The following is a 56,382-nucleotide window of genomic DNA, read 5'->3' on the forward strand; positions in this document are numbered from 1 at the left end:
CCTTTAATAAAAAGATGATGGCATTTGCGAAAAAAGCTGGAGTTACAGATATAAAAATCTACAATATGATCGGGTTGCCTAACGGGGACTTAGGAAAACACAAACTTAAGGGTGTAGATAAAGATGCCGAAAACTTACTATCTGCTAAAGATGTTGCTCTTATCTCAAAGTATCTTGTTGAAAACTATCCTGAAACTCTCGACATTACAAAACAAAAATTTGCTAACTTTGATGTAACTAAAGACCAACAATATTTAATGACAAATGTGAATGCTCTTTTGCCGCAAAACGGTTTCGCTCCTAAGGATGGGGAAATTGACGGCTTAAAGACTGGAAATACTGATCGTGCGGGTAAATGTATTGTGTCAACAGGAACCTTTGCAGGACGCCGGATTATTTTAGTTGCCTTACATACAAAAGGGGAATGGAATGATCAGTCAAAGATGCAGCAAGACTTTTATAATAAGTTAATCGATGAGTACCAGCCGGTTGAAATCAAAAAAGTAAATGATCTTTCGGCCAAGCTTACTAGTGTAAAAGTAAAGAATGGTAAAAATAAAAATAAGGCTAATATTAAGCTAACAAAGAAGACTACCGTTTGGCTTCCAAAGAATATAAAATTACAAGCAACTAAACCAACATTACGAGTGCAGGGAGATGATCAAAAACAACTAACTGCGCCGCTAAAGAAAAATCAACAAGTTGGCTCAATTGAGTTGCATATTCCAGGGTTGCCTGATTTTAATATTCCAGTAAGTACAAGCCAAAGCGTTGCTAAAAAGTCGATGTTTTAATAAATAGATGATTGAATAGGAGAATTTCTATCAATCATCTATTTATTTAAGCGCTGAAATTACCTCAGAATAAAATTAACTATAATTTTAAGACGCATTATTTTTATAATTTAAATTATAAAAATATAATAAAAGTGAATTAGGAATTATAGCTATTATATTAGGAGGTAATTATTTATGGCTGATTACGCAAAACGTCAACTTAAGGCTTTGGATCGTATTGCAAAGAAGATTGCAGATGCTGAAGGACACTTAACAAAGATTGAAGATAGTGTTGACAATGAGAAGCACCGTACTGCTCAACACGAAACAATTAAGGATATTAAGTCAATCCTTAAGCATGCTTGGAAAGTAGATAAGGACTCAGTAAAGCTTGAAGAACGTGCTGGTGAAGGTCGTAAAGATCCAGCAGAAAATCACTATGTTTACATGGAAGATGAAGAAGGCGTTATTAAGGACCTTAACAAGGAATTTAAGGAACTTGATGAAAAGCTAGCAGCTCTTACCGATGATGAAGGTGGCAAGATCAAGGCATTCCGTGCAGAACACCACTACCTTGAAAAGGCAAAGGGAATCCTTCAAAAGGCTGGGAAGTATAACCCAGATGACAAAGACTAATTTATAATTCCTAACACATAAAAAGAGATCGGCAAATTGTCGATCTCTTTTTTTAGTGCATTTCACTTGGTAATTTAATTAGTATTCAACGTGCCATTTAATGGTGTATGCTTTTTCTTCGCCCGGATGTAAAGTAATATCGCCAAATTCTGGGTGATGAGGTGCATCCGAAAGATTTTGCGCTTCCATTGCTAATCCAAGGTGGGGATGAACTTGTCCGTGATTGTAAACCGCTGCATCATCTGAGTTCATCGTATACATAACTAATCCGTTACGATCGGAGTAAAGACTCATCTTTCGGCCGCTTTCTGGATCTTCAAGTGTGGCAACTGGCTTTGTGAGACTAGGAGTAACTTCCCAAATATCGTCAAAACCGTTTTCCTTAGTTGAACTCATTTTTTCTAGTGCATCGCCCATTGTAGTTGGGGTACTAAAGTCAAATGGAGTTCCTTCGTTAGCGATCTTTTCACCAGTTGGAATCTTGCCGTCGTCAACAGCTAAGTGATTTTCGGAGTTGACATAAAGCTTTAATTGATCAACCGTTGGAACATTTGCTGCTGCCATATTCCAGTAAGTGTGGTTGGTAGGATTGAACAACGTATCTGCATCAGTAGTAGCCGCCATCTTAAGTGAAAGAAAGTCGTCATTAGTTAAAGTGTAGGTTGCAGTAACATGCATCTTACCAGGGTATGTATCAACTTCAGGACTTAAGGTTAAACTAAGAGTGATGGAAACAGAATCATCAGTTGCTTTCGTGCTATCAACATGCCAAATGTGACTGTAAAAACCATTAGTTCCACCATGAAGAGCATTTTTACCTTCGTTTTGTTCGATTTGGTAATCGTTACCGTTAATACTGAACTTACCATCTGCAATTCGTCCAGCAACCCGGCCGATTAAGCGATTAGTACAAAAGCCATTATTAGTAAATTCGTCGAGGTTTTCAGAGGTCAAAATCATATCGGCCTTACCACCATCTTTTGTTGGAACTTTAAAAGATTGAAGTAAACCGGCAAAATCAAGAATTCCTACTTGAACACCATTATCGTTCGTTAAAATGTATTTTGTTACTGGATCGCCTTTGTAGGTTCCAAATGGTACTTTAGATATTTCCATAAAATATTTCCTCCTTGAAGTAAGCGCTTTTACAAATTCTATTTTACCACAATTTTATTTTAAAATTACGCAATCGTTTGCACAAAAATAGATATGCTAGAATGAATAAAAGTAAAGATGAATGATATTTATGAGGTATATAAAATGACCAAAAATAGATGGGACAAATTTAAAAAGAATTTTAGTAAAAATTTTATCGACTTTTTAATGATTTTCGCTGCTGAGCAAGATTTTATTAATAAGCATCGCCGTAAAAGTAGTGTAATCAAGGAACAAGACCGTTATGGAAGTGATCAGCGAAAAAAGTCTGAAAAATAGTATTAAAGAAGGACTTGCAAAACGATGAATGCAAGCCCTTTTTAATTATAGTTAATTTATTAATTTTCCTTTAGCGATTGCCAATTTGAATTGTCCATAGTCTGCTGTGACTTGATCGACATACTTTAAAGCCCAATTTGGTAAAAGAGTATCTAATATCTTCTGATGCTTTAAATAACCACGGATCATTGGTGCGGTGGGGCTTTGAAAATGAGCCATCGCTAGCAAATAAGCGCACGTCTGGCAGTAGAATTGAAAACTTTCAAAGTCAAGTTTATTAACATTAATTGATTTTTTCATATCCCGGAACTGTCGAATGTAATAACTACGGCCACCAAAAGTTGTACTTCCTAAAAAACGATCGGATGAGGATTGGAGAACCCGTTGTGCTGTTACAATTCTTTGACCAGCGATTCCCCCATTTCTAATTGCTTGTTGTACGGGGAGGGAAAGTAAATTATAACGCAATGGCATAGCTTCTTTAACTTGTAAAACAATATGACTATTATCATTGCCAGTAAGCATGATTAAGAAACATCGTGTTCCAAAACTGCCAACCCCGACACTATAGCGGATAATATCGGAAATGTGAAAGTTTGCGAGAAGAACCCGAACATCTTGACGAACATTTTCGCGATATTTATTGTATCCTTTAACAATCTGTTGATAACGCACGGCGCTAAGATGGCGTGCACGTGGTGGGTTATCCCGAAAAACAAGGTGCCCTTGATTATTGATAGTTGCCATTTTTTGAATTATTTCTTCTGAATTACTACGCTGGCTTTTTTTCAGAACATTATTAAGGACTATTTGCATCTGTGTTGAAACATCCCCAAAAGACTCAATCGCTTTCCCCATGTCTTCATAGGCAAATGAAAAATAAAACAGTTGGGAAAGGCTCATCTTATTGGCGCTTTTGATAGTATGGCGGTAGGTCTTAGTCGTTAATTGAAGGAGGTGGTAAAGGTCATTGCGATCAAAACCGTTCTCTTCGCCCGCTAGTTCAGCACTAACTAATAACCGTTTTAAATCACTTTCCCAATTTCCGATTCGGGCTTCATCAAAGTCATTAAGGCCAAAGAGAAGCTTGCGTTCAGGGGAGGCGTAAAAGCCAAAATTGTTTACATGAGCATCCCCACAGATAATTATGGGAAGATTGCTTTGGGCTTGTCGTTTAAGGTCATGTTCCATTAATTCAGCAGTGCCGCGGAAAAATGAAAAGCGACTGGCAAGTATTCTTTGGTGGCGCAATGGAAGCAACTCGGGGATCATGTTAGCTTCAGTGATCTGGATTATCTTGACGGGGTCGCGATCAACTGGCATGAAGGTTCCTAACATGTCACTAGAGACTTCTTTTTGCTGCCGCTTACCATTATTTTCCAATTCAGCTTTAGTTTTATTGATTTGAATTTTTCGTAAGTCAAAGATATCGAGATTTTGATTGATCAAAAGTTGCGCATCCTTTCAGAGACAATACTTATGTCTTATTTTAAATCTTCTATTTTATTTATGAACTACACACCGACTAAAGTCGGCGGTTTCTGGGAACGCGAAGTAGTATTTAGGCTGTTACATTGGTATTCCAAATACCTAACTTACAGAACTTAGTTCTTTTACCACGGCTAGTCCCTAGCCAACGGCTTTTAACCCTTTATGCAGAATATTAACTGCCGCATTAATATCCCGATCGTGATGGGCCCCACACTTTGGACACGTCCATTCACGAATTGCGAGCGGTTTGGACCCACTATGGTAGTCACAATGACTACAGATTTGACTGGTATAGTTGGGCTTGACAGTAATGAGCTGTTTACCATACCAGTCACACTTGTATCCCAGCATGGTACGGAATTGATGCCAACTAGCGTTGGCAATGGCCGCGGCAAGATGATGATTCTTTTGCAGATTCTTGACTTTCAAATCTTCAATGACAATCACATCGTATTGCGTGACCAATGCCATCGTCAGCTTATGCAGGTAATCGCGCCGCTGATCAGCGACTCGTCGTTGATAGCGAGCTTTCTGAATTCGAGCTCGTTGCCAGTTCTGGTAGTCATTCAGTTCCTCTTTGACGTCCTGATGGTTATGGTTCCATTGACGGACACTCACCGTGGCTTGATGACGGCGGTGACTATACTTAGACTGCCAATGTTGCGCCTGTTGAGTTAACCAGACAGCGTCAAATTTAGCATACTTATGGCCGTCACTAGTAATGGCTAAATTAGTTGCGCCAACGTCAATGCCGACCTGTTGACTAGTCTTCGATAGTGGCTGTACTGTGGTCTCAACCTGTAGTGACAGGTAATAACGACCTGACGGATCGTAACTAACCGTATAGCGTTTGATCTTACAATGAGTTAACTGGCGAGTTTTGCTGGTTTTAATATAGCCAATTTTGGGTAAATTCAAATAGCGGTTCGCCACTATTTGAATTTTGCTTTTACCAGTATAGGACTGCTTAGCAGACCGTCTGGATTTAAAGCGTGGGTAACCACCCAGATGCTTAAATAATCTTTGAAAGGCCTGATATAAGTTATGATTAACAACTTGGAGACTGGTAGAATCACTACGTTTTAGAAATGGATATTCCTGCTTCAAAGGTTTCAACAATACATCCATGCCATATTGATCAACAAACTGGCTATTAGGATTGTTTTGATAACGTTGTTTTGCCATATCAAGCATCTGGTTCCAAACAAAGGGGTCATTGCCAAACATTTGACATAGTTGAGCTTGTTGTTGCTTGTTGGGATACAAGCGAAGCTTGATCCCTTTCAAAACTGTGGTCATGTTTTCACCTTCTTTATACTTTAATTTTACTAAATTTGCAGGGGCAAAAACGAGATTTTACAGACTTTTTAGTAAGAAAAAGCAGTCTCATGGCTGCTTTGGAAGGCATTCATCCCATGACTAAAGTCACAGGCTTTCTGCCTATAATTTTCAGTAAATATGGTTTGATTAAGTTGATAAATAATGCTTTTCAAAATAAAATTAATATAAGCGAAATTATAGGAGGGGTTGATAGGGTGATTATTGCAGTGGAAAATTCACTTGCCCAACATTTGCATATTAATTCACAGGTGATTGCACCATCTGATCTATTAGAGACAAATGTTTGGACAATTCGTGTTACTGGTGAATTCATGATTATTATGAATAACTTAATGTCGTTGCCAATTATTGTACGCTATCCTCAACGCTTTAATGACTCACGATCTTTTATTGCGGCATTTAAGCGTGAATTCTTAAGTTTATTAGAAGTTTCGCCAATTCCTCATGCAAAAATTAGGATGATTCGTGACGCCCAATTTAGCAAAGTAGTATTTACACGCCAAATTCAGCCAGAAACTCAACAGCAATTGCAGATGTATCAGAACCTCATGATGGGGCCTAATTCAATTATTGATTGGGAAAAAGACCCGACCAATGCTGAAATTGCGCTTCAATTAGCGGAACAGACACGTATTACCAATAAGACAATGGATGAAGAATATGTTGTAATGGATATTTTTGAAGACTATTCAGTTACGGACTTTAAGGTGGCTACTCACCCTAAACTTAATGAACATAACCGTCGCTATCTTTACCGCTCACTTTCAATTAACGATATCATGAATGCAACGGCGGTCGGAGAAAAGATTTTAGATGATTATCAAGATTATTTAGAAAGTCGTGGGAAGAGCGAGAGCATCGTTGATCGAGATTTAGATTGTGCTGCAGATTATATCGGCTACTGTGAGGCACTCGGTGAATCTGTTCTTGACGATATTACCTTGGTCTATCACTATTTAATTAACTATGAAAAACTACATAATGATCGTCCGACTGATACCGGCTTTCATTCTAAAAGTGATGCCTTTCGCGAATTTGGAAAGTTTTTACGGGCAGAAGATCTTTTCTCTAGTGAGGACTACGATTTGTTTGTTCAAGCAATTAGTCAGGGGCTAAAAGATCTTGGTTCTAAACAGCGGATGTACCACCTACAACGTATAATTCGTGATATGCAGCGGCAAGTAAGAAATCAACGCGAGCATGCAATCCAATATGTTAATAAACAATATACTATTTATGTTGAGCTAAGTGATTATCATCCTAAAATGTGGCGGCGATTTACCGTCAGCGGTGATATGCGCCTGGACATGTTGTGCTTTGCAATTTTAGCAGCATTTAACGCGGACGGACACCACTTATTTGAACTGCATCAAGGAAATACTCACTATCAGTTGCCGATTCTTGATAGTGGCTTTGGTCAATCAAAAGATATTACTCAAAGTTGGGTAGGCGATTGTAATCTTGACCATGAATATAACCTAATATATGACTTTGGTGATATGTGGAACTTTAAAATTAAGTTTGAGGAAGTAAAGCCGAAACGACTTCCAGCTCATACTAGTCCCCAAATTGTTAGCGGTTTTGGAAATGGAATCTTAGATGATATTGGAGGAGTAGAAGGGCTGACTCAAGCGGCAAAAGATGATCCAGCTATTAATGAGCCGTTAAACATTCCAAAATTTAAGGGTCAATGGTCTCGTCAAATTGAAAAAATACGACACTCTTATGAATAAAAAGCACTACAATAGAGAATGAAATATTTAATTAATCGAGGTCTTTAAGGATGGAAAAACGCGAAAATGCTATTCCGAAAAAAATGAAGGCTTGGGCAGTCACAACTCCTGGGCCGATTGATGGTAAGAAATCACCAATTGAATTTACCGAAAAGCCCGTGCCGACTCCTAAACGGGGAGAAGTCCTTGTTAAGGTATTAACGTGTGGGGTATGTCATACAGACTTGCATGTGACAGAAGGAGATTTGCCGGTTCACCACGAACACGTTACTCCTGGTCATGAGATTGTTGGTAAAGTTGTCGGTTTTGGACCAGAAACACAACGATTTAAGCTTGGGGAGCGAATTGGGGTTCCATGGTTCCGGCATGCTTGTGGGGTATGCAAGTTTTGTCGCTCGGGTCATGAGAATCTCTGTCCTCATTCACTTTATACCGGTTGGGATCATGATGGTGGTTATGCAGAATATGTCACGGTTCCAGAAGGATTTGCATATCGGCTTCCGGAAAAGTTTGATTCCCTAGAGGCAGCTCCATTATTATGTGCCGGGATTATTGGTTATCGGGCTTTTGAACGTGCCAATGTTCCCGCTGGTGGCCGCCTAGGGCTATATGGCTTTGGTGGCTCAGCGCACATTACGGCCCAGATTGCACTTGCACAGGGAATTGAAGTGCATGTCTTTACGCGTGGTGAGGATGCAAAGAAATTCGCCCTGGAATTGGGTTGTGCTTCTGTTCAAGGATCCTATGACCCTGCGCCGGTTCCTTTGGATTCGTCAATCATCTTTGCGCCAGTTGGTGATATGGTATTACCGGCCTTAGCTAGTCTAGTTCCAGGCGGGACTTTGGCCTTAGCTGGCATTCATATGACTGATATTCCAATGATGAATTACCAAAAAGAAATATTCCACGAAAAGACATTAACGAGTGTTGAGAGCAATACCCGTCGTGATGGGGAAGAATTCTTAACATTAGCTGACCGTCTCAATATCCATCCTGAAGTACACGAATATCCACTAGCAAAGGCTGATGAAGCATTACGCTATGTTAAACATGGCGATATTAAGGGAGCTTGTGTATTACGTGTTAGTGAGGACTAATAATTGTCTTTTCCTTCATATTCCTGCTAAGATAGTTAGAGAGGTTTAGAAGAGAAAAGAGGAGGCTTTTTTATGAAATATCCCCAATTATCATTGGATGAGGTTAAAGGACCAAAAGCAGTAATTGAAACTACAATGGGAACAATTACGGCCCAACTTTTTCCAAAGTACGCACCTAAAACGGTTGAAAACTTTGTTAAATTAGCAGAGAAAAATTATTATGACGATGTAATTTTTCACCGGGTTATTCCTGATTTTATGATTCAAGGTGGTGACCCAACTGGAACCGGACGTGGTGGCGAAAGTATTTATGGTCACCCATTTGAAGACGAATTTTCTGAAGAATTATTTAACTTCACTGGTGCTCTGTCAATGGCTAATGCTGGTCCGAACACAAATGGCAGTCAATTCTTTATTGTCACTAATGAACATGTTCCAGAAAATATGATTGATCAAATGAAGGCTGTTGGATACCCGCAGGAGATTATTGATTATTACGAAAAACATGGTGGTACACCGTGGCTTGACTTCCATCACACCGTATTTGGCCAAGTATTATCCGGAATGGATGTTGTCGAAAAGATCAGCAAAGTTAAGCGAGATGCGATGGATAAGCCTGAAAAAGACGTTATTATTAAGACAATTAAGATTGAAAAAGAGAAATAATAAAAAGGAATGACAAATAGCCACCGTATTAGACGGTTATTTGTCATTCCTTTTTTGTAGTTAAGAGATCCCATAGTTTTTGCTTGGGAGCTGTTAATAATTCAGTTGAACGAGTAACAGCTGACAGACGGAACGATTGTTTTAACGGGCTAGTAACATTTATGGAATGGATATTATCTTCTGGGGTAATCGCCAAACTTGTTAAATAAGCAATTCCAAGATTTTCTGCAACCATGGTTTTGATAACGTGAATGTCAGCGGTTCGGTAGATGACTTGGGGACGAAAATGAGCTAAATGAGAAATTTGCTTAAAAGCTTGCTCATGAAAGAATTCAGTATCAGGAACAATAAAGCGTTCATTTTTAAGCGTAGCAAAATCAATCTCCTTTTTAGCAGCGAGGGGATGACGCTTGCTAACAATAATCTTAAAGGGATACTCAGCCAGTTCAGTAGTTTTTAGCCCCACTTCCTTTAGGGGGTTAAGCGATCCAAGCAATGCCAAATCAAGGTGACCGTGTTTAAGCATCTTGAGAATTTCCTTAGAACCATGCTCAGAGGTTTCCAAGTGGCTTAAAAGGCCTTCTCGCATTAATAGCGGGGTTAATGGCGGAAAGTAGTAATTGCCGATAATAGGTGGCAGCCCAAAGCGAATACTGGATGATTCAGCTTGATTGATTTCTTGGTGAGCAATCTTTAATTCGTTTAAAATAACGTCAACGTGAATGGCGAATTGCTTACCAGTCGGCGTGATATGCAATTGTTTATGGACATGGTCACGAACAAAAAATGACGTCCCAAAATCTTTTTCTAGTCGTTGGATAGCCATTGTAATAGTAGGTTGACTGACATTAAATTTTGCTGCAACTTGCGAAAAATTTTTATATTTTACCAGTGCTTGATAATATTTTAGGTCGTTTAATTTCATAGTAAATGCCTCTCTATCAGTGATTATAAGGGGTATTATTAATTTTATTTATATCATAGCATATATTTGACTATAAACTAGCGCTGGAATTACTCTAAGAATGTTGAAACAGAAAAAAGGTAAAGGATAGGCGATAATGTTGCGTAAAGGAATGCAAATATTAAATGATCCCTTTAAGAATAAGGGAACTGCTTTTACAATTGAAGAACGAAAAAAGTATGGTTTATTAGGCTTGTTACCATCTTGTGTAAGAACGATTGAGGAACAGGCAGACGAAATCTACCGGTTATATCAATCTAAGAACTCACGGATTGAACAACGTCACCTATTGATGGAAGTATTCAATACTAACCGTACGCTTTTCTTCTACTTAATGGAAAAACATATTGCGGAATTTATGCCAGTTGTGTATGATCCCGTAATTGCTGAGGCGATTGAGCAATATAATGAACGTTACATTAAGCCGCAAGATGCTGCATATTTGAGCATTGAGCATCCTGACTTAATTAAAGAGGAACTTGCTGATGCCGTTGATGGTCGTGATATTCGCCTTATCGTTGTTACAGATGCTGAAGGAATCCTTGGTATTGGTGACTGGGGTGTAAATGGGGTTGACATTTCTGTTGGGAAATTAATGGTTTACACAGCAGCGGCTGGGATTGATCCATCCCAAGTGCTCCCGGTTTCTATTGATGCTGGGACGAATAATGAAAAATTACTTAAGGATCCGCACTATCTTGGCAATCGGATGAAGCGGGTTGAAGGACAACCTTACTTTGACTTCATCGATAAGTTTGTTGATGCAGTTGAAGGATTGTTCCCTAAGAGTTTATTACACTTTGAAGATTTTGGTCGGGGAACGGCTGCACGGATTCTTGATAAGTACCAGGATAAAATTTTGACCTTTAATGATGATATTCAAGGAACCGGAATTATTGCCTTAGCTGGTGTGCTAGGAGCCATGAATATCTCAAAAGAAAAGTTAACGGATCAAACATTCTTAACATTTGGTGCGGGTACTGCTGGAATGGGAATCGCTAAGATGCTTTATGACGAATTGATCCGTCAAGGCCTGACACCCGAAGAAGCAAAGAAGCACTTCTACCTTGTTGACAAGCAAGGATTATTGTTTGACGATACGCCCGGCTTAACACCAAAGCAAAAGCCATTTACCCGTCAACGAAGCGAATTTGCTAATGCTGATGAATTAACTAATTTACTTGCAGTTGTTAAGGCTGTTCATCCAACAGTAATGATTGGTACGTCCACTCAGCCAGGAAGTTTTGATGAAGCGGTTGTAAAGGAAATGGCAGCCCATACTCTACGGCCTGTTATCTTCCCACTCTCTAACCCAACTAAGTTAGCAGAGGCAAAAGCAGCCGACCTTCTCAAATGGACTGATGGAAAGGCATTAATTGCGACGGGAATTCCGGTTAAAGATATCGAGTATAATGGAACCGTTTATCAAATTGGGCAAGCTAACAATGCGTTAATTTATCCTGGAGTTGGTTTTGGCGCCTTGGCTGCTGAAGCTAAAGTGTTAAATGATAATATGCTTGCTGCAGCTGCTCATGCTTTAAGTGGCTTAGTTGACCCAGAAAAACCAGGAGCAGCTGTATTACCTCCTGTTTCTAAGTTAACAGAATTTTCTAAGCGAGTGGCTGAACGAGTAGCTGAATCTGCTATCGATCAAGGCCTAGCCGGCGACGGAATTACTGATGCGAAGAGCGTAGTAGCAGAAAAAATTTGGAAGCCTCAATATTAATCAAGCAGCTTTCATCTTTGTGAATAATAAAACCAGATTATTAGACAAAAATAGAAAAGCATCTAAGAAATTAAAAAATCTTAGGTGTTTTTTTGTATCGAAGTTTGTGAAACTTTTGCAAACGTAATTGAAAAAAGCTATTATAACAGTTGGCAAGGCAATAGCTATAAGTGAAATTTATTGAAAATTAAAGATTTGACTATAGCTTTACTTACAAGGTAGGATATACGTGTAAATGATGTGTAACATTTCACAAGACAAAATTGCTCAATTAATATATTGGAGGTTTTTGAGATGTCAGAATACCGTACTGAAGAAGATACGTTAGGTCCTGTTAAAATCCCTGCTGAAGCATTATGGGGACCACAAACAGAACGGAGTCGGAATAACTTCCCAACCGGTCAATACATGCCATTAGCAATTATCCGTGCTTTATTGAACATTAAAAAGGCAGCGGCTCAAGCTAATATGGAAACTAAAGCTATCTCTGAAGAAAAGGGTAATTTAATCGTTAAGGCGATTGATGAATTACTCGCATTAAGTGATGAAGAATTGCGGAAGGACTTCCCATTAAAGGTTTACCAAACTGGTTCTGGTACCCAAACCAACATGAATACTAATGAAGTTGTTGCGCACAAGGCTCATGAAATTAACCCTAACATTGAAATCTTACCAAATGATGATGTTAACAAGGGTCAAAGTTCAAACGATACATTCCCAACTGCTATGAATGTAGTTGCTTTAGAAGCGCTTGATAAGTTGAAGCCAGCTGTTCAACATTTAATTGATGAATTAAAGGTTAAGGAAGAGAAGTACATGAAGACTGTTAAAGTTGGACGTACTCACTTGCAAGATGCTGTTCCATTGACATTTGGTCAAGAACTTTCTGGTTACATTGCTTCCTTAGAACATGACCTTGATTACATTAAGACTTTGGAATCAACATTAGATGAATTGGCAATTGGTGGTACTGCTGTTGGTACTGGTTTGAATGCTGCAGAAGGAATGCCTGAAAAGATTGCTGAAAAGCTTAGCGAAGTTTACGGCTTAAACTTGACTGCTGATTCAAACAAGTTCTACGGTTTAGCTAACCACTCTGGTTTAGATGTTGTTCACGGTGCTTTGAAGACATTAGCAGCTGACATGTTCAAGCTTGCTCAAGATATTCGTTTCTTAGCTTCTGGTCCGCGTGCTGGTTACGGTGAATTAAATATCCCAGCTAACGAACCAGGTTCATCAATCATGCCAGGTAAGGTTAACCCAACTCAAGCAGAAGCTGTAACAATGGCTGCTTTACGGGTATTCGGTAACGATACTGTAGTAACAATGGCTTCATCACAAGGTAACTTCGAAATGAATGTTTACAAGCCAGTATTAATCGATGCATTCCTCGAATCAGCTGACTTATTAACTGGAACAATTACTGGATTTGCTGACAAGATGATCCACGGAATGACAGTTAATGAAAAGCGGATGGAAGAATTAGTTGATAATTCATTGATGACTGTTACTGCTTTGTCACCACACATTGGTTACCATGACAGTGCTAAGATTGCTCAAGCTGCTGATAAAGCTGGTAGCACATTAAAAGAAGCTGCTTTGAAGTCTGGTAAGCTTACGGAAGAACAATACGATGAATGGATGGACATGCTTAAGATGACCAACGTTGATCGTGATAAATAAGAATTGAGTTAAAAGTAATGCCAATTTTGGCAAGAGTGGAAATAAGCAATAAAAAGAACTTGTTCCACTCTTTTTGACTGTTAATACATTTAAATATAATTAAAAGGAGAGCAATATCATGGCTGAAAAATTCCAACCATTATCTGTAAGTAAATTAGATAATGATTACGATGTTATTGTAATTGGTTCTGGTGGAACAGGTCTTTCCGCAGCAATTCAAGCAAACGAATTGGGAATGAAGACGGTCGTTCTTGAAAAGGAAGAAGAACTTGGTGGAAATACTAACCGGGCTTCTTCAGGAATGAACGCCGCTGAAACCAATGTGCAATTACAACATGGAGTAATTGATAACGTTGCCGATTTCTACCACGAAACATACCAAGATGGTGGACGTCTAAACGACAAGGATATGCTAGGTTACTTTGTATATCACACAGCTCCAGCAATCGACTGGTTAGCTGATCATGGGATTAAGCTTGATGACATTACAATTACTGGTGGAATGTCTCGTAAGCGTACTCACCGTCCAGCAAGTATGGCGCCAATTGGTGGTTTCTTAGTAAAAAGTTTATTGGAAGTTGTTCAAAAGGAAAACATTCCAGTATTTAATAAGGTTAAAGTTAACAAGCTCTTACAAGATGATGAGGGTAAGGTAATCGGTGTTGAAGCTAATGCTGATGGCCTAATTAAAACCATCCACGCAAAGGCTGTTATCTTAGCTACTGGTGGATTTGGTGCTTCTAAGGAATACATGAAGCGGTTCCGCCCTGACCTTGCTGATTACAAGACTACCAATCAATCAGGAGCAACTGGTGATGGCTTGAAGCTTGCTGAAGGCGTTGGCGGTGAATTAATGCAAATGGATCTTGTACAAGTTCACCCAACTGTTCAACAAGATAATCCTCATGTTTACCTTATTGGTGAGGCTGTCCGTGGTGAAGGTGCAATCTTAGTTAATGCTGAAGGTAATCGGTTTGTTAACGAATTAAACACTCGAAAGATTGTTTCTAATGCAATTACTTCCCTTCCAGAACACAGTGCTTACTTAATTTTTGACCAAGGTATTCGTGACCATGCTAAGGCAATTGAATTTTACGATAAAGTTGGTCTTGTTGTTCATGGCGATACGATTGAGGATCTTGCAAAGAACCTCAACATGGATACTGAGAACTTAAAGAAGACAGTTGCAACATGGAATGAAGCTGTTGAAAATCATGACGATAAAGAATTCCATCGGACAACAGGAATGGATCGTGGAATTACTAAGCCAGGATTCTTTGCAATCCATATTGCACCTGCAATTCACTACACTATGGGTGGTATTCATATTAATACAAAGACTCAAGTGCTTGATGGTAATGGGGATGTAATCAAGGGATTATATGCTGCAGGTGAAGTTGCTGGTGGTTTACATGGTAATAACCGTGTTGGTGGTAACTCAATTGCAGAAACAATTGTCTTTGGACGTCAAGCAGGTCAACAAGTAACTGTTTACGCCCGTGGCTTAAAGTAAAAAAATAATGGGCAGTGAGAAACTGCCTAGAGCAATTATTTGTATATTATTTGGAGGAAAATTTTATGTTAGGATATCATCATAAAGTTGTGCTTGTTGGTGATGGAGCTGTAGGATCATCATTCGTATTCTCACTCCTTCAAACAACACAAGAAATTGATGAATTAGTTATTGTTGACCTAAAGAAAGAGAAGGCAACAGGAGAATCATTGGATTTACAAGATATTACTCCACTAACTAGTCCAGTCAACATTCATGCGGGGGATTATTCTGATGCTGCTGATGCTGATGTTGTAGTTATTACTGCTGGAGTTCCACGCAAGCCAGGAGAGACTCGTTTGGATCTTGTTTCAAGGAACACAAAGATTCTTTCAACTATTGTTAACCCAATTGTTGAAAGTGGATTCAACGGTATTTTTGTTGTATCAAGTAATCCTGTTGATATTTTAACTACAGTGACACAACAACTCTCTGGATTCCCTAAGCATCGTGTTATCGGAACTGGTACTTCATTAGACACGGCTCGATTGAATGTACTTTTATCTGAAAAGTTAAATGTTCCAGTAAATGAAATTGATGCTTTAGTTTTAGGGGAACATGGAGATACATCGTTTGGTGCATTCGATGAAGCCACTATTAATGGAAAACCGTTAAAAGAAGTTACTGATTTAACTGCTCAGGACTATAGCGAACTTGAAAAAGCAGTTAAAGAACGTGGTGGTAAGATTATCGAAGGAAAAGGAGCTACTTTCTATGGAGTAGCTAAATATCTTGCTTATATTGTAAAAGCGATTATTGAAAATCGTAATATCATGCTCCCAATATCAGCCCCTTTAATGGGACAATATGGGATTAATGATTTGTATCTTGGAATACCTGCAATTGTTAATCGAACAGGAATAGAAAAAGTCGTTGATTACGGACTTTCGGATACAGAAATCGAAAAACTAAAATACTCTGCTGCTAAGATGAAAGATGTCTTAGATGGTGTGGTTATTAAGAATTAATTGAAAGAGGGTTTAATATAATGGGATTAGCTAAATTTAAAGCTAAGGCATGGGCATGGCCCGTTGCTGTTGGCTTAATCTTATGGTTCTGCGGTCCGATCCGTCCTGATGGCGTTTCTATGGCTGCTTGGCATATGTTTGCTATTTTCGTAGCAACGATTGTGGGATGTATCACCCAGCCGTTACCGATTGCCGGAACGACTTTAGTTGGGTTCACAATTATGGCCTTGGTTGGCATTGTACCGATGGAAGAGGCATTAAAGGCCTTTGAAAATTCGTCATCATGGCTGATTGCAATGGCCTTCCTACTTTCCCGTGGTTTTATTAAAACGGGATTAGGTCGGCGAATTGCTTTGGTCTTTGTTCGTAGTTTTGGGCAACATAGTTTGGGGTTAGCATACTCCATTATGGGAATTGATTTGGTTACTTCACCAGCCATTCCAAGTAATACTGCCCGGGCTGGTGGGGTAGTTTATCCAATTATTAAGTCCTTAGCTGAAACTTATGGGTCTGACCCAAAGAAAGGTACTCGGAAAAAGATAGGTTCTTTCCTAGTTTTCACTGAATTCCACAGTAATTTGATTACTTCCGCAACCTTCATGACGGCTATGGCACCAAACTTGGTTGTAGTTGCCTTAGCTAAGACATTAAACATTAATATTACTTGGGTTGGATGGTTTGTAGCCGGAGTTCTTCCTAGTGTACTTTGTTTAATTGCTGTGCCATACATTATCTACAAGATGTACCCACCAGAAATCAAAGAAACACCAAACGCTAAGACTTGGGCTAATAGCGAACTTGAAAAGATGGGTAGCATGAAGCTTTCTGAAAAGCTCATGGGGCTTATTTTCTTATTGACTCTTGTTTTATGGATGTTGACTAGTTTTATTCCTGCTATTAACGCGACTTTTGTGGCTTTCTTAGCAATTGCTCTTCTGCTTATTACTGGCGTGTTGGAAACTAAGGACGTCTTGAACGAATCTGGTGCTTGGAATGTATTGATTTGGCTTTCAATCTTAGTATTCATGGCTAGTGAATTGACTAAGTTAGGCTTCATTAAATGGTTCTCTAACAGTATTGAAGGTGCCCTTCACGGAGTTAGCTGGATTTGGGTATTAGTTGTATTAGTAGTTGTCTACTTCTACGCTCACTATTTCTTTGCCAGTGCTACTGCTCACGTTACTGCAATGTACACGGCTTTCGTTTCTGTAGCGATTGCTGCTGGAGCACCAGCAATGTTAACTGCAATGCTCCTTGCCTTCACTTCTGCTATCATGGGTTCTACTACTCACTATGCTAACGGACCAGCTTCGATTTTATCATCATCTGGTTACGTTACTCAGAGCGAATGGTGGAAGATGAACTTTATATTAGGTATCTTCTACTTACTTGTTTACGGTATTATTGGAACCTTCTGGATGCGCCTAATTGGCATTTGGTAGAAGAAGTAAATAAAAAATCCGAATTCTCGTAACGGGAATTCGGATTTTTATTTTATCTTAACTCTTCAATAATTCGTAAAGCGATTGATTCTGTAAGTATCATATCAGTAAATAAACCTCCACGAAGGGCTCCTAAAGCGGCTTGATATTTTGATTTGCGTTGAACAATAGCAAAGCGTATAGGAACGTTAAGAATTTTATTTAAAGGGATAGAGAGAGTTTTATCGTTAGTGGGATGAATTAGAAAGTTACCGTTAATATCATATGGACGACCAAATGCCATTCCAGCAATTTGGTTTAAACTAACTCCTTTAAATAACCTCTTTTTATAATCATGCCAAGCAGGGATACTGTCTATTGATTGGAGAGTGCCTAATCCACAAACAATCATTTCCATTTTATTGGCAACCTTAAATGCTTCTGTAAAAGCCGGTTCGGAATATAGGTCATTTCTTGCTTCGTCATTAAGAATATAAAGTGGTCCGGGAATGGTGTAATAAGGACAATCATATTTGGATGCAGCTTTTTGTACCATTCGCATTGATGCGGCAGAAGATTTATATTTCATATTTTCACCCATAAATTGTGTGAAAACTAAATTGCGGGAAGAGTGTTTGCTGAAATGATCAAGAATAGTATAAATTGTTTCCCCCCACGATAATCCGATTATTTTATATTCTTTAATAAGAGATTGGATCTGATTAGCTGCAAAGTTAGCAATGATTTTATCGCGGTCCAAGGGGTTGCTTGGATCTTTAATAACATAGACATTTTTTATATCAAAACTATTTGATAATTCGCGTTCTAGTTGGGCATTTCGGTCATAATCTGTATGAATGCTTATATCAACAATCCCGCTTGAAAATGCTTCATCAAGGTATTTCATAATGAGGTAGCGACTAAGATTATATTTTTTAGAAATATCACTAATTGCCATTTTGCTAAGGTAATAATCTTGTGCAAGGTTACCGAGTAATTGTTGATGCTGTGAGTTCATTATTTTTATTCCTTTCATGCTCAATGTTGTTTTAAGTATATCATTATTTTTTAAATATTTAAAAAATACAGTAATTATTTTAATTTTTTTAAAAAAGGTGGTAAGATATTAATAATGAAATGAGGAGGCTTTCGATAAATGGAAGATAAAGAAATACTCTCAATGCATGCTAAGAACCAAGGAGTACTTAATATTGCACCTCAATTTGAAGTGAAAAATCGAAAAGAATTAGGTGAAGCGTATACTCCAGGAGTTGCGATAATCTCTAAGCTTATAGAACGTTATCCCGAACTAAAGGATAAATATACTCTTAGTGGAAAACTTGTAGCATTAGTAACAGATGGCTCTGCTGTTTTGGGATTAGGAAACATTGGCCCAGCCGGTGGTCTTCCAGTTGTTGAGGGGAAAGCATTACTTTATAAGGATTTGGCTAATGTTAATGCACTACCTTTAACTGTTGAGCAAGTTCCTGTTAATGAATTTGTAGCAACATTAAAGAATATGCAGGAATCTTTTGCGGGTTTTCATTTAGAAGATATTAAAGCACCTCGTTGTTTTGAAATCGAAGAGAAATTGTCTAAAGTAGTTAATATTCCAGTTTATCATGATGATCAAGAAGGAACAGCAATTGTTGTTTTGGCTGGATTAATTAATGCTGCTAGAGTAGTAAAGAAAAATCTGAAAGATTTGAAAGTCATAATTAATGGAGTTGGAGCGTCAGGAGTTGCAACAGCTCGATTACTTTTTGCGGCAGGTATTAAAAATATTACATTTGTTGATATTGATGGACCAGTGCATGTTGATAGTCAAAATTATAATCATTATCAAACAGATTTAGTAAAACAAAGTGCTGATCAAACTCCTTATAAGAATTTAAGTGAAGCGGTAAAGGATCGGGATGTTTTTATCGGTCTTTCTGATGCAGATGTTTTAACAAGTGAACAAGTAAAGACAATGGCTAAGAATCCAATTATTTTTGCACTTGCAAATCCAAAGCCTGAGATTGATCCTCAAATTGCAAAAGATGCAGATGCAGCAGTAATGGCAACTGGCTCAAGTCAATACCCAAATCAAGTAAATAATATTTTGGTATTTCCCGGGTTATATAAAGGATTATTATCAGCTGATTTAAATAAAGTCGATTTCGGCCTTGAAAAAGCAATTGCTTCTGCATTAGCAAATATGATTTCTAATCCAACAGCTGAAAAAATTGTTCCTGGAGTATTTGATGATGGTGTAGTAAATACAGTAGCTAAAGCTGTTCAACATTATGCAAGTCAAAAGAATAACGATTAGGAGAATATTAATGGAAGTTCGTGAAATTAACATTCATTTAAAACGCAATTTGACCAAGTGGCAAAAGTTCTTGCGGTTCAATGGAATTGAAGTTTTTTCTGAAAAAGAAACATCTTCTATTGATAAGACTTTTGTATGGGAAGAAAATGGTGAGATTTTAGCAACTGGATCAATTGCTGGTAATGTATTGAAGTATATTGCAATTTGTTCAAAAGTTCAGGGACATGGTGAAACATTTAACAGTTTGGTTAGTAAATTAGAAAACGAAGCTGCAATGATGGGGCGCTTTCATTTGTTTGTTTTTACGAAACCACAATATAGTCAAAGTTTCCAGTATGTTGGATTTCATGAATTAGCAAAAGTAAAACAAGGAACTGTATTAGAAAGTGGTACTCCTGATATTCATGACTATATTTCTTCTTTACCGAACTTTAATGATCAAAAGGAAAGTAAGATTGCAGGAATAGTTATGAATGCCAATCCTTTTACAAACGGACATCGTTACCTAGTTGAAACTGCTAGTAAAGAAAATGATCATGTGTATGTTTTCGTTGTTAGTGAAGATGTTTCTATTTTTTCATTTTCTGAACGCTTTAAATTAGTTAAAGCTGGAGTGGCTGATTTACCAAATGTTATAGTAGTACCAGGTAAGGAATACATGGTTAGTTATGCTACGTTTCCAGCATACTTTTTAAAAGATGATCAAAATGTTGGAAGATTTCAAGCTTCCTTGGATGCAACCCTTTTTAAGGAACAAATTGCAAAACCACTTAATATAACATCTCGATATCTTGGGAATGAACCATATTCCAAAACAACAAATATATATAATGAAGAGTTAAATAGGGTTCTACCACCTGATGTTGAAGTAAAGATTATTGATCGAAAGAAAAACAAGGATCAGGATATTATTTCAGCAACGAAGGTACGAGCAGCAATTGCTAATGATAATATTGAGTTAGTAAAAAAGTATGTTCCAGATACAACGCTCGAATTTATTAAAAACAACTGGTCTGAGCTTCAAACTCGGATAAAGGAAGGAAGTATTAAATAATGGATATTAAGAAGACTGCATTAGCAGGAACTTTGGAATCTTCCGATATTCAAATTACTTTGAGCCAAGGTAATAATGGTATCAACATTGACTTAGATTCCTCTGTGGAAGAACTTTATGGTAATCAAATTCGTAAGGTGATTACTGATACTTTAACTGCTTATGGAATTGATAATGCCAATGTTAAAGCTGTGGATAAAGGAGCTTTAGATTGTGTAATTAAAGCACGGACAATGGCTGCTGCTCAACGTGCTCTTGATACAGCAGATCAACCAGACTGGGAGGTATTTTAATAATGGAAGAACGTTTACGTCGGACAATGATGTTTGTTCCAGGTAACAATGCCGGAATGGTAAAGGATGCTGGTATTTATGGTGCCGACTCCATTATGTTTGACTTGGAAGATTCGGTTTCAATGGCAGAAAAAGATGCTGCCCGGATGTTAGTTTATCAAGCTCTTCAAACACAAGATTATGGTGATTCAGAATTAGTTGTTCGTGTTAATGGAATTGATACACCATTTTTTAAGAATGATGTTTTCGCAATGGTAAAAGCTGGTATTCAAGTTGTTCGTTTGCCAAAAGTAGAATCAGCTCAAATGATGCTAGATCTTGTAAAAGTAGTAGAAGAAGCTGAAAACAAATTTGGTATTAAGCCAGGAACAACGCATGTTATGGCAGCTATTGAAAGTGCTAAGGGAGTACTTAATGCACCAGAAATTGCTGCAAGTACTGACCGGATGATTGGTTTGGCACTTTCTGCTGAAGACTATACGACTGATATGAAGACTCATCGTTACCCAGATGGAGCAGAACTCGAATTTGCTCGTAACATGATTCTTCACGCAGCACGTGCCGCTGGCATTGCAGCCTTTGATACTGTCTTTACTAATATGAATGATGTAGAAGGCTTTAAACGTGAGACTGAACACATTCACGAATTAGGATTTGACGGTAAATCTCTTGTTAACCCTCGTCAAATTGATTGGGTAAATAAGATTTATGAACCAACCAAGAAAGAAATTGAAAATGCATTGGACGTTGAAGCTGCAATTGAAGAAGCACACCAAAAGGGTTCAGGTGTTATCTCAATGAACGGTCAAATGGTTGACCGCCCAGTTGTATTACGTGCACAACGGGTAATTCGTTTAGCAAAGGCTTCTAACTTGATCAATGAGGAGGGCGAATACATTGAAAAATAAAGTCGGACGCGAAATTTCAGATAAAATTTTAGATTCAACAAACTACAAGCCATTTGAAACTACTGAAATTGGTCATCCAATTGTTCACTATACTGGTCATGATGTTCGTGTTACCAAGGGTGACGATAAGTTAGTAGATTCATTAGATGATGTTATCAAGAATAACTTGAAGGACGGGATGACAATTTCGTTCCACCACCACTTCCGTAATGGTGACTTTGTATTTAACATGGTTATGGATAAAATCATCAAGATGGGTTACAAAGACTTAACCTTGGCTCCATCATCGTTAACTGGGGTAATGAATGATAAGGTAATCGAAGCTATTAAGGCTGGTACAATTACTAACATTACTAGTTCTGGTATGCGTGGAAGTCTTGGAGAAGCCGTTTCTCACGGTTTATTAAAGAATCCGGTTATTTTCCGTTCACATGGTAATCGTGCACGTTCAATTGAAAATGGAAACATTAAAATTGATGTGGCCTTTATTGGTGTTCCTAACTCAGATCGAATGGGAAATGCTAATGGTATGAATGGTGAATCAGCTTTGGGATCATTAGGTTATGCATTAGTTGATGCCAAGTACGCAGATAAAGTTGTTCTTGTAACAGATACAATTGCTGATTATCCTAATACGCCTGCATCAATCCAACAAACACAAGTAGATTACGTTGTAAAAGTTGATAAAGTTGGGGATCCAGACCGTATTGGTAGTGGTGCAACACGTTTCACTAAGGATCCTAAAGAATTGAAGATTGCAAAGATGGTTAATGATGTAATTGTAAATTCTCCATACTTTAAAGAAGGTTTCTCATTCCAAACTGGTACTGGTGGAGCTGCTTTAGCTGTTACCCGTTTCCTTCGTCAAGCAATGATTGATAACAACATTACTGCTTCCTTTACTTGTGGGGGAACTACTTCGCCAATCGTTAAACTTTTAGAAGAGGGATTAGTAAAGAAAGTTATGGATGTTCAAGATTTTGACAAGGGTGCTGCTTCAAGTATGAAGAGTAATCCTGGTCAAATTGAAATTGACGGATCATGGTATGCTGATCCTGATAACAAGGGAGCAATGGTTGATCAACTGGACATTGCAATTCTTTCTGCTTTGGAAATCGATACTGATTTCAATGTTAATGTTTTAACTGGATCTAATGGTGAAATTCGTGGTGCTGTTGGTGGACACCAAGATGCTGGTACTGCAAAGATGACAATTATTTCTGCACCATTAACTCGTGGTCGGATTGCAACAATTGTACCAGCTGTTAATTCAGTAACTACCCCAGGTTCATCAATTGATGTTGTTGTTACTGAAGTAGGGGTTGCTGTAAATCCTGCACGTAAAGATTTAATTGAAGCATTCAAGAATGTGCCAAGTATTCCATTGATTTCAATTGAAGAATTACAACAACGTGCAGAAAAGATTGTTGGTAAGCCAGAAAAGATTGAATATACTGATCGAACAGTTGCACTTGTTGAATATCGTGATGGTACTTTAATTGATGAAATTAAACAAATTAAGGACTAATTACGAATAGAAATTGCGGTACTGGAATTTTCTAGTACCGTTTTTTATACCCATTATTGCTATAATTAATGTTAAAGTTTGATTTGAGGAGTTAGTATGCAAACTATTTTTGATCACGGTGAATACCAAGACATTCTTGCCGTTTTAAAAAATAAGGATGAGCGTGTAAAAATACAAAACCAGTTATTGAAAACTAATCCATCAATGACTGTTGTAGCAGCTAAATTAAATATTCCTGGTCCAATAAAGAATAATAAAAAGATAGAGTCATTTTTTATAGCTGGTCTCAATGAATTTGAAAAAATGTTATTAGATGCTGGAATTGTTTTTATTTCAAAAAAAGAGTGGCTGGATAAGAAAACCGGTCCAGAACGCTTCTATCTTGTTGATACAGGAGCAATTTTAGTAAAAGAGATTACAAGTCATTTTGAAGAATTGAAGCCAAGTTATCGTTTATTTGACTTAGATGTGCTGGCTAATGATAGTGGAACAATAAAATCACTATCAAGGTCAGATGTAAATCAACCTGCTAGAAAGTGTTTAATTTGTGGTCGCCCAGCTAAAGAATGTGGTCGCTCCCGTCGACATTCGGTTGAAGAGTTACAAGAAAAAGTTAGTCAGCTAGTTTGCGTAGAATTGGTATATCAAGAAAAAGAAAACATTGCAAATTGGTTAACTCAACTTGCACAGCGAGCTCTTTTATATGAAGTATCTGCTTGGCCTAAGCCCGGATTAGTGGATCCAGTTGAACATGGAGCACACTTAGATATGGACATATTTACGTTTATTAATAGTTCTATTAGTTTGCGTAACTATCTTCATCAAGCAGCATTACTGGGAATAATGAGTCGTTCTGCTAATTTATCATTGATATTTGAAAAGTTACGTGAATATGGTAAAAAAGCTGAGAAAACAATGTTTGTTGCTACAAATAATGTTAATACTCATAAAGGAGCAGTTTTTTCATTGGGAGTATTTGTTACAGCAACAGCCTACAGCTTACAGCATCTAAAACGATTTGATGCAAATGATATTAAAAACGTGATTAAAAAGATGTTAAAAAATTTGATTAATGATGATCTAAAACATCTTTCATCGAAAAAAATTCTAACTGCGGGTGAGAAACAATATTTAAAATACGGCCTTTCTGGTATTCGAGGAGAAGCACACGCTGGATACCCGACGGTTTTTAAGTATGGGTTACCGACCTTATTAACATCAAACTATGATTGGAATAGTCGAATTTTAATAACTTTTTTAGAATTAGCTTTACATATTGAAGATTCGACCTTAATTAAAAGAGCGGGGGATCCGGCTATTCAAGAATGGAAAAATAAAGAAATTAAAGAGTGTTTAAATCTTGGTGGAATAAGGACTAAAGCTGGGCAACAAAAATTAACTGAAATTGAAGAAAAATTTACTCAGCAAAATTTAAGCCTTGGAGGTACTGCTGATTTATTAATAGTTACTATCTTTTTAGCTTTAGTGAAGGAAGGTTTACCTGATGGACTTCAAAACAAGTGATGGGATAAGAATTAATTACTATGTTTATGGTACTGGGAAACCAGTTGTTTTAATTCATGGCTTTGGCGGCTATCAACAAATATGGTGTTTACAAATTAAAAACTTAATTCAGCAAGGTTATCAAGTAATTACGTATGATCAGCGAAATCATGGAGCATCAACTAGAGATGAGCAGTTAGATTCTATTGAGCCTTTAATAAAGGATTTGTATAAACTATTAAATCATTTGAATGTAACAAAACCTTTTCTAATAGGGCATTCTATGGGAGCATCTGTAATATATGGATTTTTATCATATTATACTGATTTTCCGTTAAGTGGTGTAATAGCAATTGATCAATCTCCAAAGATGTTTAATACGGTTCAATGGCCTTATGGATATATGGATATCACAAGGGCATCGTATAAATTAAAATTGAAAGAGCATGGTAATGTTAGAGAGACATTAAATGGGGTACCATCTCAAGTAATATCAAAATTAGAGCCAGAAAAAGAAATGTTTCCATTTATTAGGGCCGAAAATCTTCCCTTACTCTATGATCACGCTAAACGGGATTGGCGATTAACACTTGAAAAAATTAATATTCCAACATTATTAGTTACCGCAAATCAAAGTCCATATTTTAATGGTAAATTTGCGGATGTTATGAGACAAGCTAATCCACAGTTTATCTCGCATCAAGCTGTTGATCAAAGTGGTCATGTAATAATGGCAGAACAGGCAAACAAATTTAATAAAATAATGGACAATTACTTAAAAGAACATCAATAATTTAATATTTACTTGAATAGCTTAAGATTAGTGCGGAAGCTGGGAGAAATGAAAAATTCCCCCAGCCTTATTATTTTAAATAACAAGATAACATGAAGATAGTTTAGCCGACCGTCTTGTTGAAAAGATTGATTTCTTTTGCGAACATTCTTTTGTATTCAAGTATAAATTGACGTAAGATAAAGATATTATTTCGACATAGAAAGGGTTAAGACGATGAATACTCGTGATTTGCAATACTTTGCCATGCTAGTTAAATTAAAAAATTATACACAAGTAGCAAAGTATTTTAATGTTTCTCAACCTAGTATTACCCAGGCAATTCGTCGCCTTGAGCAAGAATTTGACACAAAATTAGTGCGCAAAGATCGTGTTCATAGGGATGAAATGATTACGCGCAGTGGGCAGTTACTATATGAAAAAGCGTTGGCGATAAACAAAAAAATAGACATTGCCCATCAAGAAATAGCACGGTCTGATCAGCGACAAATAAAATTCGGTCTTCCGCCAATTATTGGAAAAATGTATATTTCACATATTATCGGCAATCTTTCTAAGCAGCTTCTTCAACGAATAAAAATCGTTTCTGTGGGGTCGCATGAATTGCTAAGTGAATTACAAGCAGGAAAGATCGATATTGCCATGCTGGGTTCGATTGCACCAATTGATCAAACCGGTATTTTTGCGGAATTAATAACTGCGCGACCATTTAGTATCATCGTAAGTGCTGATCATCCGCTTGCAAAGAAAAAGGAAGTCAGTTTTCAAGACTTAACTAACGAAATCTTTATTAATTATGACCAGCAATATGTGCATAAAGCTGCCTTTCAAGCCTATTCTACCTATGCCCAAATTAATCCACAAACGGCAATTTATAAGGTGCCAAATGTTTCCTGGATTAAAGAGTTGGTACGGCAAAATAAGGGAATTAGTTTGATGGTTAAAGATGCGGTAAAGGATGAACCAGGAATTGTCGCCCTCGATATTAAAGACCCAATTCCGGAAAAATTTTTTATTTCGCTTGCTACACGGGAGGATTACATTTTAAGCGATGATGAGCAGCAACTAATCACTAAATTAAAAGAAATTACTCCCGTCGCTTGACAGTCGCCGTATAATTAAATAGTTAAGAGAATTGATAAGAGGAGCTTGATGGGTTTTGAGTAAGGATAAAGAGATCTCAGCGAATGATTTTGAGCCGACTGAACATTTGTCTGATAAGCATCATATGGCGATTCCATGGCATGACTTTTTTACAAATGATAATTTCACCCCTGCGTATGAGGCTAATTTAGTAGAACGAGCAGCGATTGTCGGGCGAATTGGATTAATGATGCTTTCTTATGGAACAGGGGCATGGCGAGTCCGTGATTCAATGAATACAGTTGCCCGGACGCTAAAAATGACTTGTTCGGTCGATATTGGGTTAGTTTCCCTCGAGTATACCTGTATGGATGCCCATCATAGCTATACGCAGGCAATATCTTTGCCAAGCACAAGTGTAAATACGACAAAACTTTCGCAGATGGAACGATTTATTAAAGAATTTGACCAGAATGGGAGTGAGATGACAATTGGAGAAATTCACTCCCGTTTGGAGGAAATTGCCCACTCAAAAGGGAATTACGCTCCTTACCAAGTAGGATTAGCAGCCGCTCTGGCATGTAGCGCCTTCGTCTTTTTACTCGGTGGTGGACCAGTTGAAATGTTTTGTAGTTTTATCGGGGCTGGCCTCGGAAACTATGTCCGTCGTAAGATGATTGACCATCACATTACCTTATTTGCGGGAGTAGCGGTTGCGGTTGCAGTTGCGTGCCTTTCTTACCTGTTGGCTTTAAGTTTGATGCAATTAACGTTTAATGTGAGTTCGCGTCATGAAGCAGGGTATATCGGCGCAATGCTGTTTATTATTCCAGGATTTCCATTTATTACTAGTGGCCTTGATATTTCAAAACTTGATATGCGGTCCGGGCTTGAACGGATGACCTATGCAATCGCAATTATTACAGTTGCTACCTTGGTCGGGTGGATTGTAGCATTAATGGTTAACCTGCGTCCTGAGAATTTTCAAGCATTGCCGCTATCTGCATTAATGCTCTTTTTACTCCGGTTGCCAGCCAGCTTTTGTGGGGTGTTTGGCTTCTCAATAATGTTTAACAGTACGCCTAAAATGGCGGCTATTGCCGGTTGTATTGGGGCGATTGCTAATACTTTACGCTTAGAATTAACGGACTTGACCGGAATACCGGCAGGGGCAGCCGCATTTTTAGGGGCGTTAGTTGCCGGGTTATTGGCATCGATTGTTAAACGTAAAATCCAATATCCACAAATTTCAATCACGGTTCCGTCGATTGTTATTATGGTCCCGGGACTCTATATGTATCGGGCAATGTATAATATCGGTTTAACTTCGATTAGTGTAGGAACGCTTTGGATGACCAAGGCGCTTATGATTGTTGTATTCTTGCCAATGGGATTGATCGCTGCTCGTATTCTTACAGATTCTAAGTGGCGACATAATGGATAGGAGATTACGAACATGATTGCAGAATATCCGCCAACGCTACTGGCAGAGGTAAAAGGAAAAACGAAGGATCGGCAATTAACAGGTTTTACTCCAGGTCAAGGACCGCTTAATCCAGATTTGATGTTAGTAGGAGAGGCTCCTGGTCGTTACGAAGAAAAGGTAAATATTCCTTTTTCTGGTGCTTCCGGTCAGGAACTGATGAAATTGATTGAATCAATCGGATACTCGCGTTCAACCGTTTATATTACTAGTGTAGTTCGTCAACGGCCTTATAGTATTAAGAAGGCAATTGATAAGAAGACAGGTGAAGTAATTGAAAAACGGCCTAACCGGACGCCAACTAAAAAAGAAGTCTTAGCATTTGCTCCTTTGTTTGATTGGGAACTGGCTCAAGTTAAGCCGAAAATTATTGTTACGCTTGGCAATACGGCTTTACAACGGCTGCTTGGTAGTCAGGCCAATATTGGTAAGCTTCATGGGCAACTTCTCCACGAAAAGATTCAACGGACTAATGATGCGCATGATGGTTATGAGTTGACGACTGATAAGCATTGGATTATGCCGATGTATCATCCGGCCGCAGTACTCTATGCCCGCCGATTGGAGCCTACTATTAAAGCTGACTGGCAACGGTTAGGGCAGGACATTAAGAAAATGAAAAAATAACCATTATACTTTTTGTGACAAAGGTCGTATAATGGGAAACAGTTTGTAATTCAAGAGGATGGGACAACGCACTTTGATGCTCTGTTCCATCCTCTTTAGTACGTAGAGAATTAAGGGAGATGAAAAAGTGGAATTACAACAACGACGAACAATTGTTACTGGTGCGTTGTTACTATCTAACATCATGGCGGGGATGGATGGTACGATTGTAAATACGGCCTTGCCAGCTATTACCAGTGACCTTCATGGGTTGCAATATATGGGGTGGATCATCGCAACTTTTCTTTTGGGAATGGCTGTTGCAACCCCATTATGGAGTAAGTTTGGTGAGCATAAGGGAAATAAGCAAGCCTATATTACTGCTACCTCCATGTTTTTAGTCGGAGCCATCTTTCAAGGATTAGCCCCTAATATTTTATGGTTTATTATTGCGCGAACTGTAATGGGAATTGGTGCTGGCGGAATGAATACAATCCCGTTTATCGTTTTTGCTGAATTGTACGACAACCTAAAAAAACGAGCCCAAGTATTAGGAATTGCCAGTGCTTGTTTTGGAACTGCTTCGATTATTGGTCCTCTACTCGGTGGATGGATTGTTGACGCGTTGAGTTGGCACTGGGTTTTCTATGTTAATGTACCGATTGCCTTAATTGCGATTACGATCATTAGCTTGTTCTATAAGAATGTGAAAAAGCAAGCTGCAGGTAAGCCAGTTGATTATCTTGGAGCAACTTTACTGGTAGTCAGTTTAGTAATAATTTTAGTAGCTGTTCAATTGATTGGTTCAGCTTCTGGCTTAGTAGTGGGCTGTTTATTAGTTGTTGGTCTCTTATTGCTTGGCGGAATGATAAAAGTTGACAGTAAGGCGGTCGACCCAATCGTTCCTAGCCGTCTGTTTAAAAATCGCGAATTGGTAATTGATTTTACTTTATTCGTTATAATCTGGGGTTCATTTATTGCATTTGTCACTTATATTCCAATGTGGGCTCAGGGAATTTTAGGTTTAAGTGCGCTGCTTGGCGGAATGACGCAAATTCCAGGTGCGGTTACTAACTTTATTGGTTCAGAATTAGTACCGGTATTGCAGGAGCGATGGGGAAAATACTGGATTGTTACCTGTGGGGCGGCTTCAATTTTTATTGCTTATTTAGGAATAATGATTGGGGGGCAAAAAACACCATTCTGGCTTATTTTATTCATGGGTGCTTTTGAAGGATTCGGTGTTGGTCTTGTCTTTAATATTTTACAGATTAATGTTCAAACAGATGCTGAATTACGGGATGTGCCAATTGCTACTTCACTCGGATACTTATTACGAATTTTGAGTCAGACCCTTATGTCCGCGGTTTATGGCGTTATTCTTAATCAAGAGCTATTCCAGGGTGTTCAAACGCATCACGGAATTACCTTAAGAATGCTAAACAAATTATCTAATGCCCAAACTGCTAATAGTCTTCCAAATAAGCTTTTACCAACCATGCGTACGATACTTTATAATGGGTATCGCGATATTATCATTGCGGCAGTAATTTTAATCGTTATTGCCTTAATTTTGGTTGTGATTTTAGGCTGGCGAAATCATTGTCACCAACGCGACCTAATGGCTTTAGGTAATCTTAAAGACACAAAATCTTAAATCATGATAGTATAATAGTAAGATTTTAAATGAGGAGCGATCGTTTCAGTGGAGAAAATAAAAAAATTTAATACTCAAATTGCTAGTCATTTGGCTAATAATCTTGAGAATAGTTTGCGAGAGTTACGGCGATGTGGTGCTCATCGTTCTAGTAAAGCAACCTTTACTGAAATGGGAATTCAATTAAGCGGGTTTAAAAATGATCTTGCAGAAAATAATAAATTTAATGCCTTAGTGGGTAATGCATGGATTGACAATGAAGCTGATTACTACTTACCTGCTGCTGAGATGACGGTTGATGTTCAGCGTCAAGAACAGGAAGTAACAACATATGTCTTAAATGATCACGGGAATAATCAACGAATAATCATGTATCTAACCGGTGGAGCCTATATTCAGCGTCCCGATAAGACTCATTGGCAATATTTAAATCGGTTGGCAATCGCCACGGATGCGAAGATTTATGTCCCAATTTATTCATTGGTTCCGCATACTACTTTCCGTACCGCCTATCAAGAAATTGCTAGTCTTTATAGTAAAATTTATACCCTTATGCCTGCTAGTAAAGTAACTATTATGGGCGATTCAGCTGGCGGAGGATTAGCAGCTGGTTTTTGTGAATATCTTGGTAAAAAGGGACTTCCACAGCCTGGTCATCTCATTCTATTTTCTCCTTGGCTTGACCTTGACCTCACAAATCCTCTCATTAGCAAATATGAAGATAAAGATGTTACACTAGCAGTGAACGGTTTGCGAAAAATTGGTACGATGTGGGCCGGTGATACAGATCATCAAGACTATCGCTTAAGTCCCTTGTATGGGAATCTTGATCAGTTGCGCGATGTGACTGTTTTTGTAGGGACAAGGGAAATAATGTATCCTGATGTGACCTTGTTTGTTCAAAAATTGCGTGACGCTGGGATCACTGTAAACTCATATACGGGTCGTGGACTGTTTCATATTTACCCGCTTTATCAAATTCCAGAAGCAAAGGGTGTAATGAAACGGGTAGTTGCAACAATTAATAATTGATGGGGTGATATTTTGGCTAAAGTTGCTGTAGTGTTTGCACCAGGTTGTGAAGAAGTAGAAGGACTTACAATTGTGGACGTTCTCCGGCGAATGAGGATTGAAACCACAATGGTCGGATTAGAGGATCTTCATGTTCCTGGCGCTCATGGAATTGAATTAACTTGTGATGAGGTAATGAGTGATCGGCTCCTCAATTATGATGTGGTGGCCTTTCCTGGTGGTCGCGGGGGTGCCCAAAAGCTTCGCGATAATGATAAGTTGATGAAATTGATGCAAAAACGCAATGCAGAAAATAAGTGGGATGCCGCAATGTGTGCTGCTCCGATTGCCTTGGCTCGGTATGGCTTGCTTGATAATCATAACTATACTTGCTTCCCGGGAATTAACGAGGAAATTGCTAAGGTTGCCCCAACAGCAAATTTTAAAGAGGATATTACGGTTGTTGATAATGATGGAAAAATCATTACCAGTCGTGGACCCGCAACTGCCTTAGCCTTTGCTTATCAGATTGCAGAGGTATTAGGATATAACACTGATAAGATTAAGCATGAGATGCTATACGACTATTTAATGGATCAGAAATAATAGATAAAAGTAAAGAGGGTGAGGAAAAACGAAAAAGTTTTTCCTCACCCTCTTAACATTATTTAATCAACCACCAGAAGATTGAACGGTGGTTTTGCTGATCAACACGTTGGTTAACGACACTAACTAGAATCATCATTGTGGCAATAATTGAATTCTTCTTGCGGAAGGCAGTATAACGTGAATACCAAACTGTCGCATATTTATCTTTGTATCGCCGTAATCCTTGAAAGCCATACAAATGATATCCATATTCATAGATGAAGTGTGCAGCTTTTTCTTCAATAAAGCTAAATTGATATTCACCAACATTCGAAAGAGGTGCCATTCCGAGATCAAAGTAGGTATAACCGTTTTCCTGCCCGTACTGGAACATACTAATGAAAATTTTATCCATGATTCCAGAAGGGGCATCTTTACTATGACGCATGAGGTCAATTGTTAAAATCTTTTTACCCCCTGTCGGCATAAACGTTGCAAAGGCGAACATTTTGCCGTCTTTATCACGGATAATGCCAACAGGTGCTTGATTAATGTAGTAGGAGTCAAAGAAACCGAGAGAGAATCCTTTTTCTGTTTCGTTTCCTAACCAGCTATCGGAGACTTGTTTCATCTCCTGCATTAATTCTTTACTAAATGGTGGCTTTTCAACAGAGAAGGTATAGCCTTCACGATCAAATTTATGCATCAATGCTCGTTGTGATCGTTGTCGCTTACCAGCAAGCGTAAAGTCTGCCAGCTTAACAAGGCCAGTTTCACCGGTTTTAATAAAGTCGAAGCCAAATTCATGAAGAAGCATTGTCATATCGCTGGAGACTTCATAAAAGACAAGCTGATAGCCATACTTATCAGCTTCTAAGACAAATTGTCGAAGAGCTGGTCGCCAACTATCCTTATCTCCAACTGGATCGCCTATTACGACCAAGCGATCATATTTACGGCGATACATGAAAAAGAGCTTATCATGATCGTCAACACTGTAATAATAGATACTTTTATCTTTTAAGAAGGCGAGGTGACTAGTTTCATTTCCTCCATATTCTTTAATAACATTGCGGATCCGTTCAGCATCAAATACGTTTGGAATATTGAAAGGATCAGTCCCGGCCATAAAGTAGCGCAGAATAACGAAAATTAATAAGAGGCCGAGGATTAATCCGAAAAGTCCGGAAATCCAAATCTTTTCACCAGGGAAAAATAGAAAATCAGGGATGTGGTGCTTACTGGAATATTGAGGAGCATTAATAACCCCGACAATTACATAGAGGATACATGCCCCAGCAAAGATAAGACTATCAATTGCGAATTTTCCAATTGAATATTCCAATTTCTTCCGGTATAACACATGGCGAGAGAGTAAAACAAGTATCAAAACAATGACGAGGTAAATTGTTAAGCTCAATGTTCCCAGGTTCCAAATGGTATTAGCAATTCCAATTACCAATAATATTAAAGTAGGAAGGTATGCCTTTTTCACCTTTGATTGAAGACCGCGAGCACAGGCAAGCATAGCCAGTGCAAATAAGATGGTTGTCAATTGGTGGAGGAAGAAGAAGGTATAGGGATAAAGGTTCGCGATAATCTTATTTTGTGCTGTGATGTCTGGAATTGAGGCAGTAATAAGCATCAGAATCCCAGAAACATACATAAATGTTGTAATTAAATAGTAAGCAAGTTTGCGGACCATTAGCAATGGTAATCCGTCGAAAAACTGGTTAACTTGGGATGCCAGAGAGTGCAAGAACATGAATCCGGCAATAATTAAGGGAACGATGTAGTAAAAAATTCGGAATAGTAATAACCAAATAACAGAGGTAGTTTGGGAAACGCCAAGTAATGACAGTTCTAACATCATTAAAAGGTCAAACGAACCAAGTGCCCCCGGAATCATTGAAAGAACCCCGAGAACTTGGGCAACAACGTATAATGGCAGAACGCTAATAAGGCTATGCCGAACGTCTAAGCACCAACCGACTAGTAAGAAAAAAAGTGCTACAAATAGCCATTCACAAGTTGAACTGGTGACTAAAAAGGTCCCTACTTTGGGCGTGATATTCTTAAATATTTTACTATTATGAATAACAGTAAAATAAAAAACGATTGGAAAATATAATCCGCCCCCCACAAGCCAAAGTGCGTATTGGTTGAAGTGGCCGCCATCGTGAAACACAAACATGATGATCAAAGCTACCCAACAAAGAACAGATAAACCAGAGAGTAAGAAAACAGCGATTTTAGAGATGGCAAGTAGAATCTCTTTCTTAGTTGCGTTCTTTCGATAGAAGTATGCTCGTAAAGTAGAACCAAGAATTCCGCCAAATCCGGCAATATTTGTTAAAGTATTAGTAATCCATCCACAGCGGATAATATATGATTTCTTAAATTTCCCGGGTAATAAATGAGTGATTGCAAAATCATACCCCAACATAGGGATGACTGCGATGCATCCCGTAATTAGTAGCAGGATGATACTTTTCCAAGACAGGTTTGCTAAACCAACTCCTACTTCATGCCATTTAACTGTTTTAAAAAAGTTACCTAACGCGAGAATAACAAAGACTAGGACTGAGGTTACAAACACTACTTTTATGATTTTTGAATACTTAGACCACCAGTTTAATAGGCGCTTGCCCAACTGCTGCATTAAAAACTCCTCCTTAATAATAGCTAGTACTTTCATTATAAACTATTGATAATTTTTACGGTATAGATAGGAAAAACGAAAAATCAAAAATAAATCACAAATTTTTGTTGACTAATTTCGATAAATCTCGTATACTTTTATTTGTTGTCAAGTTGGTCCGTTGGTCTAGTTGGTTTAGGACGCATCCCTGTCACGGATGAGATCACGAGTTCGAGTCTCGTACGGACCGTTCAATATTAAGGAGCTGTGATTTAGGTCATCAGCTCTTTTTTTGTATCTTTTTCAATGTTGATGGAGGAAATTAAGATGGAAAATACGTGGATATACCGAGGAACCGAACCAATTAAAATAAAGAAGTATCTTCAGTCATTAGGGATGGGGCATCGTTTATTTAACGATCTTAAAAACGGTGAAGGGGAATTCCTTGTTGATCATCGGAAGGTACGGCCAACAACCCAGATTCTTCCTAATCAACCTTTAACCATTAAGGCTCAGCCAGAGTTAGCTGATGATACTGTTGGAATTAGTAATGAGCCCTTAAATGTTGTTTATGAAGATGATAATTGGTTGGTAATAGATAAGCCAGCAGGTGTGACTTCTATCCCAGGACCAACTGTTCAAAATGATACAGTTTTAAATCGGGTAAAGGGATACTTAATCGCAAATAATTCTGTAGATCTCCGCCCTCATTTAATTACACGACTGGATCGCTTTACGGGGGGACTACTTCTTGTCGCTAAGCATCATATTGCCTCCAGTATGATCAGTCAGCAAGTGCAGCAACATCAAATGCTGAAGGAATATACCGCTTTAGTAGAAGGACAGGTTATGGACGAGCATGGCGAGATTAACAAGCCGATTGGAAGAAAGGATGGGCAGGCTGCACGGGTAATTGACGAGAATGGGCAACGAGCTTTGACCGAGTATTGGGTTGAAGAACGAGGCGCAAAGTGGACACGAGTACGGGTAAGACTTCACACTGGACGCACACACCAGATCAGGGTTCACTTTGCTGCTATTGGTCATCCCCTAATTGGTGACCATCTTTATGGCGGCGATACTAGTAAGTATGATCATCAGTTGCTTCATGCAAGTAAAATTAGTTTTAACGATCCCTTTACCCTTAAACAAAGGACATTTACCTCAGAATTGCCACCAGTATTTTTGAATTAGATTAAATATAAAATAGAGACTAGGAGAGATTGCTTTTTCTCTTAGTCTCTATTTTTTACTTAACTTGTTTTAAAATTTGTTGAACGCTTTGGGCCTGAAATTCTTGTTCTGCTTGTGCGGATACTTCTTGAATTTGTTTAGCAGTCATGTTAGGATTCTTGGCCATTGCTGCTTGAACCTTTGATGTAACAAAAGCGCGTCCTTGTTCTGCTGCTTGTGCTTGTAATTTGGCACCCGTAGCAGATTTAGCAACTCTGGCAAGTTTATCTGCCTGACTCGTTGTGAGTTTAACATACATTCGTGGATATTCTAACACGTTAGTTCGCTTAACCAATGTATTGTCCATTCCTGACCATGCATATAGGACTTTATAAAAATTATTACGATATTGCCAGCGCGTCTCAGTTGTTACGAGCTGAGGGGTAGAACCATTAGTCCATTTAATTCGACTAGTGGTGTATTCGTTTGCTTGGGTATGGTAAGGCGTTTTTTGTTTAACTTTGGTGTTATAAATATAAACATCATCGCGGCCGCTTTTACCAACCGGTTGATAAATTGCCAGGGGCATTGAGGAATTTGAAGCAGAGTAAATCCGCTTGGTGGTTGTTGTCGTAACTTTTTGCATTCCAAAATGGTGACTGTAATTTAGTGTCATCAAAAGAGTTGAGCCCACAAAGATAATTCCCGTGAGTGTAGCTAAAATAATTCGCAGGCTTTTTTGCCGAATAAACATCATGCAAGCAAAAAAGGCGAGTGCTCCTAGAAAAGTTAAAATAATAACCATTACTTCATCCCTCCTTTATCAGTTGGTTCTGCAATGTCTTCGCTATCAAGGCGGAGGTGAATTCCATTACCACTTGTAACAAAGAATGTAAGGAATAAACCAATGAGTGAGAAGGCGATTGCAAACCAGAATGCTGCATGGTACCCCATCAAAGTAGCATCAAACATCTTTGCTTTATATTGCAATGGGGATTGTGTCAGCAGTGAATGAGCAGGTCGATTGCTATTGGTAATATTTGTCAAAACAGAGATCATGATCGCTGTTCCCACAGAAGTAGCGACTTGACGAATGGTATTGTTAACAGCTGTACCGTGCGAAATTAGATTGTAAGGAAGAGAATTCATTCCCGCCGTAGTAACTGGCATCATTACCATTGAAATACCAAACATCCGGACTGCATATAAGAAGACAATATAAATAGTTGGGGTATCACGAGTAATAAAGGCAAAAGGAATTGTTCCAACAGTTAAGATAAACATTCCCGTAAAGGCTAAGTGTTTAGCACCATGACGGTCAAATAAGTTCCCAGTAATTGGACTCATAATTCCCATGAAAAGGGCTCCAAATAAAAGGGTAAGACCTGAATGGAAGGCGGACATTCCATGAATGATTTGAAGGTAAAGAGGGATGACGAATTCTACCCCAACCATTGCCATCATTACAATTGAACTAAGAATGGTCGCAAGGGAGAATTCTTTGCTTTCAAATACCTTGAATTCAAGGAACGGATCGTCTAGCTTGTTTTGACGCATGATTAGAATTCCAACTAAAATCACCCCAATGATAATGGTTGAAAGGACAACTGGATCTGTCCACCCCTTATCACCGACACTTGAGAATCCGTAAAGCATGCTCCCAAATCCTAATGTTGAAATAACAACAGAAAGCCAGTCAAGATGCGGCTTTTTATTAGGAATAACATTTTTAACTGCAAAAAAACTAACAATGATAACTAAAGCAGTAATGGGGGCGATCATTCCGAAAAGCCACCGCCAGCTATAACTATCGATAACCCATCCAGATAGAGCAGGCCCGATTGCTGGGGCTAATCCAATAACTAGGCCGTTTACTCCCATCGCAGCGCCACGTTTCTCAGGAGGATAAACAGTCAGCATAATATTCTGCATTAGGGGCATGTTAATTCCTACTCCGACCGCTTGGATAAGACGACCGGCTAATAAAACGGCAAACGATGGAGCAATCCATGCTAAGATTGTCCCAACTTCAAAGGTTGACATAGCAATGATAAAAAGACTCTTAGTATTAAAACGACTGGTTAAATAGGCACTTACGGGGATCATAATCCCATTAACCATTAAGAAACCAGTAGTTAACCACTGAACGGTGGCAGTACTAATATTAAAAGCATCCATTAATGCGGGAAAGGCTGTTGAAAGAATAGTTTGGTTTAAAATGGTACAAAAAGCTCCAATTAATAGGACGAAGATCATTAAGGAACGATTATAAGTTTGACCATTAATATCAACAGGTTGTTGCTCTTGATTCACTAATAGAATCCTCCTCTACGTTTTTAACAATGTGAAAAATATAATACTATTCGATATCTTTGTCAAATTATTTGACAAAGATATCGAATTTTTGGTAATTTATGATTGAAATATACACTTTGGAGGAAATAATGGATCCGCTTTCTGAAAAAATTAGAAAAATGATCGCTAGTAAACAATTAAAGATTAATATGAGTGAAGTAGCACGTGTAACTGGTGTCTCTACTAGTCAACTAAGATATTGGGAGAAAAAGGGTTATATTAAATCTGAACAAGATGAGCAGAATAAAAATCACTATTTTAGTTTTCCAACAATTTTTCAGGTATTAACGATTAAAGTATTTTTGGATCAAGGCTTTACTTTAGCGATGGCTGTAAAAAAGGAACGTAAACGGCGCGAACTTCATAAGATTTTTACCCGTTTTATTACGGACGGTATCAAAGAGGTAGAACAAACTGGAGAAGATAGTGGAGAAGTTAAGCTGGGTGCATTAGCTGAAGATTCCACAAAAGAAGTATATGCAGTGATTGATGGTGAAAATACTAGTCTTCGTATTCGGGATCGGAAGGAAAATTAACGGATAATAAACTTTGTGTTAAGGTTAAAATGTAGAGGATAACCAAAGTAAATTAATTTGAGAAAGGAAGAATAACAATTGGCTACAACAGGTTTAAGTTATAGTGAGTTAAGCGAGGATGCTAAAGAAGTTGCCCTTAATTCCTTTATTAATTTTTATGTTGATCAATATCGTAGGGGCAGTTTAGAGATCCTTAGCTCACAAGTATCTAATGAATTAATGGCTACAATTAATCAAATCTTGTGCGATAATGCTTTTATGGGTCATCAGGAATTAGTTAATGTAAGCACGCGGCTAAGTAAGCCAGCTTATCAAAAAATTTTAACCGCATTGACTAATGTTAAATTTCATGAAGATGGGGAACCGGTTGTTGATTGGATGAAGGCTTGGGAACAAAAAGAGGAACAGTTACCAGAAGAAGATTAGGCAAGCAACTAGTGGGATTTAAAAAGGAAGGTGGAGTAAAGATAAATACTTTCTCCCACCTTCTTTTTTAATCAAAGAATTAGGCAATTACTACCTTCAATTTTGTAGATGTGGTAAAATAGTAGTTAGTTTTACGTACGGATTAAATAATTAAGATTAAGTGCCAATAATAAAATGAATATCAATAACCGACCTTGTCAGAACAAAGCGGTTCTTTTGGCTTACTTAAATTCCGTTAATTAACATGATAAAAATCTATAGAAGGAAAGGTATTATGACAAAATTAAAGATTAAAAACAATGAAGTTGCCTTTTACGCCATGGGTGGTCTTGGTGAGATTGGTAAAAATATGTATTGTGTACAATTCCAAGATGAAATTATTGTTATTGACTGTGGAGTTTTATTCCCCGAAGATGAATTACTAGGAGTGGATTACGTAATTCAAAATTATGATTACCTCATTGAAAATAAAGATAAGATTAAGGGAATCTTTATTACTCACGGTCACGAAGACCACATTGGAGGATTACCATTCTTCTTACAAAAGGTCAATGCACCTATTTATGCTGGACCATTTGCAATGTCATTAATTAAAGGAAAACTGGAAGAAAAACACTTACTAAGAAATGCCGAATTGCATGAAATCAATGAATTTGATGAGGTTCACTTTAAGAAATTATGGGTTAGTTTCTTCCGGACAACCCACTCAATTCCTGATACATTAGGGATTGCAGTTCATACTCCGCAAGGGACAATTGTTCAAACCGGGGACTTTAAGTTTGATTTGACACCGGTTGGTAATTTACCTGGTCCAAATCTTCAACAAATGGCTAAGTTAGGGGACGATGGGGTTCTCCTTTTAACATCAGATAGTACAAACGCTGAACGACCAGAATTTACAAAGTCTGAACGCTGGGTTGATATCCATATTCGCCGGATCTTTGAACGAATTAAGGGACGCATTATCTTTGCCTCATTTGCATCTAATGTTTATCGATTGCGTGAAGCATCTGATGCCGCAATTGCGCAAGGGCGAAAAATTGCGGTTTTTGGTCGCAGTATGGAAAATGCAATCACTGCCGGTCAAGAATTAGGGTACCTTAACATTCCTAAAGATTCACTTATTGACCAAAATGAAATTAACAATTATCCACCAGAAAAAGTATTGATCATGTGTACTGGATCGCAGGGTGAACCAATGGCGGCGCTTAGTCGGATTGCTAACGGAACTCACCGCCAGATTACCATTCAGCCTGAGGATACCGTTGTTTTCTCAAGTAACCCAATTCCGGGTAACACGACTAGCGTTAATGCCTTGATCAATAAGCTTGAAGAAGACGGTGCTAATGTTATTCACGGTTATGTTAACAATATCCATACATCCGGGCACGGTGGTCAAGTTGATGAAGAGTTTATGCTCCGCTTGATGAAGCCGAAATTCTTTGCGCCGGTTCACGGGGAATACCGGATGCAAAAAATTCACACTAAGTTAGCTGAAATGACTGGTGTACCAAAGGAAAATAGCTTTGTCCTTGCAAATGGGGATGTTTTAGCTCTTACGAAAGACTCTTGTCGAGTGGCGGACCATATTGATAGTGTTAGTGATGTTTATATTGATGGTCGTGATGCGGGAGATACGGTTGGAAATCCAGAAATTCGCGAACGACGCTTGCTTTCAGAAGAAGGTGTCGTAACAGCGATTGCGGTTGTCGACTTAAAGGATTATCAAATTGTTGCGGGGCCTGATATTGTTTCTCGTGGCTTTGTTTATATGCATGAATCACAAGAGCTGATTAAGGCAGCCAATCATGAAGTATTCTGGGCAATCCTTAATACATTTAAGAATCACAAACACATTGATCAACGGGTATTAAACCGGACAATTATCAGCCGTTTACAAAAATTACTCTATGATCGCACCGGTCGTCGTCCAGTGATTATTCCGATGGTGACAATTTTGAACGGTAATAATCGTTCCGAAAACCAACACTATCGTCGACCAAACAATAAAAATAATCAAACACATAAAAACGAACGACAAAATAATCATTCCCACCGGAACTCTCAGCAACATTCTAAAAAGAAGAATAGTAAAGAGAAGCAACCAGTTGCAACTGGAAACACAAAATAAACGATAAAAGAACTTGCGGTTTTTTTGCCTGCAGGTTCTTTTGTGGTTTAAACTAAAAAAAGAAGATTTGTTCTTAAAACTAAGGAGATTGTTTGGTATGATCATATTTAGCAATTATTTTAGATTTCCCAGAGAGGATGAGGAAAAATGACCGGAAACGATTATCTTAGGATCTGGTACCGGGTTCAAATTGGGGCGACCCTGGTCATTTTGGCAATGATGATGATTCGTAATTACGAATTTAATCGTCAGACTGTTGCATTAGCATTATTGATCATGGTTATTATTTTAGGAATTGGTTTAGTCTTTGAACTCTTACCTAATGTATCCTTGTTAGTTAAAAAGTTGAATGCATGGCTGCAGGTAATTGCCCAGCCGATAATTTTAGTGTTTGCTTGGGATGTAATGGTTCGAGAAATTATTGTTCTATTACATTTACCATCCCGGGGCGTTGTGACAATGATGATTTTTTATTACTTTATTATGTTTGCACCATTTGCAAGCGTAATTGGTGAGTTCATGCATTGGAGCATCGAACGGCTAATCTTTATTGCCTGGTTAGCTCAGGTGGTTTTTACGCCATTGATTGCCTTACCAACAGACTTGGTTGATAATCACTTCTTATTATTAGCATTATCGACTGGTGCAGTTGGCGCAGTTGCTTTCTTTATTCTTACGACAACTGTTATGCGGACGTGGCATTTATCATGGCCAGGATTAAAACCACACTGGAGCGGTGATTTTAATTGGGGGATATTTGCTGGATTAGTTGTTGTTGATATTATCTTTATGGCCTTAAATACGGGAGAAATGCCAAGGCTCCACCGTGCTAATTGGGATTTTACCCTTTCGGCGTTTGAGGCTGCGGTAATGGAAGAGACCTTATTCCGTTTTGCTATTCTTGGCATCTTATTCTATGCTTGGCGCAATGTTAAGCAACGCCTTCCGTTGGCATTGGCAACGAGTTCAATTTTATTCGGAATTGTTCATCTTACCAACTATGGCCCTCAAGAATGGTCAATGACTGTTTTACAAGCAGTTAGCGCAGCTGGGATTGGACTATTTTTTGCAACCGTTTATGTTTATACTGGTCAATTATGGCTAGCAATGGTAATGCACTTCCTATTAGATTGGACGGCATTTATTGCTTCTGATTCAACGTTGATGACTGGCAAAGTAACAGTTCAAAATTGGATTGGGACGGGAATAGAATTAGTAGTATTTATTGGAATCGCCGTTTGGATGATGTTTGGACAACGACGTCAAGTGATGGAACGGCATGTTAATCGCTTGACCGGAGAGCATCAACGGTTTGACTTTATGATTCAGTATTAAATAAGTGAGTGGAAATTAACCGCCTTGTGGTTAATTTCCGCGATATCGTAACAATATTCATATAAAACGAGGCTGAGAAAAAACTGTTGTTTTTCTCAGCCTCTGTTTATACTTATGCAATGTGTTTATGCAAATAACGTGCAACCAATGATAATGAGTAGCAGACAATAAAGTAGAGGACTGCTAACGCAACGAACATCGGAATAATATAATTTGTGTTTTGACCATAGATGATCTGGGCGTGGTACATTAACTCTGGCAAGACGATGATTGTTGCTAGTGATGTATCCTTAACTAATGAAATGAACTGACTAACGAGAGCCGGCATCATATTCTTAATTGCTTGTGGTAAGACAATAATTCGTAATGCTTGCCACTTAGTTAATCCATTAGCTAATGCCCCTTCCGTTTGACCGTAATCAATCGAATTTATCCCTGAGCGAACGATTTCAGCAACCATTGCCGATTCGAAAATTGAAAGCGCCATAATTGCGGCAGGAATAATTTCTGGTTTAATTTCGATATTGGGGAGGCCAAAGTAGGTGAAGAAAATTATTAGCAGGAGAGGAAGATTACGGATAATATCGATAATGAATCCTACAATTGCTGATAAGTATTTGATGTTAGCGTAACGAATAATTCCGAGAAAAGTTCCCAAAATAAAACTGATTATAATTGAAATTACGGAAACTTCAATCGTAATCCAAAGTCCTTCTAGGAGGAAACGGATATTAATCCATGAATAAGCGTCAATAAAGTTTTGCATTGATCATCCCTCCTAGGCTAATTTCTTTTCAAGGTGTCGCATATAATAACTCAACGGAAGCGTGATGATGAGGTACATGATCCCGACAATGAAATACGTGGGCATAGTTGCTAAGGTATCGTTTGCAATTAGATTTCCTTGGTACATAAGATCAAAGCCAGCGACAAAGGCAAGGACCGATGAGTTTTTAACCAAATTGATAAATTGATTGCCAAGTGGTGGAATAACAACGCGAAATGCTTGTGGTAAAACAATGTAGCGCATCGCTTGTCCATAAGTAAGTCCATTGGCAAGGGCTCCTTCCATTTGACCAGGATCAATTGAATTAATTCCAGCACGCACAGTTTCAGCAATAAATGCAGACGTATAAAGAGTTAAGCCAATTGTTCCCGCAGTAAATCCATTAATTTTCACTACATACATTGGGATAATCAGGAAAAAAGCCATTGTAATTACCAATAGTGGGATATTACGAAAGACCTCCACATAGACATGACCGATGATTTTTAAAACCCGATGCTGCGAAATTTCGAGAAGGGCAAAAAAGGTTCCAATAATAAGGCTCCCGATTAGTGCAATAAGGCTACATAGAATAGTATTCCAGAGGCCGGTTAAAAGGGGATGCCACTCATTTATAATTAAATTTAACATTAGCGCTTCATCTCCTGATAATTAAATCCTTTAACATTGCCAAACCATTTAAGAAGAAGACGGTTGTAGGTTCCATCCTTTTCAACTTCTCTTAACGCCCAGTTTAATTTATTGCGAAAACGTGTTTGATTTTTGTTAACGGCGATTCCATAAGGTTCTTTAGTAAAGTTACCGCCGACAACTTCATAGCCTGGGTTTTCAGCTGCCATCCCATAGAGAATCCCATTATCAGTGGTAAGGGCATCCCCCTGTTTAGATTTAAGGGCCGTCATCGCTTGAGCATAGTCAGATAATTGAAGGGCACGTGCTTTAGGAGCAAACTTCGCAACGTTTTTAACTGAATTTGATCCAGAAACCCCAAGAATTATAGCACCTCGTCGATTTAAATCGCTGATGTTTTTGATTGGACTTCCCTTTTTAACTAGGAGAGATTGACCAGCATCAAAGTAAGAATGGGTAAAGTCAACTTGCTTTTCTCGCTCAGGAGTGATCGTCATGGTTGCCATAATCGCATCAATATTACCATTTTTTAATAGGGGCACCCGGGTTCCGCTGGTTACAGGAACAAAAATTGGTTTTCCCTGTGGGCCGAGGATCTTTTTTGTAATAGCTGTTGCAAGATCAATTTCAAATCCTTCTAGCTTTCCTGTCCGGATATTTTCCAGCCCAAATAGGCGGGTATCTGCTTTAACTCCCCAGATAATTCGTTGACTACGCATATCTTCGGTCAGAACATCTTTTTTTGCAATTGAGGTACCGCAGGCAGAAAGAGTAAGGAGAGCAACAAAGAGGAGGGCGCTAAGACTAATCAATCGCCAATACTTTTTCATTATAATTCCTCCTTAGTGACCACTGATCTTACTCATAAATTCGCGAGCACGCTCTGTAGAAGGCTGGTCGCCAAAGAATTTTTCGGTGGAATCGTCTTCTAAGATCCGACCATCTGCCATAAAAATAACCCGGTCAGCAACTGCCCGTGCAAAGCCCATTTCGTGGGTCACTACTAACATTGTCATGTTGGAGTTTTTAGCGATATCTTTCATAACGTCTAAAACATCATCAATCATTTCAGGATCGAGAGCACTTGTTGGTTCATCGAATAGGAGGCATTTAGGCTTCATAGCAAGACTGCGGGCAATCGCAATTCGTTGTTTTTGCCCTCCAGATAGCTGAGCAGGCATACTTTCAGCTTTATTTGCAAGGCCAACTTTATCAAGCAGTTTCATTGCTAACTCACGGTTTTCTTCTTCCGGACGCTTTAATACAATTCGTGGTGCGAGCATTATGTTTTCGATAACACTCTTATTGTTGTATAAGTTAAAGTGTTGAAAGACCATTCCGACATCTTTTCGAATTAAATTTACATTGGTTTTCTTATCGGCAAGGTCAAACCCATTAACGATTAATTGACCGTCTCTAATAGGATCTAAACCATTAACAGTCCGGATTAAACTACTTTTTCCCGAGCCAGATGGCCCAATTAAAACAACTGTTTCACCATCATCGATTGTTAAATTAATATCTTTTAATGCATGAAACTTGCCATAATATTTTTGTACATTATGAAATTCAATCATTGACATGAAATAATTAACCCCATTTCGTTGATATTATCAAGAAGTAAGTAACTTTTATTATATCGATTGTTCTATAAGTCGTCAAAATGAGAATTGTGTAGAAGTGAATTTGAAAAAATAATTATAAAATTCTTTAATAAATCACTTTTATTTTAGGAAGGCCAAAATAATTATTTACAAAATCGAGATAAGTAGTAACATAAGGAGTGAAGAATATGATTTAACGAAGAGGAGCGAGTAATGCTTCACCGTTAAAGTGTAGAACATAGGGAGGAGAATACTAATGTTCGAAATAAAGCCAAAGAAGTTCAAGAAGATCCTCGTTGGTGTTGACGATGCACCAGATGCCCGTGCCGCTTTCTCATACGCGGTTGATAAGGCGAAACGTGATGGTTCAGAGCTAGGAATTGTATCAATTTTAGAAACTGACCGGGTAAATGTATATCAAATCTTAGATAAGGATTATGTTCATAGCAGTGAAGACGAATTACGTCAACGGGTAAATGAATATGTCCAAGCAGCAATTGATTACGGCGTTGATCCAGAAAAGATTACGGCGATTGTTGATCGTGGGGAGCGGCCAGCTGAGCGGATTTGTAATCATGTTATCCCCGCTTTTCAGCCAGATTTATTAGTTGTTGGTTCAATTGGTAAGAAGGGTAATCGTAAGGCGGTTGGTTCTCAGGCATCATACATGGCTCGTCATGCTGGAACGTCAGTATTTGTTATTCGGACAAACACTGTTCAGGCTTATGAATAAATAATTTAATTTTTAAGATTATTGCGATAGTTCTGATTAGGACTATCGCTTTTTACATGAAAATATATTTTTTAATGATTCTAAGATAGAATATCATTTGAAGATTATTTGGTTGTTTTTACTTATCTCTATGTTATAATGATTCTAAACTAAAAGAGGGAAGGGATAAATTTGTCCAAGAAAAAGATGTCACTAGCACAAAAGGTAAACGTTCTGCGTGCAAGTGTGATGGGGGCTAATGATGGGATTATTTCAATTGCCGGAATTGTTATCGGGGTGGCAGCGGCAACGAGTAATGCCCGTTCCATCTTAATCGCGGGTTTGTCCGGAACACTTGCCGGTATGATCTCAATGTGTATGGGGGAGTACGTCTCAGTTTCGACCCAAAAGGACTCACAAAAAATGGCTTTGATTAGTGAAAAGCAGCGGCTTCAGAATCAATACCAGCATGAATTTGACTATGTTCAAAAGAAATATGAAGCTCAAGACATTGATTCGCAATTAGCTAAACAAGCGACGAAAGAATTAATGGAAAAAGATGCCTTAGGGACAGCTGTTCAAGAGCGCTATGGCTTTAATCCCAATGAGTTTACAAGTCCATATGCTGCGGCGATTGCTTCCTTTATATCCTTTCCAACTGGTTCAATTTTACCAATGGTGGCGGTTACCGTTTCTCCCGCAAATGTTCGAATCTTAGCAACCGCAATTGCAGTTCTAATTGCCTTGTTAATTACTGGTTATTTTGCGGCGGTTTTAGGAAAATCTAACCGGATTAAATCGATGATCAGGAATGCAGCTGCTGGATTATTAACAATGGGGGTTACGTACCTGATTGGACAATTATTTGCGCGGTAGGGAGATGAGATTAAATGAGTATTAAGGTGAAAAAGCATCAGAAGCAAACAATGGAAGAAAAACTGAATACGTTACGAGCAGGGGTACTAGGTTCAAATGATGGGATTTTGACTGTTGTCGGTGTTTTGGTATCGGTGGCAGCAGCGACAAGTGACCGTTTTACTATCTTCATTGCTGGCTTATCTGATTTGCTTGCCTGTGCATTTTCAATGGCTTCTGGCGAATATGCCTCTGTATCTACTCAAAAGGATACAGAAAAAGCGGCCGTTGCTAAAGAAGAGCAACTCTTAAAGGACGATTATGAAGGGGAACTTGCGGCAGTAAAAGACTATTATGTAAATAAAGGAGTTACTCCTGAAACATCAATCAAAATTGCTAAGGATCTCCTTAATAAAAAGCCCCTCGAGACAGTTGTTCGGATTAAGTATGATGTTGAGCTTGGTCACTATCTTAACCCTTGGGATGCTGCATTTTCTTCTCTTTTTTCAGCAGCTGCCGGAGGATTAATTCCGTTGATGGCGATGACTTTTGCTCCCGAAGCATATAAGTGGTATGCCGTGATTTTGGCAGTTGCCTTTACGAGCGCTCTAACCGGTTATATCAGTTCTAAACTCGGGAACGGGCTTGTAAAAATTGCAGTTATTCGAAATATTATTATTGGTTTGATTACGATTACGATTCACTATGGAGTCGGAAAATTATTTTAATCGATGTAAAAAAATAGGAAGCAAGAGGCTGAGTTTTCGCTCAACTTTTTGCTTCCTTTTAATTTTAGTCCTCTTTGAAATCGTTATTAATAACGTTCTTTTCATCAACAGGAGTGTTGAATAATTTTTCATCTTTCCCACGGTGATATTCTGCTTGAATAGTAACGTGACAGATCCCATATTTTTCATGCAAGATTTTTTCTACTTGACTATAGATTCGCTCAACCTGCCTTAGTGGCAAGTCATCACAATTAAGATGGGCAGAGAAAATGATTCGGTGTTCATCCATCATCCATGCATGGACGTGATGAACTGCCGTAACTCCGTCGATTTGCTTTAAATCATTTTCAATGGAATTATAATCAAGATCTGGGGAGGACTGCATGAGAATTTTAATGGTTTGATTAATAATTGGCCAAGCCTCATAAGCAATATAGAGGGCAACCCCAATTGTCAAGGCGGGATCAAGCCATGGAACATTAACAAAGGTAAGAATGATTCCTCCAATGATAACGGCAACTGATGAAAGTGCATCACTTAGAATATGGAGATAAGTTGCTTTGACATTTAAGCTGTCTTCGCTTCCGGCATGTAAGAGGGCTGCAGAAATAAAGTTGGCAAGCAGACCAATCACGGCTACAGTTAACATAATGCCCCCGTTAATATGCTGGGGATGCTCTAACCGCTTAATAGCTTCAATAATTAAAAAGACAGAGATAACAATTAAAAAAATACTATTAGTTAATGCTGAGAGGATTTCAGCTCGACGGTAGCCATAAGTTCGTTGCTGATTCTCTGGTTGCCCGCCAATATGCTGGGCAAAGTAGCCTAGTACAATGGAAAGCGAATCCCCTAAATTATGAAAAGCATCTGATAGTAAGGCTAAACTTCCTGAAAGAATACCTCCGAAGATTTCAACAATTGTAATTAATACATTTAGGAGGGTAACTGCTAAAAAGCGTTTCCCTGTTACTTTTTCGTCCATGATTTACCTACTCCTCCGTAAAGATCGATTGCGGGTTTATAAAAAGCTTATAACAAAAAAGTTAGGCTTTCCAAACTACACTTTTAATAATATGCTATAATCAATTTGGGTTCAATGTTAATATATAAAAACACATAATGACCGATCGTAGGCCAAATTTTAATACCCAGAGGTGAAACAATTTGACTCCAATGAAGGAAGACTATCTAAAAATTATTTTTGAATTAGGTGGTAGTCATAAAAAAGTTTCTAATAAAGAGATTTCCCTTGGACTAGGAATTGCCGCTGGATCAGTAACCGAGATGATTTCTAAGTTGGCTGACGAAGGGCTAGTTGTTCATGAACCATATGCTGGTATTTCTTTAACTGAAAAGGGACAAAAGTATGCTGCAGAATTAGTTCGAAAGCATCGTTTATGGGAAACATTTTTAGTGGATAAGCTTCACTACAATTTTGCCGACGTCCATTCAGAAGCGGAAATTCTTGAACATCAGACAAGTGATCGACTAGCAACGGCCTTAGATGCTTTTCTTCAACACCCTGATCATTGTCCGCATGGTGGAGTAATTCCATCAGCTAATGGCAAGTTCCCAGATGTAACACATCGTTTATTAGCAGATGCTGATGATGGGGAAAAAGTTGAACTAGAACGATTCTTAGATAATCATGAACTTCTCACTTACTTAGAAGAGTTAGGATTACGACCTCAGGAACAAGTAACTGTAATTCGCCATGAGCCTTTTGAAGGACCAATTGTGATTCAAAAAGAGGATAACGACCAAGAAATTAATGTTTCATATAAGGCCTCACATAATATTTTTATTGAACCGGACACAGCTCAAGAAAATAAAGGTTAATTATGTAAATGATTGCTTATGTGATACAATGGTTTTTGTAGTTTTTTTAAGTGCGGTTGGTTCGATTGTTTCATTGCAAATGGATCTCTTCACCTGAGACGAATTACAAATTATATTAGTGCTTAATGCACAGGAGGATTTCCAACATGGAACAAGGAACTGTTAAATGGTTTAATGACGATAAGGGGTATGGCTTCATTACTCGTGAAAGCGGCGATGACGTGTTTGTTCATTTTTCTGCTATTCAAGGGGATGGCTTTAAGTCATTGAGCGAAGGACAACATGTTACGTTTGAAGTTGAAGAAGGCGAACGTGGCCTTCAAGCTGCAAATGTAGTTAAAGACTAAATACAAAAAACGACTGGATTTTTCCGGCCGTTTTTTTGTATTGAGCTCCTTATCTAAACAGAGGATAATAATAAATATCTTTGAACAGAGAAGGCGAAAAGATGTTAACGAAACGACGACAAGCACTAGCACTAAAGACTTGTTTGCTAGCTGGGAGACTTTTAATTGAAAATGGATCAAATATGGAACGAGTTAACGACACCTTATCCCGAATGGCAAAAAGTGCAGGACTTCATGGCTTTCAGGCTTTTACAACCGTAACTGGAATTGTAGTTGGGACGATTAATGAACCTGATGCCCAAGTAATTACTATTCGTCATCGCAAAAACAATTTAAGTAAAATTGCGGATGTCAATGAAGTTTCTCGTGAACTAGCACGGCGCAAAATTGATGTTCCACAAGCATTTGCTAAATTAAAAAAGATTGATCACCAAAAGATGTCAAGATGGCAAAACTGGTATGAATCATTTGCTGCTGCGATTTTAAGTGGTGCATTAATGATTGTCTTTACAGGTAATGTTTCTGATTCTTGGGCTGGCTTTCTTGCAGGTGGCGTAGGTTACGGAGCATTTTCATACCTTTTACGAAAGTTTAAGATTCAATATTTAGGAGAGTTTTGTTCTTCCTTAATTATAGGTATTTTGGCGGTGATCTTTGTTAAAATGCACCTTGCTAATAATATTAATGATATTATTATTGGTGCGGTTATGCCTCTGGTTCCTGGGGTGCCCTTAACTAATGCGGCACGGGATTTAGTTTCCGGAAACTTAATTAGTGGACCTACAAGAGGGATTGAGGCGATTCTAACTGCCGTTTCGATTGGTAGTGCAATTGTAATTGTTCTGCACTTTAATTAGGAGGGTAGGAGATGAATTGGGGTAACCTATTATTACAATTTTTCTTATGCTATGTTTCGACAGTTTGTTTTGGTATCCTCTTAAATATTCCTAAACGTGCCTATCATACTGCGGGGATGATTGGTGGAGGCGTATGGGTAGTCTACTGGATAATGTATTATTGCAGTGGCATTGGCCTTGCGTTTAGTAATTTAGTTGCTGCAATCTTAATTTCGGTATTAAGCCAGGCAGCAGCTCGTCGAAAACGAATGCCAATTATTGTTTTTAATGTGCCCGCGCTAGTTCCATTTGTGCCTGGAGGACAGGCTTATAAAATGGTTCGTAATTTTGCTATTGGTAATTACCATCTTGTTAATGTTTATTTCTACCAGGTAGTTGTCATTGTTGGTGCAATTACGCTTGGCTTTGGTTTGGGAGAGCTTTTAAATCGTGTTTTGAACTATCTTCATAAATATTTAATCAAAAAGTCACGATGGAATTTTTGACACTGTGGTATACTTATTTTTGATTAATTAATTTAAGTTAGGAGAATCCTTGATTATGTTTATTGAACGTGATGATCATCGGTGGTGGCGCTTTGCCTTAAGCGGTGGTTTCTTTATCGCATTGATGCTATTAATTATGTTTAATTCGTCAGTGCTAACAATGATTGATGCTGTTCTGCAGTCGTTATTTACTAGTCAGCGCCTGGAAGGAATTGGTTGGTTCCATGCTTTGATGAGCTTACTTTCATTTTTAGTTAAACCGGTCTTAGATTTAGTATGGGTATTTATTATTGCAGGTGTTTTATGGTTGAAGGGCTATCGCATCCCGGCTTTATGGTCATTAGGAACGATTTTTGGTGGTGATGTGCTTGGAACAATTATTAAACACATCGTTAAGCGGGTCCGTCCTGCACAACACTTGGCAGCAGATGATGGCTATAGTTTCCCTAGTGGTCACACTTTAGGATTCTTCTTGGTAGTAGCAATTTTATTCTTAATTGTAATTCCGCTTATTCAAAAAGCATCTGTCCGCACAATTTTGCAAATTTTATTAATATTTGCAGTCTTCTTTTTGGCGGTATCGCGGGTATATCTTTATGCTCACTGGCCTTTTGATACTATTGGTGCAATGTTATTAGCTTATGCATGGTTACAAGTAGCTGAATGGCTCTATGTCGCTTGGGCACCACGATTGCAACGGATTCCGTTCTTCCGTAGTATTGAAATTTAATAATCGAAATTGATGGAGGGCAATCTTTTTGGTTGCTTCTCTTTTTTATTTCCCGGGAAATAGGAGAAAAATGAGTGAAATTATAATTGAATCAGCAAAAACTAATAACAATTTAGGAGCAATAGTTAAATTGTTGGATAATGAAAACTTAACACAAGCAGTGGGACTGCTTTTACCACTTCAAAGAGAAAAACGTGTGCAAGCTATTAAGATGTTTGTTCGCCAGAATCATGTAATGGTAGTGAAACTAAATGAAGATGTAGTGGGGATGATTGTATTAAGTGCTTGGTATGGGGATGAAGGAAAAAGAATTGCTCATCATTATGAATTAGGTTATCTTTTGCAGCAAAACCAATGGAATAAAGGCATAATGACAACTGCACTTCAAAAATTTATTTCTATTTTGCCATCTAAAATTACGATTCATGCGGAGTGCAAACAAAGCAATTATCGTTCTCAGCGAGTACTTGTTAAATGTGGTTTTACTTATGACAAGGATGACTTATGGCAATGCATTATTAAATAATCGGACTTGCATTTTTATTTGAGTGGGGTATAATTTCATTCGATGAAGAGGTTGCATATTTTATCAGTAACTAGTATTAGGTGAATAAGCACCGGAGTATTAGTAAAAGGAAAATATGCCGAAACACTACTTAGCTTATTTCTGGTAGATGTTGGGCTATAGTCACAATAGGCTATAGACTGTCGCAATAATTGCGGGGCGCTTCCTAAATTGATTCAACGATTAATTATAGGTATTAAGTTGGGTCTTCTGGTGGGGTTACCGATCAGAAGACCCTTTTAATTTATCCTCTTCGAAAATGTTGACGTTAAGGCACACAAATTTGGAGGAAATATATTTATGGCAGATGAATCTAAGTCGACGGGTCATATGGAACGGACATTACAGACACGTCACTTGTCCATGATTGCTCTTGGTGGAACAATCGGTACGGGACTTTTTATTGCCAGTGGATCCGCTATTTCAACTGCGGGACCTGGCGGAGCGTTAGTTGCATATGGAATTATGGGAATTATGGTTTATTTCCTAATGACGAGTCTAGGGGAAATGGCAACATATATGCCATTAACTGGGTCATTTTCAGCTTATTCAACAAAATTTGTTGATCCAGCACTAGGTTTTGCTCTTGGTTGGAATTATTGGTTTAACTGGGCGATTACAATCCCCGTAGATGTTACAACTGCGGGAATTGTAATGAATTATTGGCTTCCTAATGTTCCAGGCTGGATTTTTAGTGTAACAGTGATGGTATTAATTTTCTTAATCAATTATTTATCAGTACGATCTTATGGTGAAACTGAATTTTGGCTTGCTTTAATCAAAGTTGTCACAGTTATCGTATTTTTAATTGTCGGTGTTGCAATTATTTTTGGAATTATGGGTGGTAAGCCAGTTGGATTAAGCAACTTCCACTATAAGCAGGCACCGTTTGTTGGAGGTGTGCCAGCAATTATTAGTGTTTTCTTGGTTGCTGGGTTCTCATTCCAAGGAACAGAATTAGTTGGAATTACTGCTGGTGAAGCTGCTACACCAGAAAAGTCTGTCTCAAAGGCAATCCATTCAACTTTCTGGCGAATTTTACTTTTTTATATTTTTGCTATTTTTGTTATTGCCTGCATCCTTCCTTACACAGATAAGAACTTATTGAATCAAGACGTTTCAAATATTACAATGAGTCCATTTACGATTGTGTTTAAGCGGGCAGGATTAGCATTTGCGGCTAGTGCAATGAATGCGGTTATCTTAACTGCCGTCATTTCTGCTGCTAACTCTGGTTTATATGCTTCAACCCGGATGCTTTATTCACAAGCGCGTGAAGGATATGCATGGCGGATTTTTGGTTATGTAAACCGGCATGGTATTCCTATTTATGCTTTGCTGGGAACAATGGTTGTTTCATTAGCAGCCTATGCAACCCAATTCATTGGTCCCAAAGCTTATAACTACTTAATTGGTGCATCTGGATTGTGTGGATTTATTGCATGGTTAGGAATTGCAATTTCCCACTACCGCTTTAGGAGGGCATTTCTTAAGCAAGGCCATACACTGTCTGAATTGAAGTATCATGCAACAGGGTTCCCATTTGGCCCAGTATTCGCGCTTACTCTATGTATTGTCGTTATTTGTGGTCAAAACATTGATGCTTTTGTAAAAATGGATTGGCAAAACATTTTAATTACTTACATGGGAATTCCATTATTCTTAATTCTTTTCTTCTACTACAAGATTCGTTACAAGACGCACTTGATTCCGCTTGATAAGGTTGATTTATCAAGGCGAACAAAGGGTGAATCGTACGAACCGGAAGATGATTAATAAAATAAAAAGGGAACGAGAAAATACTCGCTCCTTTTTATTTTAAATGTTAGAATTGTTTTCGTTACTTTTTGAATTTGAAACAGGGGGAAATAACTAATGATTGCTATAGCCGGGACAATCGGTGCAGGAAAGACCAGTTTGACAAAGCTGTTGGCAGACCATCTTAATAGCCAGGCCTTCTATGAATCTGTTGACGACAATAAAATTTTGCCGCTTTTTTATAAAGATCCTAAAAAATATGGTTTCTTATTACAGATTTACTTTTTAAACAAGCGGCTTGATGAGATTAAAGATTCATACTCAAATGATTTAAATGTTTTGGACCGTTCAATTTTTGAAGATGCCTTATTATTCAAGTTAAACGCAGATATGGGTCGAGCTACGGAAACGGAGTCAAATATTTATTCTTCATTATTAGGTAACATGATGGAAGAATTACCAGAGCAACCACACCAAAAAGCCCCCAACCTTTTAATTACAATTAGGATTTCGTTTGAGACAATGCTTGAACGGATTAAGAAACGGGGACGTTCATTTGAACAAATTGCTAATGATCCTTCATTATATTCATATTATAAAAACTTAAACGAACGTTATGTTCAATGGTATGAGGATTATAATGAAAGTCCTAAGATGGTTATTAATGGTGATAAATATGATTTTGTTGAAGATCCGGCTGCTGCTAAGAAGGTCTTAGCCATGATTGATGAAAAATTAATTGAATTAAATCTTAAATAGGATTTGACAAAAAATTATATAGATGATATATTAAATAGGCTGATTTATATAGCAAGCCTATTTATGGAGGATTAGCTCAGTTGGGAGAGCATCTGCCTTACAAGCAGGGGGTCACAGGTTCGAGCCCTGTATCCTCCATTAATTTGCGGATGTGGCGGAATTGGCAGACGCGCAAGATTTAGGATCTTGTATCATTTTGATGTAAGGGTTCAAGTCCCTTCATCCGCATTTAATATTTTTTGAAAATTCTTGTTGACATTGATGAGATTTTCGTGTAATATTAATAATCGTTGATAGGGAATAACTTATCAAAGACATGCGGAAGTAGTTCAGTGGTAGAACATCACCTTGCCATGGTGGGGGTCGCGGGTTCGAATCCCGTCTTCCGCTTATATGCACCCATAGCGCAATTGGATAGAGTGTCTGACTACGAATCAGAAGGTTGAAGGTTCGACTCCTTCTGGGTGCACTAATTATAGTAAGCGTGACAGTTTAACTGTTACGCTTATTTTTTCGGAATTTAGCTCAGCTTGGTAGAGCGCTGCGTTCGGGACGCAGAGGTCGCAAGTTCAAATCTTGTAATTCCGATAAGTTGAAAAACTGTTATCACTTCTATAGTAGAAGAGATAGCAGTTTTTTATTACCCGAAATGTCAATTTAAGTTAGAAAGAAAATAGTTGCTCATCAGTGACGTAAGACATGAATACTTCATATGGAGTTCGATAGCCTAGTGATTTACGGGGCAGGTTATTTCGCTTACTCATCAGTTGGGTTACCAATTCATCAGGAAGATTGCGGAAATCTAGCTGTTTCGTTA

53 protein-coding genes, 6 tRNA genes, 1 pseudogene and 1 riboswitch (1 of these 61 cut by a window edge) are annotated in these 56,382 nt (G+C 38.2%); of the genes and pseudogenes, 46 read left to right on the forward strand and 14 right to left on the reverse strand.

Annotation, left to right across the window (positions count from 1 at the left end; genetic code table 11):
• Together QOS06_RS03520 and QOS06_RS03525 are read left to right on the forward strand one after the other, a co-directional pair.
• Positions 1–794, forward strand: the 3' portion of a protein-coding gene (locus tag QOS06_RS03520; RefSeq protein ID WP_098046620.1) for a D-alanyl-D-alanine carboxypeptidase family protein. 451 nt of this gene lie to the left of the window's left edge; the window shows 794 of its 1,245 coding nt (coding positions 452–1,245); the start codon falls outside the window, past its left edge; the stop codon is at positions 792–794.
• A gap of 177 nt (positions 795–971) precedes the next feature.
• Complete coding sequence (locus QOS06_RS03525) at positions 972–1,412, forward strand: hypothetical protein (RefSeq protein ID WP_283595506.1); 441 nt, start codon at positions 972–974, stop codon at positions 1,410–1,412.
• Between the two features lie 78 nt (positions 1,413–1,490).
• Here the strand turns inward: QOS06_RS03525 and QOS06_RS03530 are convergent, their stop codons facing one another.
• Positions 1,491–2,528, reverse strand: coding sequence for an aldose epimerase family protein (locus QOS06_RS03530; RefSeq protein WP_085679004.1), 1,038 nt, complete (start codon positions 2,526–2,528; stop codon positions 1,491–1,493).
• Positions 2,529–2,645: 117 nt separating this feature from the next.
• On the opposite strand from QOS06_RS03530, the gene QOS06_RS03535 reads away from it, so the two are divergent.
• The gene (locus QOS06_RS03535; protein ID WP_003670730.1) at positions 2,646–2,846 is read left to right on the forward strand and encodes a hypothetical protein; all 201 of its coding nucleotides are present in this window, start codon (positions 2,646–2,648) and stop codon (positions 2,844–2,846) included.
• Positions 2,847–2,897: 51 nt separating this feature from the next.
• Here the strand turns inward: QOS06_RS03535 and QOS06_RS03540 are convergent, their stop codons facing one another.
• Positions 2,898–4,295 (reverse strand): DUF2252 domain-containing protein, encoded by a 1,398-nt coding sequence (locus QOS06_RS03540; RefSeq protein ID WP_283595507.1) that lies wholly within the window; start codon positions 4,293–4,295, stop codon positions 2,898–2,900.
• A 180-nt stretch (positions 4,296–4,475) separates the two neighbouring features.
• A complete protein-coding gene (locus QOS06_RS03545) occupies positions 4,476–5,636 on the reverse strand; it encodes an RNA-guided endonuclease TnpB family protein (RefSeq protein WP_180874804.1) in 1,161 nt (386 codons plus the stop codon).
• 236 nt (positions 5,637–5,872) lie between these two features.
• Here QOS06_RS03545 and QOS06_RS03550 point away from each other — a divergent pair, with 236 nt between their 5' ends.
• The 3 genes from QOS06_RS03550 (at position 5,873) to QOS06_RS03560 (ending at position 9,174) form a co-directional block, all read left to right on the forward strand.
• Positions 5,873–7,411, forward strand: coding sequence for an IS1096 element passenger TnpR family protein (locus QOS06_RS03550; protein ID WP_078009682.1), 1,539 nt, complete (start codon positions 5,873–5,875; stop codon positions 7,409–7,411).
• 50 nt (positions 7,412–7,461) lie between these two features.
• On the forward strand, positions 7,462–8,508 hold the full coding sequence (locus QOS06_RS03555) for a zinc-dependent alcohol dehydrogenase family protein (protein WP_283595509.1): 1,047 nt from the start codon (positions 7,462–7,464) through the stop codon (positions 8,506–8,508).
• Between the two features lie 72 nt (positions 8,509–8,580).
• Positions 8,581–9,174, forward strand: coding sequence for a peptidylprolyl isomerase (locus tag QOS06_RS03560; protein WP_003670720.1), 594 nt, complete (start codon positions 8,581–8,583; stop codon positions 9,172–9,174).
• A gap of 43 nt (positions 9,175–9,217) precedes the next feature.
• Here the strand turns inward: QOS06_RS03560 and QOS06_RS03565 are convergent, their stop codons facing one another.
• A complete protein-coding gene (locus QOS06_RS03565; protein WP_003670718.1) occupies positions 9,218–10,099 on the reverse strand; it encodes a LysR family transcriptional regulator in 882 nt (293 codons plus the stop codon).
• Positions 10,100–10,235: 136 nt separating this feature from the next.
• Between QOS06_RS03565 and QOS06_RS03570 the strand changes: the two genes are divergently transcribed.
• The 5 genes from QOS06_RS03570 to QOS06_RS03590 all read left to right on the forward strand — a co-directional run bounded on the left by QOS06_RS03570 (position 10,236) and on the right by QOS06_RS03590 (position 17,509).
• Positions 10,236–11,864 carry a malolactic enzyme gene (locus tag QOS06_RS03570; protein ID WP_152719777.1) on the forward strand — a complete coding sequence of 543 codons (1,629 nt, stop codon included), beginning with the start codon at positions 10,236–10,238 and terminating at the stop codon, positions 11,862–11,864.
• Between the two features lie 294 nt (positions 11,865–12,158).
• On the forward strand, positions 12,159–13,547 hold the full coding sequence (locus tag QOS06_RS03575) for a class II fumarate hydratase (protein WP_283595510.1): 1,389 nt from the start codon (positions 12,159–12,161) through the stop codon (positions 13,545–13,547).
• Between the two features lie 118 nt (positions 13,548–13,665).
• On the forward strand, positions 13,666–15,060 hold the full coding sequence (locus QOS06_RS03580) for a flavocytochrome c (protein WP_283595512.1): 1,395 nt from the start codon (positions 13,666–13,668) through the stop codon (positions 15,058–15,060).
• A gap of 65 nt (positions 15,061–15,125) precedes the next feature.
• Positions 15,126–16,067: an L-lactate dehydrogenase gene (locus QOS06_RS03585; protein WP_003670711.1), complete on the forward strand. Its 942-nt coding sequence runs from the start codon at positions 15,126–15,128 to the stop codon at positions 16,065–16,067.
• 20 nt (positions 16,068–16,087) lie between these two features.
• Positions 16,088–17,509: a DASS family sodium-coupled anion symporter gene (locus QOS06_RS03590; RefSeq protein ID WP_283595514.1), complete on the forward strand. Its 1,422-nt coding sequence runs from the start codon at positions 16,088–16,090 to the stop codon at positions 17,507–17,509.
• A gap of 52 nt (positions 17,510–17,561) precedes the next feature.
• Here the strand turns inward: QOS06_RS03590 and QOS06_RS03595 are convergent, their stop codons facing one another.
• Positions 17,562–18,506, reverse strand: coding sequence for a sugar-binding transcriptional regulator (locus QOS06_RS03595; protein ID WP_035159809.1), 945 nt, complete (start codon positions 18,504–18,506; stop codon positions 17,562–17,564).
• 138 nt (positions 18,507–18,644) lie between these two features.
• On the opposite strand from QOS06_RS03595, the gene QOS06_RS03600 reads away from it, so the two are divergent.
• From QOS06_RS03600 to QOS06_RS03660, 13 genes are all read left to right on the forward strand, one after another.
• Complete coding sequence (locus tag QOS06_RS03600) at positions 18,645–19,802, forward strand: NAD(P)-dependent malic enzyme (protein WP_003670706.1); 1,158 nt, start codon at positions 18,645–18,647, stop codon at positions 19,800–19,802.
• Positions 19,803–19,812: 10 nt separating this feature from the next.
• Complete coding sequence (gene citC / locus QOS06_RS03605; RefSeq protein ID WP_035159808.1) at positions 19,813–20,856, forward strand: [citrate (pro-3S)-lyase] ligase; 1,044 nt, start codon at positions 19,813–19,815, stop codon at positions 20,854–20,856.
• On the forward strand, positions 20,856–21,149 hold the full coding sequence (gene citD, locus QOS06_RS03610) for a citrate lyase acyl carrier protein (protein ID WP_003670701.1): 294 nt from the start codon (positions 20,856–20,858) through the stop codon (positions 21,147–21,149). The genes citC and citD overlap by 1 nt, the downstream gene beginning before the upstream one ends.
• Positions 21,150–21,151: 2 nt before the next feature.
• Positions 21,152–22,057, forward strand: coding sequence for a citrate (pro-3S)-lyase subunit beta (gene citE, locus QOS06_RS03615; RefSeq protein ID WP_003670699.1), 906 nt, complete (start codon positions 21,152–21,154; stop codon positions 22,055–22,057).
• Positions 22,047–23,585 carry a citrate lyase subunit alpha gene (gene citF / locus QOS06_RS03620; protein WP_020843286.1) on the forward strand — a complete coding sequence of 513 codons (1,539 nt, stop codon included), beginning with the start codon at positions 22,047–22,049 and terminating at the stop codon, positions 23,583–23,585. Before citE ends, citF begins: the two co-directional genes overlap by 11 nt.
• 96 nt (positions 23,586–23,681) lie before the next feature.
• A complete protein-coding gene (gene citG, locus QOS06_RS03625) occupies positions 23,682–25,109 on the forward strand; it encodes a triphosphoribosyl-dephospho-CoA synthase CitG (protein ID WP_003670696.1) in 1,428 nt (475 codons plus the stop codon).
• The gene (locus QOS06_RS03630) at positions 25,090–25,881 is read left to right on the forward strand and encodes an alpha/beta fold hydrolase (protein WP_191338549.1); all 792 of its coding nucleotides are present in this window, start codon (positions 25,090–25,092) and stop codon (positions 25,879–25,881) included. The genes citG and QOS06_RS03630 overlap by 20 nt, the downstream gene beginning before the upstream one ends.
• Positions 25,882–26,097: 216 nt before the next feature.
• Positions 26,098–26,985: a LysR family transcriptional regulator gene (locus tag QOS06_RS03635; RefSeq protein WP_085678984.1), complete on the forward strand. Its 888-nt coding sequence runs from the start codon at positions 26,098–26,100 to the stop codon at positions 26,983–26,985.
• Positions 26,986–27,040: 55 nt separating this feature from the next.
• On the forward strand, positions 27,041–28,408 hold the full coding sequence (locus QOS06_RS03640) for a threonine/serine exporter family protein (protein ID WP_003668849.1): 1,368 nt from the start codon (positions 27,041–27,043) through the stop codon (positions 28,406–28,408).
• 12 nt (positions 28,409–28,420) lie between these two features.
• Positions 28,421–29,074, forward strand: a complete 654-nt coding sequence (locus tag QOS06_RS03645) for a uracil-DNA glycosylase (protein ID WP_085678978.1) — start codon at positions 28,421–28,423, stop codon at positions 29,072–29,074.
• A gap of 127 nt (positions 29,075–29,201) precedes the next feature.
• Positions 29,202–30,710: an MFS transporter gene (locus QOS06_RS03650; protein ID WP_078009668.1), complete on the forward strand. Its 1,509-nt coding sequence runs from the start codon at positions 29,202–29,204 to the stop codon at positions 30,708–30,710.
• A gap of 48 nt (positions 30,711–30,758) precedes the next feature.
• A complete protein-coding gene (locus QOS06_RS03655) occupies positions 30,759–31,742 on the forward strand; it encodes an alpha/beta hydrolase fold domain-containing protein (RefSeq protein ID WP_283595515.1) in 984 nt (327 codons plus the stop codon).
• Positions 31,743–31,754: 12 nt separating this feature from the next.
• On the forward strand, positions 31,755–32,327 hold the full coding sequence (locus tag QOS06_RS03660) for a DJ-1 family glyoxalase III (RefSeq protein WP_003670687.1): 573 nt from the start codon (positions 31,755–31,757) through the stop codon (positions 32,325–32,327).
• Positions 32,328–32,385: 58 nt separating this feature from the next.
• Here QOS06_RS03660 and mprF read toward each other — a convergent pair whose 3' ends face one another.
• Positions 32,386–34,971, reverse strand: a complete 2,586-nt coding sequence (gene mprF / locus QOS06_RS03665; RefSeq protein WP_078009670.1) for a bifunctional lysylphosphatidylglycerol flippase/synthetase MprF — start codon at positions 34,969–34,971, stop codon at positions 32,386–32,388.
• A gap of 154 nt (positions 34,972–35,125) precedes the next feature.
• Here mprF and QOS06_RS03670 point away from each other — a divergent pair.
• Positions 35,126–35,200, forward strand: a tRNA-Asp gene (locus tag QOS06_RS03670).
• 77 nt (positions 35,201–35,277) lie between these two features.
• Positions 35,278–36,144, forward strand: coding sequence for an RluA family pseudouridine synthase (locus QOS06_RS03675; protein ID WP_078009671.1), 867 nt, complete (start codon positions 35,278–35,280; stop codon positions 36,142–36,144).
• A 55-nt stretch (positions 36,145–36,199) separates the two neighbouring features.
• Here the strand turns inward: QOS06_RS03675 and QOS06_RS03680 are convergent, their stop codons facing one another.
• Together QOS06_RS03680 and QOS06_RS03685 are read right to left on the reverse strand one after the other, a co-directional pair.
• Positions 36,200–36,928 carry a DUF4811 domain-containing protein gene (locus QOS06_RS03680; RefSeq protein ID WP_078009672.1) on the reverse strand — a complete coding sequence of 243 codons (729 nt, stop codon included), beginning with the start codon at positions 36,926–36,928 and terminating at the stop codon, positions 36,200–36,202.
• On the reverse strand, positions 36,928–38,436 hold the full coding sequence (locus QOS06_RS03685) for an MDR family MFS transporter (RefSeq protein WP_283595516.1): 1,509 nt from the start codon (positions 38,434–38,436) through the stop codon (positions 36,928–36,930). Before QOS06_RS03685 ends, QOS06_RS03680 begins: the two co-directional genes overlap by 1 nt.
• 131 nt (positions 38,437–38,567) lie before the next feature.
• On the opposite strand from QOS06_RS03685, the gene QOS06_RS03690 reads away from it, so the two are divergent.
• From QOS06_RS03690 to QOS06_RS03705, 4 genes are all read left to right on the forward strand, one after another.
• Entirely contained in the window at positions 38,568–39,014 is a 447-nt protein-coding gene (locus QOS06_RS03690) for a MerR family transcriptional regulator (protein ID WP_099979672.1), read from the forward strand.
• 78 nt (positions 39,015–39,092) lie between these two features.
• Positions 39,093–39,440 (forward strand): hypothetical protein, encoded by a 348-nt coding sequence (locus QOS06_RS03695; RefSeq protein WP_003668828.1) that lies wholly within the window; start codon positions 39,093–39,095, stop codon positions 39,438–39,440.
• 274 nt (positions 39,441–39,714) lie between these two features.
• Positions 39,715–41,571 (forward strand): ribonuclease J1, encoded by a 1,857-nt coding sequence (rnjA, locus tag QOS06_RS03700; protein ID WP_085678961.1) that lies wholly within the window; start codon positions 39,715–39,717, stop codon positions 41,569–41,571.
• 147 nt (positions 41,572–41,718) lie between these two features.
• Complete coding sequence (locus QOS06_RS03705) at positions 41,719–42,906, forward strand: CPBP family intramembrane glutamic endopeptidase (protein WP_003668824.1); 1,188 nt, start codon at positions 41,719–41,721, stop codon at positions 42,904–42,906.
• A 112-nt stretch (positions 42,907–43,018) separates the two neighbouring features.
• Here QOS06_RS03705 and QOS06_RS03710 read toward each other — a convergent pair whose 3' ends face one another.
• Genes QOS06_RS03710 through QOS06_RS03725 form a run of 4 tightly spaced genes read right to left on the reverse strand, consistent with a single transcriptional unit; the run spans position 43,019 to position 45,906 of the window.
• Positions 43,019–43,672, reverse strand: a complete 654-nt coding sequence (locus QOS06_RS03710) for an amino acid ABC transporter permease (RefSeq protein WP_283595517.1) — start codon at positions 43,670–43,672, stop codon at positions 43,019–43,021.
• Between the two features lie 12 nt (positions 43,673–43,684).
• On the reverse strand, positions 43,685–44,323 hold the full coding sequence (locus QOS06_RS03715; protein ID WP_003668822.1) for an amino acid ABC transporter permease: 639 nt from the start codon (positions 44,321–44,323) through the stop codon (positions 43,685–43,687).
• The gene (locus QOS06_RS03720) at positions 44,323–45,153 is read right to left on the reverse strand and encodes a transporter substrate-binding domain-containing protein (RefSeq protein ID WP_003672528.1); all 831 of its coding nucleotides are present in this window, start codon (positions 45,151–45,153) and stop codon (positions 44,323–44,325) included. Before QOS06_RS03720 ends, QOS06_RS03715 begins: the two co-directional genes overlap by 1 nt.
• A 12-nt stretch (positions 45,154–45,165) precedes the next feature.
• On the reverse strand, positions 45,166–45,906 hold the full coding sequence (locus QOS06_RS03725; RefSeq protein WP_003668818.1) for an amino acid ABC transporter ATP-binding protein: 741 nt from the start codon (positions 45,904–45,906) through the stop codon (positions 45,166–45,168).
• A 277-nt stretch (positions 45,907–46,183) separates the two neighbouring features.
• Between QOS06_RS03725 and QOS06_RS03730 the strand changes: the two genes are divergently transcribed.
• From QOS06_RS03730 to QOS06_RS03740, 3 genes are all read left to right on the forward strand, one after another.
• Positions 46,184–46,660 carry a universal stress protein gene (locus QOS06_RS03730; protein WP_003668816.1) on the forward strand — a complete coding sequence of 159 codons (477 nt, stop codon included), beginning with the start codon at positions 46,184–46,186 and terminating at the stop codon, positions 46,658–46,660.
• 171 nt (positions 46,661–46,831) lie between these two features.
• The gene (locus tag QOS06_RS03735; protein WP_003672525.1) at positions 46,832–47,515 is read left to right on the forward strand and encodes a VIT1/CCC1 transporter family protein; all 684 of its coding nucleotides are present in this window, start codon (positions 46,832–46,834) and stop codon (positions 47,513–47,515) included.
• Positions 47,516–47,529: 14 nt separating this feature from the next.
• Complete coding sequence (locus QOS06_RS03740) at positions 47,530–48,222, forward strand: VIT1/CCC1 transporter family protein (protein WP_003672524.1); 693 nt, start codon at positions 47,530–47,532, stop codon at positions 48,220–48,222.
• A 64-nt stretch (positions 48,223–48,286) separates the two neighbouring features.
• Here QOS06_RS03740 and QOS06_RS03745 read toward each other — a convergent pair whose 3' ends face one another.
• Positions 48,287–49,207, reverse strand: a complete 921-nt coding sequence (locus tag QOS06_RS03745; protein WP_003672523.1) for a cation diffusion facilitator family transporter — start codon at positions 49,205–49,207, stop codon at positions 48,287–48,289.
• Between the two features lie 182 nt (positions 49,208–49,389).
• Here QOS06_RS03745 and QOS06_RS03750 point away from each other — a divergent pair, with 182 nt between their 5' ends.
• The 13 genes from QOS06_RS03750 (at position 49,390) to QOS06_RS03810 (ending at position 56,153) form a co-directional block, all read left to right on the forward strand.
• On the forward strand, positions 49,390–50,064 hold the full coding sequence (locus tag QOS06_RS03750; RefSeq protein ID WP_003672522.1) for a metal-dependent transcriptional regulator: 675 nt from the start codon (positions 49,390–49,392) through the stop codon (positions 50,062–50,064).
• 146 nt (positions 50,065–50,210) lie between these two features.
• On the forward strand, positions 50,211–50,411 hold the full coding sequence (locus tag QOS06_RS03755) for a cold-shock protein (protein ID WP_003672521.1): 201 nt from the start codon (positions 50,211–50,213) through the stop codon (positions 50,409–50,411).
• Between the two features lie 101 nt (positions 50,412–50,512).
• The gene (locus tag QOS06_RS03760) at positions 50,513–51,268 is read left to right on the forward strand and encodes a threonine/serine exporter family protein (protein ID WP_107690498.1); all 756 of its coding nucleotides are present in this window, start codon (positions 50,513–50,515) and stop codon (positions 51,266–51,268) included.
• An 11-nt stretch (positions 51,269–51,279) separates the two neighbouring features.
• Positions 51,280–51,753: a threonine/serine exporter family protein gene (locus QOS06_RS03765; RefSeq protein WP_078009679.1), complete on the forward strand. Its 474-nt coding sequence runs from the start codon at positions 51,280–51,282 to the stop codon at positions 51,751–51,753.
• A 55-nt stretch (positions 51,754–51,808) separates the two neighbouring features.
• On the forward strand, positions 51,809–52,483 hold the full coding sequence (locus QOS06_RS03770; protein ID WP_085719352.1) for a phosphatase PAP2 family protein: 675 nt from the start codon (positions 51,809–51,811) through the stop codon (positions 52,481–52,483).
• Between the two features lie 70 nt (positions 52,484–52,553).
• On the forward strand, positions 52,554–53,009 hold the full coding sequence (locus QOS06_RS03775; protein ID WP_085719355.1) for a GNAT family N-acetyltransferase: 456 nt from the start codon (positions 52,554–52,556) through the stop codon (positions 53,007–53,009).
• A 37-nt stretch (positions 53,010–53,046) separates the two neighbouring features.
• Positions 53,047–53,221: riboswitch (Lysine riboswitch) on the forward strand.
• 127 nt (positions 53,222–53,348) lie between these two features.
• Entirely contained in the window at positions 53,349–54,824 is a 1,476-nt protein-coding gene (locus tag QOS06_RS03780; RefSeq protein ID WP_283595520.1) for an amino acid permease, read from the forward strand.
• 99 nt (positions 54,825–54,923) lie between these two features.
• The gene (locus QOS06_RS03785; protein WP_078010119.1) at positions 54,924–55,565 is read left to right on the forward strand and encodes a deoxynucleoside kinase; all 642 of its coding nucleotides are present in this window, start codon (positions 54,924–54,926) and stop codon (positions 55,563–55,565) included.
• A 65-nt stretch (positions 55,566–55,630) separates the two neighbouring features.
• Positions 55,631–55,703, forward strand: a tRNA-Val gene (locus QOS06_RS03790).
• Positions 55,704–55,710: 7 nt separating this feature from the next.
• A tRNA-Leu gene (locus QOS06_RS03795) sits at positions 55,711–55,793 on the forward strand.
• A 90-nt stretch (positions 55,794–55,883) separates the two neighbouring features.
• Positions 55,884–55,955 (forward strand) — tRNA-Gly (locus QOS06_RS03800).
• A 5-nt stretch (positions 55,956–55,960) separates the two neighbouring features.
• A tRNA-Arg gene (locus tag QOS06_RS03805) sits at positions 55,961–56,034 on the forward strand.
• A 45-nt stretch (positions 56,035–56,079) separates the two neighbouring features.
• Positions 56,080–56,153 (forward strand) — tRNA-Pro (locus tag QOS06_RS03810).
• Positions 56,154–56,227: 74 nt separating this feature from the next.
• Here the strand turns inward: QOS06_RS03810 and QOS06_RS03815 are convergent.
• A pseudogene (locus QOS06_RS03815) lies at positions 56,228–56,382 on the reverse strand (IS30 family transposase); the annotation flags it as partial.

This window comes from Limosilactobacillus sp. DJ3M12, assembly GCF_947381695.1.
Lineage (GTDB): Bacteria > Bacillota > Bacilli > Lactobacillales > Lactobacillaceae > Limosilactobacillus > Limosilactobacillus kinnaridis.

What these genes read in the sequence shown, in the direction of transcription:
- QOS06_RS03745 (WP_003672523.1), bottom strand. Translation starts at nt 49,207, where the DNA reads ATGGACGAAAAAGTAACAGGGAAACGCTTTTTAGCAGTTACCCTCCTA.
- QOS06_RS03635 (WP_085678984.1), top strand. Translation starts at nt 26,098, where the DNA reads ATGAATACTCGTGATTTGCAATACTTTGCCATGCTAGTTAAATTAAAA.
- QOS06_RS03600 (WP_003670706.1), top strand. Translation starts at nt 18,645, where the DNA reads ATGGAAGATAAAGAAATACTCTCAATGCATGCTAAGAACCAAGGAGTA.
- QOS06_RS03690 (WP_099979672.1), top strand. Translation starts at nt 38,568, where the DNA reads ATGGATCCGCTTTCTGAAAAAATTAGAAAAATGATCGCTAGTAAACAA.
- QOS06_RS03545 (WP_180874804.1), bottom strand. Translation starts at nt 5,636, where the DNA reads ATGACCACAGTTTTGAAAGGGATCAAGCTTCGCTTGTATCCCAACAAG.
- QOS06_RS03715 (WP_003668822.1), bottom strand. Translation starts at nt 44,323, where the DNA reads ATGTTAAATTTAATTATAAATGAGTGGCATCCCCTTTTAACCGGCCTC.
- QOS06_RS03595 (WP_035159809.1), bottom strand. Translation starts at nt 18,506, where the DNA reads ATGAACTCACAGCATCAACAATTACTCGGTAACCTTGCACAAGATTAT.
- citD (WP_003670701.1), top strand. Translation starts at nt 20,856, where the DNA reads ATGGATATTAAGAAGACTGCATTAGCAGGAACTTTGGAATCTTCCGAT.
- citE (WP_003670699.1), top strand. Translation starts at nt 21,152, where the DNA reads ATGGAAGAACGTTTACGTCGGACAATGATGTTTGTTCCAGGTAACAAT.
- QOS06_RS03565 (WP_003670718.1), bottom strand. Translation starts at nt 10,099, where the DNA reads ATGAAATTAAACGACCTAAAATATTATCAAGCACTGGTAAAATATAAA.
- QOS06_RS03530 (WP_085679004.1), bottom strand. Translation starts at nt 2,528, where the DNA reads ATGGAAATATCTAAAGTACCATTTGGAACCTACAAAGGCGATCCAGTA.
- QOS06_RS03525 (WP_283595506.1), top strand. Translation starts at nt 972, where the DNA reads ATGGCTGATTACGCAAAACGTCAACTTAAGGCTTTGGATCGTATTGCA.
- QOS06_RS03675 (WP_078009671.1), top strand. Translation starts at nt 35,278, where the DNA reads ATGGAAAATACGTGGATATACCGAGGAACCGAACCAATTAAAATAAAG.
- QOS06_RS03535 (WP_003670730.1), top strand. Translation starts at nt 2,646, where the DNA reads ATGAATGATATTTATGAGGTATATAAAATGACCAAAAATAGATGGGAC.
- QOS06_RS03730 (WP_003668816.1), top strand. Translation starts at nt 46,184, where the DNA reads ATGTTCGAAATAAAGCCAAAGAAGTTCAAGAAGATCCTCGTTGGTGTT.
- QOS06_RS03775 (WP_085719355.1), top strand. Translation starts at nt 52,554, where the DNA reads ATGAGTGAAATTATAATTGAATCAGCAAAAACTAATAACAATTTAGGA.
- QOS06_RS03765 (WP_078009679.1), top strand. Translation starts at nt 51,280, where the DNA reads ATGAATTGGGGTAACCTATTATTACAATTTTTCTTATGCTATGTTTCG.
- QOS06_RS03755 (WP_003672521.1), top strand. Translation starts at nt 50,211, where the DNA reads ATGGAACAAGGAACTGTTAAATGGTTTAATGACGATAAGGGGTATGGC.
- QOS06_RS03710 (WP_283595517.1), bottom strand. Translation starts at nt 43,672, where the DNA reads ATGCAAAACTTTATTGACGCTTATTCATGGATTAATATCCGTTTCCTC.
- QOS06_RS03555 (WP_283595509.1), top strand. Translation starts at nt 7,462, where the DNA reads ATGGAAAAACGCGAAAATGCTATTCCGAAAAAAATGAAGGCTTGGGCA.
- QOS06_RS03645 (WP_085678978.1), top strand. Translation starts at nt 28,421, where the DNA reads ATGATTGCAGAATATCCGCCAACGCTACTGGCAGAGGTAAAAGGAAAA.
- QOS06_RS03780 (WP_283595520.1), top strand. Translation starts at nt 53,349, where the DNA reads ATGGCAGATGAATCTAAGTCGACGGGTCATATGGAACGGACATTACAG.
- citC (WP_035159808.1), top strand. Translation starts at nt 19,813, where the DNA reads ATGGAAGTTCGTGAAATTAACATTCATTTAAAACGCAATTTGACCAAG.
- QOS06_RS03560 (WP_003670720.1), top strand. Translation starts at nt 8,581, where the DNA reads ATGAAATATCCCCAATTATCATTGGATGAGGTTAAAGGACCAAAAGCA.
- QOS06_RS03590 (WP_283595514.1), top strand. Translation starts at nt 16,088, where the DNA reads ATGGGATTAGCTAAATTTAAAGCTAAGGCATGGGCATGGCCCGTTGCT.
- QOS06_RS03585 (WP_003670711.1), top strand. Translation starts at nt 15,126, where the DNA reads ATGTTAGGATATCATCATAAAGTTGTGCTTGTTGGTGATGGAGCTGTA.
- rnjA (WP_085678961.1), top strand. Translation starts at nt 39,715, where the DNA reads ATGACAAAATTAAAGATTAAAAACAATGAAGTTGCCTTTTACGCCATG.
- QOS06_RS03705 (WP_003668824.1), top strand. Translation starts at nt 41,719, where the DNA reads ATGACCGGAAACGATTATCTTAGGATCTGGTACCGGGTTCAAATTGGG.
- QOS06_RS03725 (WP_003668818.1), bottom strand. Translation starts at nt 45,906, where the DNA reads ATGTCAATGATTGAATTTCATAATGTACAAAAATATTATGGCAAGTTT.
- QOS06_RS03760 (WP_107690498.1), top strand. Translation starts at nt 50,513, where the DNA reads ATGTTAACGAAACGACGACAAGCACTAGCACTAAAGACTTGTTTGCTA.
- QOS06_RS03630 (WP_191338549.1), top strand. Translation starts at nt 25,090, where the DNA reads ATGGACTTCAAAACAAGTGATGGGATAAGAATTAATTACTATGTTTAT.
- QOS06_RS03720 (WP_003672528.1), bottom strand. Translation starts at nt 45,153, where the DNA reads ATGAAAAAGTATTGGCGATTGATTAGTCTTAGCGCCCTCCTCTTTGTT.
- QOS06_RS03580 (WP_283595512.1), top strand. Translation starts at nt 13,666, where the DNA reads ATGGCTGAAAAATTCCAACCATTATCTGTAAGTAAATTAGATAATGAT.
- QOS06_RS03680 (WP_078009672.1), bottom strand. Translation starts at nt 36,928, where the DNA reads ATGGTTATTATTTTAACTTTTCTAGGAGCACTCGCCTTTTTTGCTTGC.
- QOS06_RS03570 (WP_152719777.1), top strand. Translation starts at nt 10,236, where the DNA reads ATGTTGCGTAAAGGAATGCAAATATTAAATGATCCCTTTAAGAATAAG.
- QOS06_RS03770 (WP_085719352.1), top strand. Translation starts at nt 51,809, where the DNA reads ATGTTTATTGAACGTGATGATCATCGGTGGTGGCGCTTTGCCTTAAGC.
- mprF (WP_078009670.1), bottom strand. Translation starts at nt 34,971, where the DNA reads ATGCAGCAGTTGGGCAAGCGCCTATTAAACTGGTGGTCTAAGTATTCA.
- QOS06_RS03740 (WP_003672524.1), top strand. Translation starts at nt 47,530, where the DNA reads ATGAGTATTAAGGTGAAAAAGCATCAGAAGCAAACAATGGAAGAAAAA.
- QOS06_RS03575 (WP_283595510.1), top strand. Translation starts at nt 12,159, where the DNA reads ATGTCAGAATACCGTACTGAAGAAGATACGTTAGGTCCTGTTAAAATC.
- citG (WP_003670696.1), top strand. Translation starts at nt 23,682, where the DNA reads ATGCAAACTATTTTTGATCACGGTGAATACCAAGACATTCTTGCCGTT.
- QOS06_RS03785 (WP_078010119.1), top strand. Translation starts at nt 54,924, where the DNA reads ATGATTGCTATAGCCGGGACAATCGGTGCAGGAAAGACCAGTTTGACA.